The organism is Yoonia maritima (assembly GCF_002933395.1).
Classification (GTDB): domain Bacteria; phylum Pseudomonadota; class Alphaproteobacteria; order Rhodobacterales; family Rhodobacteraceae; genus Yoonia; species Yoonia maritima_A.
Map to the genome: position 1 here is coordinate 55,038 of NZ_PKFN01000015.1, position 48,447 is coordinate 103,484.

Annotated in this window: 49 protein-coding genes, 1 tRNA gene, 1 pseudogene and 2 riboswitches (1 of these 53 cut by a window edge); of the genes and pseudogenes, 30 read left to right on the forward strand and 21 right to left on the reverse strand. The window is 53.6% G+C overall.

Annotation, left to right across the window (positions count from 1 at the left end):
* Window positions 1-820 carry the 5' portion of an AbrB family transcriptional regulator gene (locus tag CYQ09_RS17930; protein ID WP_106746767.1) on the reverse strand. Its footprint begins 239 nt before the window's first position, so 820 of the gene's 1,059 nt are visible here — the first part of the coding sequence; it begins with the start codon at window positions 818-820; its stop codon lies beyond the left edge, outside the window.
* Between the two features lie 85 nt (window positions 821-905).
* Here CYQ09_RS17930 and CYQ09_RS17935 point away from each other — a divergent pair, with 85 nt between their 5' ends.
* Window positions 906-1,142, forward strand: a complete 237-nt coding sequence (locus CYQ09_RS17935) for a hypothetical protein (RefSeq protein ID WP_106746768.1) — start codon at window positions 906-908, stop codon at window positions 1,140-1,142.
* On the opposite strand, the gene CYQ09_RS17940 is transcribed toward CYQ09_RS17935, so the two are convergent.
* The 3 genes from CYQ09_RS17940 to CYQ09_RS17950 form a co-directional block, all read right to left on the reverse strand.
* Complete coding sequence (locus CYQ09_RS17940; RefSeq protein ID WP_106746769.1) at window positions 1,139-2,368, reverse strand: APC family permease; 1,230 nt, start codon at window positions 2,366-2,368, stop codon at window positions 1,139-1,141. The genes CYQ09_RS17935 and CYQ09_RS17940 overlap by 4 nt on opposite strands.
* Before the next feature lie 65 nt (window positions 2,369-2,433).
* Window positions 2,434-3,342: a rhodanese-related sulfurtransferase gene (locus CYQ09_RS17945; RefSeq protein WP_106746770.1), complete on the reverse strand. Its 909-nt coding sequence runs from the start codon at window positions 3,340-3,342 to the stop codon at window positions 2,434-2,436.
* Between the two features lie 26 nt (window positions 3,343-3,368).
* Window positions 3,369-4,613, reverse strand: a complete 1,245-nt coding sequence (locus CYQ09_RS17950; RefSeq protein WP_106746771.1) for an Hsp70 family protein — start codon at window positions 4,611-4,613, stop codon at window positions 3,369-3,371.
* A 117-nt stretch (window positions 4,614-4,730) separates the two neighbouring features.
* On the opposite strand from CYQ09_RS17950, the gene CYQ09_RS17955 reads away from it, so the two are divergent.
* The 4 genes from CYQ09_RS17955 to pncB all read left to right on the forward strand — a co-directional run bounded on the left by CYQ09_RS17955 (window position 4,731) and on the right by pncB (window position 8,031).
* Window positions 4,731-5,513, forward strand: a complete 783-nt coding sequence (locus CYQ09_RS17955; protein WP_106746772.1) for a metallophosphoesterase — start codon at window positions 4,731-4,733, stop codon at window positions 5,511-5,513.
* A gap of 12 nt (window positions 5,514-5,525) precedes the next feature.
* On the forward strand, window positions 5,526-6,071 hold the full coding sequence (locus CYQ09_RS17960) for an AAA family ATPase (RefSeq protein ID WP_239496001.1): 546 nt from the start codon (window positions 5,526-5,528) through the stop codon (window positions 6,069-6,071).
* A gap of 10 nt (window positions 6,072-6,081) precedes the next feature.
* The gene (pncA, locus tag CYQ09_RS17965) at window positions 6,082-6,675 is read left to right on the forward strand and encodes a bifunctional nicotinamidase/pyrazinamidase (RefSeq protein ID WP_106746774.1); all 594 of its coding nucleotides are present in this window, start codon (window positions 6,082-6,084) and stop codon (window positions 6,673-6,675) included.
* A gap of 63 nt (window positions 6,676-6,738) precedes the next feature.
* The gene (gene pncB / locus CYQ09_RS17970) at window positions 6,739-8,031 is read left to right on the forward strand and encodes a nicotinate phosphoribosyltransferase (protein WP_106746775.1); all 1,293 of its coding nucleotides are present in this window, start codon (window positions 6,739-6,741) and stop codon (window positions 8,029-8,031) included.
* 24 nt (window positions 8,032-8,055) lie between these two features.
* On the opposite strand, the gene CYQ09_RS17975 is transcribed toward pncB, so the two are convergent.
* The gene (locus CYQ09_RS17975; RefSeq protein WP_106746776.1) at window positions 8,056-9,012 is read right to left on the reverse strand and encodes a polysaccharide pyruvyl transferase family protein; all 957 of its coding nucleotides are present in this window, start codon (window positions 9,010-9,012) and stop codon (window positions 8,056-8,058) included.
* A 192-nt stretch (window positions 9,013-9,204) separates the two neighbouring features.
* On the opposite strand from CYQ09_RS17975, the gene CYQ09_RS17980 reads away from it, so the two are divergent.
* From CYQ09_RS17980 to CYQ09_RS17990, 3 genes and pseudogenes are all read left to right on the forward strand, one after another.
* Window positions 9,205-10,236 carry a glycosyltransferase gene (locus tag CYQ09_RS17980; RefSeq protein WP_162617722.1) on the forward strand — a complete coding sequence of 344 codons (1,032 nt, stop codon included), beginning with the start codon at window positions 9,205-9,207 and terminating at the stop codon, window positions 10,234-10,236.
* Window positions 10,237-10,262: 26 nt separating this feature from the next.
* A pseudogene (locus CYQ09_RS17985) lies at window positions 10,263-10,403 on the forward strand (nicotinate phosphoribosyltransferase); the annotation flags it as partial.
* A 38-nt stretch (window positions 10,404-10,441) separates the two neighbouring features.
* Window positions 10,442-12,205: a DUF262 domain-containing protein gene (locus CYQ09_RS17990; RefSeq protein WP_106746778.1), complete on the forward strand. Its 1,764-nt coding sequence runs from the start codon at window positions 10,442-10,444 to the stop codon at window positions 12,203-12,205.
* A gap of 29 nt (window positions 12,206-12,234) precedes the next feature.
* On the opposite strand, the gene arfB is transcribed toward CYQ09_RS17990, so the two are convergent.
* From arfB to CYQ09_RS18020, 6 genes are all read right to left on the reverse strand, one after another.
* Window positions 12,235-12,648, reverse strand: coding sequence for an alternative ribosome rescue aminoacyl-tRNA hydrolase ArfB (gene arfB / locus CYQ09_RS17995; protein ID WP_106746779.1), 414 nt, complete (start codon window positions 12,646-12,648; stop codon window positions 12,235-12,237).
* A gap of 335 nt (window positions 12,649-12,983) precedes the next feature.
* Window positions 12,984-13,613, reverse strand: coding sequence for a queuosine precursor transporter (locus CYQ09_RS18000; RefSeq protein WP_106746780.1), 630 nt, complete (start codon window positions 13,611-13,613; stop codon window positions 12,984-12,986).
* An 88-nt stretch (window positions 13,614-13,701) separates the two neighbouring features.
* Entirely contained in the window at window positions 13,702-14,490 is a 789-nt protein-coding gene (locus tag CYQ09_RS18005; RefSeq protein ID WP_239496002.1) for an esterase-like activity of phytase family protein, read from the reverse strand.
* A gap of 45 nt (window positions 14,491-14,535) precedes the next feature.
* Entirely contained in the window at window positions 14,536-15,435 is a 900-nt protein-coding gene (mepA, locus tag CYQ09_RS18010) for a penicillin-insensitive murein endopeptidase (protein ID WP_106746782.1), read from the reverse strand.
* Window positions 15,423-16,799 carry an MFS transporter gene (locus tag CYQ09_RS18015; RefSeq protein ID WP_106746783.1) on the reverse strand — a complete coding sequence of 459 codons (1,377 nt, stop codon included), beginning with the start codon at window positions 16,797-16,799 and terminating at the stop codon, window positions 15,423-15,425. Before CYQ09_RS18015 ends, mepA begins: the two co-directional genes overlap by 13 nt.
* A gap of 63 nt (window positions 16,800-16,862) precedes the next feature.
* Window positions 16,863-17,402 carry an acyl-CoA thioesterase gene (locus CYQ09_RS18020; RefSeq protein ID WP_106746784.1) on the reverse strand — a complete coding sequence of 180 codons (540 nt, stop codon included), beginning with the start codon at window positions 17,400-17,402 and terminating at the stop codon, window positions 16,863-16,865.
* 141 nt (window positions 17,403-17,543) lie between these two features.
* Between CYQ09_RS18020 and CYQ09_RS18025 the strand changes: the two genes are divergently transcribed.
* The 3 genes from CYQ09_RS18025 (at window position 17,544) to CYQ09_RS18035 (ending at window position 19,168) form a co-directional block, all read left to right on the forward strand.
* Entirely contained in the window at window positions 17,544-17,834 is a 291-nt protein-coding gene (locus tag CYQ09_RS18025; RefSeq protein ID WP_106746785.1) for a YggT family protein, read from the forward strand.
* A 120-nt stretch (window positions 17,835-17,954) separates the two neighbouring features.
* Window positions 17,955-18,356 (forward strand): PA2779 family protein, encoded by a 402-nt coding sequence (locus tag CYQ09_RS18030; protein WP_106746786.1) that lies wholly within the window; start codon window positions 17,955-17,957, stop codon window positions 18,354-18,356.
* 53 nt (window positions 18,357-18,409) lie between these two features.
* Complete coding sequence (locus tag CYQ09_RS18035) at window positions 18,410-19,168, forward strand: PA2778 family cysteine peptidase (RefSeq protein ID WP_239496003.1); 759 nt, start codon at window positions 18,410-18,412, stop codon at window positions 19,166-19,168.
* Here CYQ09_RS18035 and CYQ09_RS18040 read toward each other — a convergent pair.
* Both CYQ09_RS18040 and CYQ09_RS18045 read right to left on the reverse strand, forming a co-directional pair.
* Entirely contained in the window at window positions 19,165-20,199 is a 1,035-nt protein-coding gene (locus CYQ09_RS18040) for a permease (protein ID WP_106746787.1), read from the reverse strand. The two genes, CYQ09_RS18035 and CYQ09_RS18040, sit on opposite strands and share 4 nt — an antisense overlap.
* Complete coding sequence (locus tag CYQ09_RS18045) at window positions 20,196-20,495, reverse strand: ArsR/SmtB family transcription factor (RefSeq protein WP_106746788.1); 300 nt, start codon at window positions 20,493-20,495, stop codon at window positions 20,196-20,198. The genes CYQ09_RS18040 and CYQ09_RS18045 overlap by 4 nt, the downstream gene beginning before the upstream one ends.
* A 163-nt stretch (window positions 20,496-20,658) precedes the next feature.
* Here CYQ09_RS18045 and fdhF point away from each other — a divergent pair, with 163 nt between their 5' ends.
* Window positions 20,659-23,427, forward strand: a complete 2,769-nt coding sequence (fdhF, locus tag CYQ09_RS18050; RefSeq protein ID WP_106746789.1) for a formate dehydrogenase subunit alpha — start codon at window positions 20,659-20,661, stop codon at window positions 23,425-23,427.
* 106 nt (window positions 23,428-23,533) lie between these two features.
* Window positions 23,534-25,000, forward strand: a complete 1,467-nt coding sequence (locus CYQ09_RS18055; protein ID WP_106746790.1) for a peptidoglycan-binding domain-containing protein — start codon at window positions 23,534-23,536, stop codon at window positions 24,998-25,000.
* Between the two features lie 57 nt (window positions 25,001-25,057).
* Here CYQ09_RS18055 and CYQ09_RS18060 read toward each other — a convergent pair whose 3' ends face one another.
* The 3 genes from CYQ09_RS18060 to CYQ09_RS18075 form a co-directional block, all read right to left on the reverse strand.
* Window positions 25,058-26,257, reverse strand: coding sequence for an ABC transporter substrate-binding protein (locus tag CYQ09_RS18060; protein ID WP_239496004.1), 1,200 nt, complete (start codon window positions 26,255-26,257; stop codon window positions 25,058-25,060).
* 705 nt (window positions 26,258-26,962) lie between these two features.
* Window positions 26,963-27,088: a type B 50S ribosomal protein L36 gene (gene ykgO, locus CYQ09_RS18070; RefSeq protein WP_008231708.1), complete on the reverse strand. Its 126-nt coding sequence runs from the start codon at window positions 27,086-27,088 to the stop codon at window positions 26,963-26,965.
* Window positions 27,089-27,163: 75 nt separating this feature from the next.
* Window positions 27,164-27,238 (reverse strand) — tRNA-Val (locus CYQ09_RS18075).
* A gap of 153 nt (window positions 27,239-27,391) precedes the next feature.
* On the opposite strand from CYQ09_RS18075, the gene CYQ09_RS18080 reads away from it, so the two are divergent.
* Window positions 27,392-28,255 carry an N-formylglutamate amidohydrolase gene (locus tag CYQ09_RS18080; protein ID WP_106746818.1) on the forward strand — a complete coding sequence of 288 codons (864 nt, stop codon included), beginning with the start codon at window positions 27,392-27,394 and terminating at the stop codon, window positions 28,253-28,255.
* A 168-nt stretch (window positions 28,256-28,423) separates the two neighbouring features.
* On the opposite strand, the gene CYQ09_RS18085 is transcribed toward CYQ09_RS18080, so the two are convergent.
* Window positions 28,424-29,941: an ABC-F family ATP-binding cassette domain-containing protein gene (locus tag CYQ09_RS18085; protein WP_106746792.1), complete on the reverse strand. Its 1,518-nt coding sequence runs from the start codon at window positions 29,939-29,941 to the stop codon at window positions 28,424-28,426.
* A 224-nt stretch (window positions 29,942-30,165) separates the two neighbouring features.
* On the reverse strand, window positions 30,166-31,419 hold the full coding sequence (locus CYQ09_RS18090; RefSeq protein ID WP_106746793.1) for a DNA polymerase IV: 1,254 nt from the start codon (window positions 31,417-31,419) through the stop codon (window positions 30,166-30,168).
* Window positions 31,420-31,444: 25 nt separating this feature from the next.
* On the opposite strand from CYQ09_RS18090, the gene CYQ09_RS18095 reads away from it, so the two are divergent.
* The 4 genes from CYQ09_RS18095 to CYQ09_RS18110 all read left to right on the forward strand — a co-directional run bounded on the left by CYQ09_RS18095 (window position 31,445) and on the right by CYQ09_RS18110 (window position 34,635).
* The gene (locus CYQ09_RS18095) at window positions 31,445-31,882 is read left to right on the forward strand and encodes an NUDIX hydrolase (protein ID WP_106746794.1); all 438 of its coding nucleotides are present in this window, start codon (window positions 31,445-31,447) and stop codon (window positions 31,880-31,882) included.
* 174 nt (window positions 31,883-32,056) lie between these two features.
* A riboswitch (glycine riboswitch) is annotated at window positions 32,057-32,147 on the forward strand.
* Between the two features lie 30 nt (window positions 32,148-32,177).
* Window positions 32,178-33,428 carry a D-amino acid dehydrogenase gene (locus CYQ09_RS18100; RefSeq protein WP_106746819.1) on the forward strand — a complete coding sequence of 417 codons (1,251 nt, stop codon included), beginning with the start codon at window positions 32,178-32,180 and terminating at the stop codon, window positions 33,426-33,428.
* A gap of 42 nt (window positions 33,429-33,470) precedes the next feature.
* The gene (locus tag CYQ09_RS18105) at window positions 33,471-34,361 is read left to right on the forward strand and encodes an SPFH domain-containing protein (RefSeq protein WP_106746795.1); all 891 of its coding nucleotides are present in this window, start codon (window positions 33,471-33,473) and stop codon (window positions 34,359-34,361) included.
* A 1-nt stretch (window position 34,362) separates the two neighbouring features.
* On the forward strand, window positions 34,363-34,635 hold the full coding sequence (locus CYQ09_RS18110; RefSeq protein ID WP_106746796.1) for an NfeD family protein: 273 nt from the start codon (window positions 34,363-34,365) through the stop codon (window positions 34,633-34,635).
* 108 nt (window positions 34,636-34,743) lie between these two features.
* On the opposite strand, the gene CYQ09_RS18115 is transcribed toward CYQ09_RS18110, so the two are convergent.
* Window positions 34,744-34,923 (reverse strand): orotidine 5'-phosphate decarboxylase, encoded by a 180-nt coding sequence (locus CYQ09_RS18115; RefSeq protein WP_106746797.1) that lies wholly within the window; start codon window positions 34,921-34,923, stop codon window positions 34,744-34,746.
* 73 nt (window positions 34,924-34,996) lie between these two features.
* Window positions 34,997-35,713: an orotidine-5'-phosphate decarboxylase gene (gene pyrF, locus CYQ09_RS18120; protein ID WP_106746798.1), complete on the reverse strand. Its 717-nt coding sequence runs from the start codon at window positions 35,711-35,713 to the stop codon at window positions 34,997-34,999.
* 848 nt (window positions 35,714-36,561) lie between these two features.
* Here pyrF and clpB point away from each other — a divergent pair.
* The gene (gene clpB, locus CYQ09_RS18125) at window positions 36,562-39,174 is read left to right on the forward strand and encodes an ATP-dependent chaperone ClpB (protein WP_106746799.1); all 2,613 of its coding nucleotides are present in this window, start codon (window positions 36,562-36,564) and stop codon (window positions 39,172-39,174) included.
* Between the two features lie 142 nt (window positions 39,175-39,316).
* Entirely contained in the window at window positions 39,317-39,691 is a 375-nt protein-coding gene (locus tag CYQ09_RS18130) for an STAS/SEC14 domain-containing protein (RefSeq protein WP_106746800.1), read from the forward strand.
* Window positions 39,692-39,727: 36 nt separating this feature from the next.
* Here CYQ09_RS18130 and CYQ09_RS18135 read toward each other — a convergent pair whose 3' ends face one another.
* On the reverse strand, window positions 39,728-40,204 hold the full coding sequence (locus CYQ09_RS18135; RefSeq protein WP_106746801.1) for a fasciclin domain-containing protein: 477 nt from the start codon (window positions 40,202-40,204) through the stop codon (window positions 39,728-39,730).
* A gap of 229 nt (window positions 40,205-40,433) precedes the next feature.
* On the opposite strand from CYQ09_RS18135, the gene CYQ09_RS18140 reads away from it, so the two are divergent.
* The 10 genes from CYQ09_RS18140 to msrQ all read left to right on the forward strand — a co-directional run bounded on the left by CYQ09_RS18140 (window position 40,434) and on the right by msrQ (window position 48,045).
* A complete protein-coding gene (locus tag CYQ09_RS18140) occupies window positions 40,434-40,865 on the forward strand; it encodes a hypothetical protein (RefSeq protein ID WP_106746802.1) in 432 nt (143 codons plus the stop codon).
* A 105-nt stretch (window positions 40,866-40,970) separates the two neighbouring features.
* Window positions 40,971-41,060: riboswitch (TPP riboswitch) on the forward strand.
* 43 nt (window positions 41,061-41,103) lie between these two features.
* Window positions 41,104-41,889 (forward strand): hydroxyethylthiazole kinase, encoded by a 786-nt coding sequence (thiM, locus tag CYQ09_RS18145; RefSeq protein ID WP_106746820.1) that lies wholly within the window; start codon window positions 41,104-41,106, stop codon window positions 41,887-41,889.
* Window positions 41,880-42,515, forward strand: a complete 636-nt coding sequence (gene thiE, locus CYQ09_RS18150) for a thiamine phosphate synthase (RefSeq protein ID WP_106746803.1) — start codon at window positions 41,880-41,882, stop codon at window positions 42,513-42,515. The genes thiM and thiE overlap by 10 nt, the downstream gene beginning before the upstream one ends.
* Window positions 42,512-43,312, forward strand: a complete 801-nt coding sequence (thiD, locus tag CYQ09_RS18155) for a bifunctional hydroxymethylpyrimidine kinase/phosphomethylpyrimidine kinase (RefSeq protein ID WP_106746804.1) — start codon at window positions 42,512-42,514, stop codon at window positions 43,310-43,312. The genes thiE and thiD overlap by 4 nt, the downstream gene beginning before the upstream one ends.
* Before the next feature lie 14 nt (window positions 43,313-43,326).
* A complete protein-coding gene (locus tag CYQ09_RS18160; RefSeq protein ID WP_106746805.1) occupies window positions 43,327-44,265 on the forward strand; it encodes an ABC transporter substrate-binding protein in 939 nt (312 codons plus the stop codon).
* The gene (tenA, locus tag CYQ09_RS18165; RefSeq protein ID WP_106746806.1) at window positions 44,262-44,948 is read left to right on the forward strand and encodes a thiaminase II; all 687 of its coding nucleotides are present in this window, start codon (window positions 44,262-44,264) and stop codon (window positions 44,946-44,948) included. Before CYQ09_RS18160 ends, tenA begins: the two co-directional genes overlap by 4 nt.
* Complete coding sequence (locus CYQ09_RS18170; protein WP_106746807.1) at window positions 44,945-45,670, forward strand: ABC transporter ATP-binding protein; 726 nt, start codon at window positions 44,945-44,947, stop codon at window positions 45,668-45,670. The genes tenA and CYQ09_RS18170 overlap by 4 nt, the downstream gene beginning before the upstream one ends.
* On the forward strand, window positions 45,667-46,410 hold the full coding sequence (locus CYQ09_RS18175; protein ID WP_106746808.1) for an ABC transporter permease: 744 nt from the start codon (window positions 45,667-45,669) through the stop codon (window positions 46,408-46,410). The genes CYQ09_RS18170 and CYQ09_RS18175 overlap by 4 nt, the downstream gene beginning before the upstream one ends.
* A 106-nt stretch (window positions 46,411-46,516) precedes the next feature.
* Window positions 46,517-47,416, forward strand: a complete 900-nt coding sequence (gene msrP / locus CYQ09_RS18180; RefSeq protein WP_106746809.1) for a protein-methionine-sulfoxide reductase catalytic subunit MsrP — start codon at window positions 46,517-46,519, stop codon at window positions 47,414-47,416.
* On the forward strand, window positions 47,416-48,045 hold the full coding sequence (gene msrQ, locus CYQ09_RS18185; protein WP_106746810.1) for a protein-methionine-sulfoxide reductase heme-binding subunit MsrQ: 630 nt from the start codon (window positions 47,416-47,418) through the stop codon (window positions 48,043-48,045). Before msrP ends, msrQ begins: the two co-directional genes overlap by 1 nt.
* Window positions 48,046-48,447: the final 402 nt, after the last annotated feature.

Below are 48,447 nucleotides of genomic sequence, written 5' to 3' on the forward strand. Positions count from 1 at the left end.
GGGCGGCCAAGGCAAGGTCGCGTCCGACCTGTGCTAAACTTGCGCCTGCAAAACGGGTGCCGATGATGGTGCCGATCGTGATCTGCGCAATAATGATTAGCAAAGTTGGTGGCGCGACGCTGACCCAACCGATGATATGTGCCGCGCCTGATAGGATCATCGGGCCAAAAACAGGGGCTGCAGGTAGCTTGATCTGATTGCCGAACCATGTGCCTGCTACGGCACAAAACCCTAAAATCGCATAGTCCACCCACGTCAGCGCATCTAGATGCACCCAATTCGATGCACTGCGTGATCCACTGGTTACGCCCAAAACGAGCCCAAAGAACAGTGCGACGAACACAATAACGACCAAAATCCGGGCCGCATGGGCAAGCGCGATCCGGCGTTCGTCACCACCTGCTTCGGCGCCTAGCATCAGCATTTCGTTAATACCGCCGGGCATCGCAGCATAAAACGCGGTGACCGTGTCGTAACCGCCTAACCGTCGGTATACCGTGAACGACACGGCAGAAGCGCATGCCAAAAACACCGGTAACAGCAACAAGGTCAGTACCCATGAATGCAAAAGCCCAAACACTTCGGCTGTGACACCAGACCCCAACAAGACCCCGATCACGGGAATAACAATAGGGCGTAACCGTGTTGGTGCGCGAACGGGTAGGTGGCACATTGCGGCGACAGTGTTACCCATCATCGGCCCAAGCATCCACGGCAAAGGTAACCCGACAGAATATGCACCCACGCCACAGATCGTCCCAATCAGCAAAGCCAGCATTTGTGTGCTTAGCCCGGCAACACGTCGATTGGTCAGGGGCATGTTTCGTCCTTTTGGCAATGGGGATACCCTAGCAATATGCCTCGTCTTTCGTAGGGTCAACGCGTGACGGCCATGCAGTCACCGCATGTATTTCAGCAAAAGGTTATTTTATGGAAAATTTCGACGCAGCGACGTTTGGAACGTTGAACGCGGAATGAAATTGGTGCCGCTGCCGATGCGCTACGCATATCCACCAGAACTGGACTTGATGGCGCGGTTGCTAGGTTTGCAGCTTAAACATCGTTGGGGCGGTTGGGGTAAAGCCGCCTTTACCGCCGATAGCAAATTCCATGTGTCGGTCTATGAAAAACCATTGGACTAGTTAATCCAGATCGGGCCAATCAGTAAAAACAAGCAGCTGATCGCCCCGATCATTGGGAACGCGATGGGGACTGTGAACGTGCCTTCGGGTGCGGGATCACCACGGTGTTTTACGTGTACCAATGCGATATTCACCAAAACAAACACGGCCAAAATGACCTGTGATGTCAGCGACACCAGAAAATCCAATGGGATCGCCAACGCAGAAACAAGCATGATCGCCGTGATAATGATTGTCGCGGTTAACGGGGTGCGTCGTTTGGGGTCAATTTTGGCGAGGCGGGCGGGCAGCTGCCTACGTTTGGCAAGCCCATAAACAACCCGAGCTGCCATGATGATTTCAATCACCACGCCGTTCATGGTCGCGACAATGGCCACCAGTGTAATCGCGATTGGGGACATGCCGGTTAGCCGTTCAAACAGCAACCCAACCGGGGCTTTTGATGCGATCAGTTCTTCTTGGGGGACAGCACGGACTGCGACCAGCATCACCCAAAAGTAGATCACCGTCACGGCCACTAACGATATTCCAATTGCCCACGGCATTGTTGTGCGCGGGTTTTTGGTCTCTTCGACCAGATTGACCACGTCGTCAAAGCCAATGAACGCAAAGAAAGCAATCAGGCTTGCCGCCAGCACGCCCGCCATTGCGGTTCCATCTGAAAACGACGGGATGACAGTCTCGATTTCGGTAATTATCGCGGGGTCAGCACGGTAACCTGCGTAAACGATGATCAGTAAGCCCAACACTTCGATGACCGTTAGCACGCCTGCAAAAGTCACCGATTCCTGAACCCCAAGGGTGGCGACCCACCCCATCATCAGCACGATTGCGATAACGATAATGGGTTCCGGTAGCGGGATTATCTGGGCGACATATCCAGCGCAGCCCAAACTAATGGCAGCACCCGCGATCGTTGCAGCAAAGATGATCGATAATCCAACGCCTAATGTCAGCCACGACCAGCCAAATGCGGAATCCACGTAAACCGCTTCACCAGCGCTGAGCGGGATACGACCTGAAAACTCTGCAAAGCTAAGCGCGCTAAAGCTCATCACGCCAGCAGCGACAAGAAATGCAGCAGGGGCATAGATACCTGCAACTGCGGCGGCTTCGCCAATCAGGACATAGATGCCTGCGCCAATCGTGATGCCAAGCCCGTACAAAACAAGCAAAGGAAGACCAATTGCGCGACGCAGTTGTGGTTCGGCAGCTTCCGATGACATCAATGGCTTCCTTGGTTGTGCGTCATCATCCTAGTATAGGAATGCAAACCAAGCCTTGATCTAAATCACAAGCCGCCGATGTGATGCGTTCCGCGTTTCTTCGCGAGCGCGATCTGCTTTTGTCGCTCACGGAATCGGGTTTTGTCTTCTTCGGTGGTCTCATGCGCACATTGATGACATGCGACGCCTTCTTCAAATTCAGCGCGGTTGCGGTCTTCGGGAAGGATCGGGCGGCGGCAGGCATAGCACAAGACATGCGGGCCTTCCTTCAACTCATGACCAACGCTCACACGGGCGTCAAAGACGAAACATTCGCCGTCCCACTTACTTTGTTCCTGGGGGACTTCCTCAAGGTATTTCAGAATGCCGCCCTTCAAGTGGTAAACATCCTCAACACCTTGGCCCATCAGAAAGTTCGTGGATTTTTCACAACGAATGCCGCCAGTGCAGAACATCGCAATACGCTTGTTATGAAAGCGATGCTTGTTTTCTTCCCACCATGCTGGGAATTCGCCAAAGGATTTGGTCAACGGGTCAATCGCCCCATCAAACGTCCCAATCGCGACCTCATAATCGTTGCGCGTATCAATCACAGCCACATCCGGCGCGCTGATCAATTCGTTCCAATCAGCCGGATCAACATAATGCCCGGTGCCATTCGCAATTGGGTCAACATCGGGTTGGCCCATGGTCACGATTTCGCGCTTCAGGCGCACCTTCATACGGTGGAACGGCGGCACGCTCGCGGTGCTTTCTTTCCATTCGAAATTAGTACAGCCCGGCAAAGACTGAATATGCGCGACAACCGCATCAATACCTTCGCGGCTACCAGCGATGGTACCGTTGACACCCTCTTTAGCGAGCAACAACGTCCCGCTGATCCCCTGCGATTTGCACAGGTCCAAAAGCGGCCCTTGCAACGCGGCAGGGTCATCAAAGCGTGTAAAGTGATATAGTGCAGCTACTGTATACATGGGGATCAGATAAGCCTGTTGTTTTGTTAGGGCAAGGGACGCGATGCCGCAATCGCAAGGCCATCGGCCACAGCGGTAAAGGCTTCGGCACGTTCCATCGCTGCATGCGGAAAGATAGTGGTCATGGCGCTCTCGACCACATGCAGCAGGCTCGACCCACCAACAAAGACGATTTTGCCGATCTTATCGGGGGTGACATCGGCCATGCGCAGGGTTTCGGTCGCGCAAGTGCTGATCTCATCCGCATGATCCGTCAGGATCTCACCCAGCTGCGGCTTGCTAAACCGTGCCCATAATTCGCGCTCAATGACACGCAGATCAATCCCGGCCTCGTCCACATCCGGTTTGTTGATGTGGATTTTCCCGGCCTCTACCGCAAAAGCGATATCATGCCCCAATTCCATATCTAAAACCGTATTAAGCCGCGCGAATAGCGCAGGATCAATGCCCAGCTTTGCAAAATCCGCCGCCATACGTTTGTTTTCGGGCGTATAGGTGAATGGGATTTTCTGCCAAGTCGCGAGATCATTAAAGATCGCATTCGGCGCGGTGTGACGACCAGAGCCCATGGCATTGCGCACCTCTGCGCCACGACCCAACAACGGCATGACCTGATCAATGCTAATCGCGCGATCAAAATCCGTACCGCCGACACGCACACCATGGCTGGCAATCACGCGGGTATTGTCACCGTCACGCTCAAACACCGAGAAATCGGATGTACCACCGCCGATATCCACGATCAGACCCAGCGCACCCGCATCAAGCGGACCACTGGCCAGCGCAGCGGCTTCGGGCTCATACATAAAATGCACGTCCTTAAAACCCGCGATCATATATGCCTCGCGCAGATCGACCTCGGCCTGTGCATTGCGCGCGTCATCGGCTGAATGAAACCGCACCGGGCGGCCAGAAAGGGCAACATCATAGGTCTGCCCAGTCGCGGCCTCAGCCCTTTCGCGGATCATGCGCAAAAAACGCGCGACGACTTCGATCAGGGTCAGACGTTCATAAGCTACCTGACGCTTTTCCCGCATCAACGGCGTGCCCAAAACGGACTTCAACGCACGCATAAATCGGCCCTCGCGTCCCTCAATCAATGCGGCATTCGCAACCGACCCATAGGTCGTGACCTTGCGGTCATAATCAAAGAACACAGAGGTCGGTAGCGTCGTGCGCCCCGGCTCGACCTCGATCAAAAACGGCCGATCCCCAGCCAGCACACCTGCCGCCGTATTCGAGGTCCCAAAGTCGATACCCAAAACCGCCATTTGCGCCTCCTGCTGCTTAAATGAAAGGCAGGCGAGGTACGCGATTACAAACTTATCGTCAAGCCCTCGACGTTTTTGAAAATCGCGCTTAGGTTGTAATTCTAATTGGGAGACTTCATGACAAAGATTCTATGGTTATCTGATCTTCACTATCGCGATCTAGGTGATGTGCTGGGGCACGATCCGCGAATTCGGCTAGAGGCGGCGATTGCGCATATTAACGAACACCATAGCGATGCGGCGTTTGTGGTGATTACCGGTGACATGGCTGATAACGAACAAAGCTATTCAGCCCTTGCAAAACAGCTAGATACATTCTCGATTCCTGTTCTGCCTTTAACCGGCAATCATGATAGCCGCGACGCGTTGCGCAAAAGCCGTCCATTGCCGAACAGCTGTATGGACGACTTCGTACAGTACTTTGTTGAACTGCCCAGTTTTGCGGTAATTTGCCTTGATACAAAAAAAGAAGGCTCAGATTTTGGTGAATTCTGTGCAGCGCGCAGGGCTTGGCTATGTGAAACGCTTGCTAATTTGGAGGATAAGCCAGCCTATATATTCATGCATCATCCACCCATGACGCTGGGCTTGCCAATGCAAGACCTCCTGATGATGCAGGCAGGGGATCAGTTTCTTGATATGATTGGCTGGTATCAAAACGTGAAGCACCTGTTTCTTGGACATGTGCACCGCCCAACGGCCGGTACCATAGGCGGGCTGCCTTATGCGACAATTGGGGCTGTTTCATATCAGGCACCTGCGCCAAGCCCACGATGGGATTGGGATAGCTTCTCTCCTGCAAAAGAAGCCCCGCAATACGGTGTGATTGATATTTGGAATGGCCACGTAACGCTGCAATATACGCAGTTTTGCACTTATGAAACGGGTGTTCACAGTTAACAGCTTTCCAATGTGTCACCTCAGCGATACCAATTCGACATGCAGCGCGTCATGATCACAGGTGGGCCGGGTTCCGGCAAAAGCACGCTCGCCCGGATCATGGGCGAACGGACGGGGCTGCCAGCCTTCCACATGGATCAAATCCACTGGGAGCCCGGATGGGTACAGCGTGACACGAATGAACGCGTGCAGATGGCCCATGCAGTAGAGGCCCGTGAGACATGGATATTCGAAGGTGGCTTTTCCACGACCTATGACAATCGCGCGACCCGTGCGGATACCCTGATATGGCTCGACTTGCCGGTTCTGCTGCGGTTTTGGCGCGTCGTGCGGCGACTAATGCGAGATTACGGGCAAACACGCGCCGATATGACCAAAGACTGCCCAGAGGTGTTCCATCAAGAAACCTTAGCCTTTTGGCGCTGGATATTCAGCTCGCGGCGCCGGACGCGCGCAAGGATCCAGAAGTTGATTGCTGAACACCCACATTTGTCTGTTCATCACCTACAAAGCCGCTCGCAGGTCCGCGCGTATATTGCTAGCCTATCCACGAAATAGGAGACCCGACATGACCAACGCCCTAATCGTGATCGACGTACAAAACGACTTTTGCCCCGGCGGCGCACTCGCCGTGGCAGGCGGAGATGAAATCGTTTTGGGGATCAACACCGCGATGAACGACTTTGACGCGGTCATCCTAACCCAAGACTGGCACCCAGCGGGGCATTCTTCGTTCGCCTCTAGTCATGATGCCGAACCAATGTCGCTGACCGAAATGCCCTACGGCCCACAGGTACTTTGGCCCGATCACTGTATCCAAGGATCAGTCGGCGCGAATTTCCACCCGAACTTGACCGTAGATCGCGCCGATATGATCATCCGCAAAGGGTATAACCCGGCCATCGACAGCTACTCCGCGTTCTTTGAAAACGACCACAAAACACCCACCGGGCTTGACGGGTATCTGCGGACACGCGGCATCGACACACTCACACTGGTCGGGCTGGCCACAGATTTCTGTGTGAACTACTCTGCCGTGGATGCGGCCAAGCTGGGGTTCAACGTCACCGTCCAAATGGATCTCTGCCGGGCCATCGACTTTGACGGGTCACTAAAGGCCGCGTGCGACGGCATGATCGCCGTCGGCGTAACAATCGCGTAAAAACTAGGCCTTGCCACCCCGCCAACCAATTGCTCTAACGCGTAAAAACGGGGGGCTAAAGCTATGGTCGATATCGCAACACGAGTCTGGAACCACAAATGGAAGATCGACCCGATCGTGCGGTCGCTCATCGATACGGATTTCTATAAGCTGCTGATGTGCCAGTCGGTGTTTCGGAACCACCCGAACACCCAAGTCACCTTTTCCCTGATCAACCGGACCAAAACCATCCGGCTGGCCGAACTGATCGACGAAGGCGAACTGCGCGAGCAGCTTGACCACATCCGGTCCCTCCGGCTGACACGCGGTGAATCCACTTGGCTGCGCGGCAACACCTTTTACGGCAAACGGCAAATGTTCCGGCCCGACTTTATGGAGTGGTTCGAGAACCTCCAACTCCCCCCTTACCATCTTGAAAAAAAGGATGGGCAGTACGAACTCACCTTCGAAGGATCCTGGCCCGAGGTCATGCTGTGGGAAATCCCCGCGCTTGCGGTGATCATGGAACTACGGTCGCGGGCGGTGCTGCGCGATATGGGGCGGTTTGAACTTCAGGTGCTCTATGCTCGCGCCATGACGAAACTGTGGGAAAAGGTCGAACAACTACGACCAATCGAAGGCCTGAAACTCGCCGACTTCGGCACCCGCCGCAGGCATTCATACCTCTGGCAGGATTGGTGCGTGCAGGCGATGATGGAAGGGCTCGGCAACAGCTTTACGGGCACGTCAAACTGCCGGATCGCCATGATGCGAGAGATCGAGGCAATCGGCACAAACGCCCATGAATTGCCCATGGTCTATGCCGCGCTTGCCGATACAGACACGCAATTGCTGCAATCGCCCTACGATGTGCTGGCCGACTGGCAAGAAGAACATGACGGCAACCTGAAAATCATCCTGCCCGATACATTCGGGACGCAAGGGTTCCTTGACCGCGCGCCCGATTGGCTGGCCGATTGGACCGGGATGCGGATCGACAGCGGCGACCCCGCAACCGGGGCCGAAAACGCGATCAACTGGTGGAAATCCCGTGGCGAAGACCCGACGAAAAAGCTCGTCATCTTCTCGGATGGGTTAGATGTGGATAAAATCCTCGAACTGCATAGCCAATTCGCGGGGCGCGTGCGCGTGTCCTTTGGTTGGGGCACGATGATGACCAACGACTTCAAAGGGCTATCCGCAGGCGACGCGCTCGCGCCGTTCAGCCTGGTGTGCAAAGCCGTCGCGGCGAACGGACGCCCCACCGTGAAACTGTCGGACAATCCGAATAAGGCAATGGGACCATCCGAGGAAATCGCACGGTACAAAAGGGTGTTTGGCGTAGGTGAACAGGAACGGGTCGAGGTTGTGGTTTAGGGGCGCCCCCCCTAAATTGCGTGTCTAACGTGCGACAAGCTGCTTGAGGTATGTATCAACATTCGCCATCGGAATGGTCAATTTTGTCTCAAACCCGTCTCGGATTTTTGCGATGAGCTCAGGCCCAAGCGCATCCCGTTTTTGGGTTGGCAGCCCTGTTTCCGCTCCAATGTCTCTCGCGCGGTTATCGATCTCAATCACTAGGCTACGTCTGCCGTGCAGCAATCCACGTATGCCGCCGTGTAGCCTAGTACCAATCACGTCAATATTTTCGCGTTCCAGCAGCGCATCATATGCGGCCAGATTTCCCGGGACAATTTCGATATCATCGGTCGTGGTGATCGACCTCAAGTAGTCGAGATCACGTTTCTGTTGCGGCCAAAAGTATAGCTTCCCATAGCATTCCCGCAGACTCGCGACAAAAGTGGCATCTTCGCTAGATGCTTTGTGCTTTGTTAAGGTGAAGCATACGCTTGGTGCACCACCGGTTGGAATGTCTAGGGCCTCGGAACGATAGCGCCACAGCGTCGGACAGCTTGTGTTAATGACAGGTAGCCCGACGCTTTCCAGAATGGCTTTGCCGGTTTCATCGCGGACGGAGTGTTTCAGATGCGGTGAAAGCAGCCGGCGCAGTAGCCGCGCTTGCCGCGGATGAACCACCGTATTGGTCGTACTTGCCCCAACGCCCAACAGAACCACCTTGCCTTCAAGCACAGAAATATCTTTGCGCCCGACGGACCAAACAAAATTCCCGCGCCGCTGATATTTAGCGGAAAGCGCATTTGTCCCAAGCAACAAGACCAAATCGGCGTCAGCCGCCAACTGGCGACCGTAATGCCCAAGCCCATCGTGCCCCGATGAAGACGAAATGTAAGCGTCACCAATAATGCGGTCGATGTGCTTGCGCGCCTCGGAAACGATGATCTCATCGCCCAAGTTATCCGACGCGATTGACGTATCGATTAGGTGAATGTGTCGCATTATTGAATCTAGTCCTATGTGAGGAGCAAGCGAGAATTGCACACTTCCTAGTGTACCTGATAAGCAAGCTCAACGCCCTTACCCACGCAGAGGTTCTCAGACACGATGTTCGCCCTAGCCGCAAACGGTTTCAATAAGCCGTCCGAGACCTTCATACGATCGCACGCGCGGCTCCTCGCTCCCGGGAATACATTGCTCATCGCCGAGCGGCGCGAACGGAAAACGCCGATCAACGCGCCGCTTGTCATGATGTCGAAACGTTGGCCAATTTCGGTGAAAAACGGCGCGAATATCGCACAAATCATCACGGCGGCGCTAACGCCAACCCGGATTGGTAGCTCAAGAAGCCAGTACCTCGCGTCCATCCTGCGCAAACACGGGGTGAAAACCATCATGGCCGAATATGGGTCGACGGCGATCCACTTGATCGAAGCCGCTCAGATCGCCGGATGTAAACTATACGTCCACTTTCACGGCGTTGACGCGTCAAAAATGCTGCGCGATCCGGCGATCGTACAGTCCTATAATCTGCTGTTCAAACAGGCCGCCGGCGTTATCGCACCCTCTGCGTTTCTGGCGAACAACCTTGCCAATGCGGGATGCCCGGCCGAAAAGCTACATGTCGTCCCATGCGGCGTGAACACCGAATCCACCATCCCCCCAAACCCCGAGAAATACCGCCTGCTCGCAGTGGGGCGCTTCACCGAAAAGAAATCCCCGCTTTCGACAATCGCCGCCTTCGCACAGGTGGCCAAGCGCTTTCCAAACGCCCACCTTGAGATGTTAGGCGACGGACCTTTGATGAACGAGGCCAAACAAAAAGTCGAAAGTCTCGGCCTGCAACAGATGATATCGCTCTCTGGGATGGTCGATGCAAAGCGGGTTCAACATGAAATGAGCCGCGCAAGCATGTTCATTCAGCACTCCGTGACCGCGCAGGATGGCGACATCGAAGGCCTGCCCGTCGCCATTCTCGAGGCGATGGCCGCGCGCCTACCCGTTGTCTCCACCCTCCACAGCGGAATTCCCGAGGCGGTCGTGGATAACGTGACGGGCTATCTTGTTCCCGAATTTGACGTGGATGCAATGGCCGAACGGATTTGCACGCTCTTGGATGATCCCGCAAAATCCGAAGCATTTGGCCTCGCGGGAAGCGAGCGGGTCAAAAACGAATTTTCCGAAGCCCGTACCATAGGTAAACTAAAGCAAATCATGGACCTGTAGGCGCGCGCCCTTCAGCACGCCCGCGCCAAGCCGTCGCGGCCAACGAACACCCCACCATGAAACTGTCGGACGACCCCAACAAAGCGATGGGACCATCCGAGGAAATCGCACGGTATAAACAAGTGTTTGGGGTAGGCGAGCAGGAACGGGTTGAGGTTGTGGTTTAGGATGAATACATAATGATACAATTTATGGAGATTAACCTATGACCTACTCTACAACTACGATCTCCGACTGCCTTGGTAAGGTGAACGAAGATTGGTTTCTGCCGTCGATTCAGCGTCCTTACGTTTGGGATACAACTCAAATTATTAGGCTTTTTGATTCACTTCTCAAAGGGCTGCCGATAAGCACGTTTCTACTCTGGAATATGAGCCGGCAAACCGCATCATCGTGGGATAGCTACCGTTTCATAGAGAACTTTAAGCAGGGCGATACACACAACATCCGGGTAGATTTATCTAATCGCGAGGCAACCTACATTCTCGACGGCCAACAACGTCTCACGTCTCTACTAATTGGTTTTTATGGATCCTATACGGTAAAGGCCAAGTTTGCGCGAAAAGGTAATCTTAATGCCTGGACCCAAAAAAACCTCTACCTTGATTTAATGAAATCCCCTGACGAGGCGGCGGATGATGACTTGGATAGTGATATCGTCGTTACGTATGGTTTGGATTTTTTTGAGAGAGACCAACGTATTACACCGGAAAAGTTTTGGTTTCGTGTTTCGCGACTCAAAGGTGTAATTACACGAGAGGCATTTGAAAGACTGCATCATGAAGTGATGGGGGCGATGCCTGCTGGAACAACTATTCAAGATCGTCGCAACATCGAAGCTAATCTAGAAAGACTGTGGGATGTTTATTGTAATCAACCCATTATTTCGTATTTTACTGAGGAAAATCAGTCTCTTGATCGCGTTTTAAACATTTTTATTCGTGCTAATGATGCCGGCACAAAATTATCAAAGTCCGATTTACTCATGACAATGGCAACTGCGAAGTGGCAAGGATTAAATGCTAAAGATGAGGTGTTTGGATTCGTTGATCATATCAATTCGGGACTGCGGCATAAAAATAAGATAAATAAAGATTTCGTCTTAAAGTCCTGTTTAGTGCTGGAAAATCTCGAGGTCGCATATAAAGTCGACAACTTCACTAATGCCAATCTTGAATTGATCGAGGACGCTTGGCCATCAATTAAGAGAACGCTTTTACGAGTTTTTGAGTTTGTAAATAGCTTTGGAATTGACAAAGATACACTGACTTCGACGAATGCTTTGATGCCGATTGCATATTATATGCACAGGTTGGACGCTGATTTTAGAGGCTCAACAGGTGAAGAATGTGACGCGCGCCAGCAGATGATGCGATGGCTGTTGGGGGCGTTGATAAATGGTGCATTCAGCGGCACCTCAGACCGGGCAATTGCGGGATGTCGAGCAGTCATTAAAGAACATCTGCGAACTTCTAAATCCTTTCCTCGTCTAGCCCTAATTGGCGAGCTCGGTCGTCAGAATAGGATTTCAACATTTACTTCAGATAACGTCGAACGATTGCTCGAAATTGAATACGGGGATAAACGTAGCTTTCTAGCGCTCAGCCTGCTTTACGACACAGGCAGCTACGATGCATCATCTACACAAATTGATCATATTATCCCCCAGGCAAGCATTGACACGAAACTTCTTCAACGACGTGGAATTCCTTATGACAGGATCACTGCAATTCAAGATGCGAGCCAACGCCTAGGAAATCTTCAATTACTCTTATCACGTGAAAACAATGAAAAGAGGGACACGCCGTTTTCTCACTGGATAGAGACAAGAGATGAAAATTTTCTTTCGCGGCACTCGTTGCCAGCTGACCGATCACTCTGGAATGTTGAAAGCCTTCCAGAATTTGTGTTTGCGCGCGAGAAGCTCATTGCGGCGAAAATAAAAAATAGCTCGCCTGCGCCGAAGTGACACTCATTGATGAAATCCAGGACAAGGTTTCACTCCTCAACCTTCCCCCGCAATGCCTTCACCTCACTACGCGCTTTCTTCCCCGCTAACCTACGTTTGACGGACCCGTAGGTCGGTTTGGTGCCGATCCGCCGTTTGGGCCGCTCGGTTGCTTTTAGGATCAGTTCGGCCAGACGGTCCCGTGCGATTTCGCGGTTGCGGGCTTGGGACCGGGTTTCTTGCACGAAAATCACAATCGCCCCGTCTTTCGTCCACCGTTGCCCCGCCAGCCGCCGCAGTCGGTTTTTCACAGGGTCCGGCAGGTTGGGTGACCGCGCCGCCTCGAACCGCAACTCGACCGCTGTGGATACTTTGTTCACGTTCTGCCCGCCAGGCCCGGACGCGCGCGTAAAGCTTTCGGTCAGTTCCCAATCCGCAATTTCGATCTGATCGTTGACCCGCATGGCCCCTCGCTTTGTCTCAAATACTCGGCCGTACGCAGTACATACGCGATGTGTACGCCGTGTGTACGCCAAACATACGCCTAAAAACCAATGAAAAAGGGCTACCCCGGCGACGGGATAGCCCTTCTCTGATTTTCGGAGGTGGGTCGGTTAGGATCTCCACCTTGTGATCTTCTCAGCCAAGGGCTGCCCTAGCTGCGACCCCCACAAGTTGTCCCGACACACTTCTCCAATACCTCATGATGCACTGGATCACCTCCTTTCAAAAATTTCGCCTATAGGTAAGGTGGCACAGATTTTGTATATTTCAACTAAAAAAACACCACGGATCGCGTTTATGTGTTCGACCGCGTGATCCGCCCAACAATGATGCGAAATGGCACCAAAGCCACCAAAGCAATCGTCAGCTTCACCCCCCAATCCGCCACAGCCAGCGACACCCAAAGCGGCACAAGTGGCCCAGCATTCAGGAACGGCACAGCGTCCTGCGCCCACATAATCTGATCAGCCGCAGCGACGCTAAACCCATTGAAAGCCGCTGCAAACGCAATCGAAAAGAAAATAACCGTGTCAATAGAAGAGCTTACGATCGTGCTGCCCAATGGCGCCTTCCACCAAGACCCTTCACGCAGCCGGTTGAACACAGCGATATCAAGCAATTGCGCGATGATGAATGCCGCCGCTGACGCAATCGCCACACGCACCGGAACAGCCGGCCCGAACTCCAGCATGATCTGCGAACCGATAAGGCTACAGATGATCCCAACGATCAATCCGACAAACACAACCTTGCGCGCGGCAGACACGCCATACACGCGGTTCATGACGTCGGTCACAAGGAACGCGAACGGATAGGTGAAAGCCCCCCACGTCAACAGCCCGTCAAGGATCAGGAATTGTACAAGAATATTGGATGCCACAACGATGGTGGCCATGGCGATAACGCCGGGAAGAATACGTGTCATGTCAGGTTTCCGTTTTGACAAGGGTGCGGCACTTGGCCCCGCGGTTCATCCGGGGACGCAGCGCATTAGCGCCTTGGACCTGACTGTGTCAATAATCTATGCGATATTCAACGATTTCGGTTCGCTGAAATATTCTAAAGTTATCATCTGAAATCATCGTTATTTTTAAGGCCGATCCATCATCCCAAATACTAATGCCTTCTAGATTATCGTGGGTCAGGGAACGTGTTTCTAGCAGCGTTTCTTCTGCGCCGCCATTCATGCCAAAGCGCCGGACCCGACTGCGAAAACCGATGCCGGTAAAATCCCGTTCAAGAATGTAAAACCGTCCATCAGGCCCGATATCCGCGCCGACAACAAGAAATGCTCCGCGTCGCGCAATATCAAAGGGCTGGTCCCATATACCCGCATTTAGTCGATATACTGGGAACGCGCGGTCTGAGCGCCCCGACCGTTCCGGAATTGTGTAAATTGAATTGTCGGGTCCAATCGCCAATGCCTCGAGCGAAGAGTTGTTTTGCATATTCGCGAACGCGGCGGCTGCGGGTATTGGTGCAGATGTCCCATTTAGGCTGTCAAAATGCCGGATGCCATGCACGCCTTCATACGAAACAAAGACCGTTCCATCTGACGTAATTGCGATACCTTCGCTGTCTTGTTGATCGCCGGTACCGCGTATTGGCGTTATTGCGTAGTCTTCAATAGATACGATTATCCCTTCTTTGCGCACCAGCGAACCGGTAACAAAAGAACTGCGATCGCTCACCGCGATAAACATGCTGCCATCGTCAGAAACTTCGATGCCAGATAACCCGCCAAATGCCGGGTTATCAACGCTCCAGTGATAGCTGCTGACCCAAGTTGCTTCTGCTGCCACTGCGGTTCCCCAGCAGGCAGCTGCTAGGATGTAAACCCAGCGCACTTAGTTCGCGTTCAGAACGCCAACACATTGGCCGGGTAGCTTCGCCATCGTTAGCTCTGCCCGCGGAGTGGGTGGAGGCGCATTCGGATCTGGGGGCGGAGGATTCAGAATATTGTTCACCCAGCGGGCAGCATCTGCACAGCCGTCGCCAGCGGGCGGAGGTGCCTGATTGGTGCAGCCTGTCGCGCCATCAGGGCAGTTCAGGCGCACATGGAAGTGATAGTGATGTCCCCACCAAGGCCGGATTTTGTTCAGCCAGCTGCGATCGCCCGTTGCACTGTTGCACATAGCGACCTTTGCCCCCGGAAAAACAAAAATGCGAGCAACACGCGGGTCAGAAGCCGCTGCGCGCAGGATTGCCTCGTGCTGTGGCGTCCAGTTGCTGTTTGTATAGGCGCCAGCGCTGCGGCGCATTGAGATCGAAGAAATGTTTTCGCGCTCAGCCGCAGTCAGATTCAGGCGGTCGGGGGGCAGCATCCAGATATCAGCATCAAGCCCGGTTTGGTGGCTTGCATGTCCGGTCAGCATCGGGCCACCGCGTGGCTGGCTCATATCGCCGATATATAGACCTTCCCAGCCATCCTGTGTTGCCGCAAATTGGCTAAGGTCTTGGACAAAATCGACTGTGACGGGTTGCGCCCAGTTGCGGTTGCGCGACAGGCGCATCGCTTGCCACGTTGGGCCGGTTTCGGGAAGCTGTTCAGCACCAGCCTGACAGCCACGTGCATATCCCCCGAACGATTGCGAACGCTGGTTTGATCCAGTTTGCATTGCTCCAAAGAGGTGTTTTGCAACGCGGTTGTCACCAGCGTTTTGGGAAGAAACTGAAATGGTTGGTTCCTCTGACTGGCAAGCTGCCAGCCCGAGGGCGATACATACTGCTGCGATTAAGCGGACCATTCTGCGCGATCTCCGTCTTTGTTAACCCAGCGTAGCAACAAAAGCCCCACAATGAATAGTACAATAACGGGAGAAAAACCAATTTGTACGTTACCTGAAAGCCATGAAACAAGGCCGATCAGTGCCGGCGCGAGGAATGCAGTCGCCTTGCCAGATAGCGCGAATAGGCCAAATGCCTCTGCCGGGCGGTCAGGGTGGCTGTGGCGCACCATCAGCGAACGAGACGCTGCATAAACCGCGCCACCAGCACCGCCAATAATCGCACCGCAGACAAAGAAAATAATGTCAGGCAATGATGATGACGGGTTGAGAGGCACACCAAAGACGGTCTCGCGGGACATTCCGACGATGATACATGACACAGCGATCATGGCCCAAACGGCAGTGATAATCACAGGCTTTGGACCGAACTTTTTGTCAGCAAGCCCGCCAATCCAAGTTGTAATCGCGGCCGCAATCGCGGCAATCACGCCGAATACGCCGATTTGGGTAATCTCCCAACCCAGAACCAATTTGGCGTAAATCCCACCATAAGCATACAGGGCGTTAACAGCATCACGGTAAAACATCGAGGCAAGCAGGAAGCTACGTAGGCTCTTGCGTTTGAACACATTCTTGAGCGTCTGCCCTAAGTCGCTTGCCACTGCGCTAAGCCGCACTTTTTCAGGTTTCGGCTGTGGTGCGTCGCGAACCCACAGGAAAAACGGGATCATGAAGATCGCAAACCAAATCGCGATGAACGGACCGACGGCGCGCGTGCCTTCCTTGAGGTCGGGGTTTAGACCAAACAGCGGGTCAAGCCCAATCAGGGTTTTGCCGGTATCACCGTTTTCAGCAAGCAAAAGCAGAATGAGGATCAGTGATAGCACACCGCCCCAATACCCAAACGCAGCACCGGACCCCGAGATGCGCCCAACGTCTTCGTCGTTCCCAAGGCTAGGCAGGATCGCGTTCACAAAGTTTAATGCGGATTCGGCCGCGACAAAGCCGACAAAGAAGATCGCCATATATAGCCAGACAGAGCTGCTATCGGGCAGCAGGCCCCACAGAGCAAATGCCGCAACTACATAAATGACCGAGAAACCCGCGATCCACGGTATTTTACGGCCCGAATGGTCTGCAAAGGCACCAAGAAACGGCGCGGTGAGCGCAATAAACAGCCCGGCAACCATCTGGCCAGTGGACCAAATGGATTGTGCCTGCGCGTTTGCTGTGTCTGCGTCTAATCCGCCGCCTTGGAGGTAATCGGTCGCGACAGACGCAAAGTACGGTCCGAAAATAAAGGTCAGGCCAAGCGTGTAATAGGGCTGCGAGGCCCAATCAAAAGCCATCCATCCCCAGATGCGTTTCTTTTCGACGGTCATGTGCCTGCCCTTACGTATTCTTTGCGGCGATAAGACACCGTTACGTAGGGCAAAGGCAAGCGGTTAGGTGCCGCTATCGGTCGGTGGCCATGGGCGCGTTGCATCTGCGTCGATCCAGTTTTTTATCCACTCAGGCAACTGGGGTGATGAACCTTCATGTCCAAGCGCTGCAAAAACCTGATCGGGGGGTACGATGCCATTCGCGCTGGTGATCGCTGACCGATACATCGCTTGGGTCGCGCATTCGTCGCCGATCCAAATCGATTGGTCGATATACACAAATCGATGGTCCCAGCCCGCTGTTTTGCTGACGATCCGGAACTTTGCAAAAGGCCGAATGCGTTTGCGATAGCGTACAGACACCCCAGCCATCGTCAGGCCCCAGCGGTTTTGCTTGAGGACATCTAAAAGCCCGACACGCGCGGCTAGGCCTGTGCGTCCAAGGTCAAAGATCGTCAAAATGCGACCGTTGTTCATTTCAAAATATGTATCGATGTCCTGCGGCCAGCAGCGGTGGTAGGACACATGGGTATCTAGCGGGTGCAGCTTGGGCGCCTTACGGTTGGTGATCAGTTCTTTTATGACACGAACAACAGGGTACATCAGCGCCTCGAATTTTGTTTCGCGCTTGGGATGATCTAGATTGACGTAAGGGTCAACTTTAACCTTAGGGAAACCTTGGGCTTGTAGGGATGGGCGTGAACGCTTAATTCAGTCGTAACTTATCAAAGGGCGCTCTGTACCATGCTAACCATTATTCAAACCTTGCTTTTGCTCATTGGCGTTGTCCGGTTCTTTGTGATCGCACATTTTATTATGAGCTGGCTGATCAGGTTTGAGGTGCTGAACGTTCGGCAAGAATTTGTTGGGCAGGTGTGGTATGGTTTGCAGCGCATTCTTGAACCTATTTATAGCCGCGTTCGCCGCTTTATGCCGGATTTAGGCGGCGTAGACCTATCGCCAATCGTGGTTTTGATCGGTTTGGAGATTTTGCGTATCTTTTTGTACAATAACGCCGGTTCTTTCCTACACTAACGATACGCAGGCTTTGGCGTAATTGGTGACCAACCACTTGCAATAATAAGGAATTCCTGAACACTATATGTCAGATGCATTCAGGTGGCTCAGGGCTACCTGACGAAAGGATTTGATACGATGCGTGTTCTCGGGATTACGAAAAAAGGTGTTGCGCTGGTTTTGACGGCGCAGCTTTTGATTGCGACACAAACAGCGACGATGGCGCAGGCCGAAATGCTAGCGACTGAAAACGCGATTAATAAGTATGCGACCCATGCTGATCGCGATTATTTAATGGATGCATTGCAGCGTGACGATGTGCAGGCTGCGATGATTGAAGAAGGTGTCGATCCAGCAGAGGCCGAAGCCCGTCTTGCCGCGCTTTCCGATGCTGAAGTCGAAGCTCTTGTCGTGCAAATGCAAAATGACACAGCAGGTGCTGATATCGTCGGGACGTTGTTCACTGTGTTTGTGATCTTGCTTGTGACAGATATTCTTTGCTTTACCAGGATTTATAACTTTACACGTTGCGCGCGCTAAACCGACTTGCCTGCTTGCTGGCCTTTTGTGGGCTGGCAGGCTGTGCGGTCCCAATGGACCCGACCGCCACGTTTTCGGGCGCGGCCACCCGTGCGCATGTCGATGGCGTACCACGTATTCAGCAAGATGCTTTCTTTTGTGGCCCAACTGCAATTGCGATGGTCATGCAGTGGGCGGGTTCTGACATCCAACAGGACCAGATTGCCGAACTCGCGTTTAGCCCTCGCGCTAAGGGCACATATCAAGCAGATATGATTGGGAGCAGTCGCAGGCTCGGCCAACTTGCCGTCGAGATTTCGACATTTGACCAGTTATTGGCTGAAGTAGCCGCTGGTCATCCTGTCATTGTGTTTCAAAACCTTGGCCTGGGGATCGCCCCGGTTTGGCATTACGGCGTTGTGACTGGGTACGATCTGGAACGTGATGCTGTTTACCTAAATTCCGGACAAGAAGACCAAATGGTCCTGCCCTTTGACCTGTTCCAGCGGACTTGGCAGCGTGGTGGGAACTGGGCTTTGGTCGTTCTGCCCCCCGATGATTTGCCCGTCAGTGTGGCAGAGGCCCGGGTTTTGTCTGCCGCTGCAGCACTAGAGCGTGTTGGCCAGATGTCTGCAGCAGAAACGCTGTATCAGACCGGAGCAAAACAATGGCCTGATAGTTGGCTTTGGCAGTTTGGGCTTGGCAATGCACTATACGCTCAAGGGGATTTGCGCGGCGCGCGGGCGGCGCTAAGACGCGCCCGCGCGATTGCCCCTGATGTTCCCGAAATTCGTAGTAATCTGGCGCATGTCGAAGCGGAGCTTGGTGGTTAAACGACTAGCTGGAACACCACCCCTGACAAGATGGCGCCACTGATGCCCAAGCCGATGTAGGCTGCAAAGACTTGGCGTCTGACCAGCGACCAAACCGCAGCCATTGCGGGAATAGAGCTAACCCCGCCGCCGATTACGAATGCCATGGCTGATCCGCTGCTCATGCCTTGTTCCATCAACCCGGCGATCAGCGGAGGGGCAACAAACCCGTTCAGATAGGCAGGCACACCAACCAATGCAGCAATTGCAATAGGCATGATACCTTCACCGCCGACAAGGCCGGCGATCAGGGGCGCAGGCACGTAAGTGATCAACAAGGCTTCGAGTGCATAAGCGAAGGCCAGCCATTTGAGCAAGAACAGCGCATTGTGGGTAAACTCATTCTTAAATGTTTGGACACGGGTGCTGTCGTTCCAAAACGCCCATACGGGTTTGCCGCTAAACGGGTCAGGGCCACATCCGCAACGCGACACGGGTGATGCGCGCAAAGGTGCAGAAAAGAACCCGCGTGATTGCAGCAGTTTGATCGCGAACCCGCCCATCAGCCCGAGGCCAACAGCGGCAAAGGCCTTGGCAACAGCAAATGGCCACCCCAGCGCACCTGCGGTAATCAGAAGTGTCGGCGGGTCGATCAAAGGCGACGCCAGCCAGAACGCCATTACAGGGGCAAGCGGGGTGCCAAGCGCTAGCAGGCCTGCGATAAATGGAATGACTTCGCACGAACAAAACGGCGCCAGCCCGCCAAATAAGGCCGCGAGGATAATCATCCGAATTTCGCGCCCTTTGAATATGCCCGCAATGACCGTTTCCGCGCCCGCCGCCTTGAGGCTCGCAATCATGATCACGGCAAAAACGATGTAGGGTAATGTACCTAAAAGTGCGCGTATCGCGAATTCTATGACCGAGACGGCATTGGGTTGATCAAGGATCGCAACTACCACTGGAATAAGCAGGGTTAGCGTCCATGGGGATTTGAGCCGTTTGAGATAATCGGCGATGCGCGGTGCCGGTGTTGTGTTGATCTGTGTCATGACTGCGGCCCCGGTTCAGAGCAGCATTCCTCAAGAATAAATGCGGCAAGGCTTTCAAGATGGTCAAAATTGGCGCGGTTCACGATGGTGCGCCCCTTCTTTTCCTGAAGGATCAACTGCGCGGTGCTGAGAAATTTTAGGTGGTGCGCAAGCGTCGATGCCGGGATGCCGGTGCGTTGCTGGATGTCCCCAACCAGCAGCCCGTTTTTGCCTGCTTTCACAAGGGTCTGGAACACTTCGATACGGGATTCTGATCCAAGTGCTGAAAATCCCTGTGCCGCTGTAAGGTTGTCCATTTTCGGTGTCCTGAATGATGATTCGATATAACTAGAAATATAGAAATATTGAATCGAGTCAACTATTGTGTCGCTTTTGGACAATTCGACCTACGACCATCGACGTACTTTCGCGTAACAGCGGCAAATGCTTTAGTATGATCGAAAGCGGCGGAGAAATCAGATGTCAGAACCCATCACGTTCACTTTGGACGGCAAAGAGGTCACCGCGCAGCCGGGTGAAACGATCTGGGAGGTCGCGAACGGTCGCGGCCTAAAGATCCCGCATCTGTGCCACAAACCAGCGCCGGGTTATCGGTCTGACGGAAACTGCCGTGCGTGCATGGTGTCGATTGATGGCGAACGCACGTTGGCTGCCTCGTGTATTCGTGAACCCGCGGAAGGTATGGTCGTGACAACCGATCAACCGCGCGAGGTGCAGGCACGTAAAATGGTGATGGAACTGCTTGTCGCAGATCAGCCAGAGCAACCGGTCGCCCATGACAAATCCAGCCATTTGTGGGATATGGCTGCCGCCCAAGGCGTTGAAAGTAGTCGTTTTCCAACAATGGACGCTGATCACATTCCGCTGCTCGACGATAGCCATGTCGCGATGTCGGTGAACCTGGATGCCTGTATTCAGTGTGGTCTTTGCGTTCGGGCCTGCCGCGAGGTGCAGGTGAACGATGTGATCGGGATGGCCGGGCGCGGGCATGACGCTTATCCGGTGTTCGATATGTCTGACCCAATGGGGGCGTCGTCTTGTGTGGCGTGCGGTGAATGCGTGCAGGCCTGCCCAACGGGGGCACTACTGCCGGCGACGGTCACTGATGAAAACCAGATTGGCGACACTGCGGATTATGATCGCGAAGTCAAAAGCGTTTGCCCATTCTGCGGTGTCGGTTGTCAGGTTTCGCTTAAGGTCAAAGACGACAAGGTCAAATTCGTTGAGGGTATCAATGGCCCCGCGAATGAGGGGCGTTTGTGCGTCAAAGGCCGGTTTGGGTTTGATTACATCCACCATGAACACCGCCTGACGAAACCGCTGATCCGCCGTGATGATGCACCGGCCAAGGGGCTGAACGTTGATCCCGGAAACTGGCAGGCCCATTTCCGAGAGGCGACTTGGGACGAGGCGCTGGATGTAGCGGCCAAGGGTCTGAAGGACATTGGCGGAACGGGTGTCGCGGGCTTTGGTTCAGCGAAATGTACCAACGAAGAGGCATATCTATTTCAAAAGCTAATCCGTCAGGGGTTTGGTCATAACAACGTCGACCATTGTACGCGCCTTTGCCACGCGTCATCGGTCGCTGCGCTGATGGAAAACGTGGGGTCGGGTGCGGTCACCGCGACCTTTAATGAAATTGAGAACGCCGACGTGGCAATCGTGATTGGCGCGAACCCAATCGAAAACCACCCAGTTGCGGCAACCTATTTCAAACAGTTCACCAAACGTGGTGGCAAGCTGATTGTGATGGATCCCCGCGGGCAGGCGCTAAAGCGGTTTGCGTCGCATGTGCTGCAATTCCGCCCCGGCGCAGACGTGTCGATGCTCAACGCGATTATGCATGTGATCGTCGAAGAGCGCCTTTATGACCAGCAATACATTGAAGCCTACACCGAAAACTGGGAAGCCGAGAAAGCACATCTGGCAGAGTTTTCACCAGAAAAGATGGAAGGTATTTGCGGCATTCCCGCTGACGTTTTGCGTGATGTTGCCCGGACGTTTGCCGGTGCGCAGTCGGCGATGATTTTCTGGGGCATGGGTGTTAGCCAACACATTCATGGCACCGACAATTCACGTTGTTTGATTAGCCTTGCTCTAATGACCGGGCAGGTTGGTCGTCCGGGTGCGGGGCTTCACCCGTTGCGTGGTCAGAACAACGTGCAGGGTGCGTCTGATGCGGGTCTGATCCCGATGTTCTTACCCGATTACAAACCTGTCGGTGATGATGGTGTACGCAGCGCGTTCCAAGAGGTCTGGCAAGACGAAGGTGTTAACCCTGAAAAGGGGCTGACCGTCACCGAAATCTTGGATGCCGTTCACGCGGGCGATATTCGGGGCATGTATATTTCGGGCGAAAACCCGGCAATGTCGGACCCTGATGTCGATCATGCGCGTGATGCTTTGGCTAAGCTGGATCATCTTGTGGTGCAGGATATTTTCCTAACTGAAACTGCCAACTTTGCTGATGTTATCCTGCCTGCCAGCGCATTTGCTGAAAAGACCGGGACTGTGACGAATACCAATCGTCAGGTTCAAATGGGTCGCCCTGCTGTGCCGCCGCCGGGTGATGCACGCGAAGACTGGTGGATCACGGTTGAACTGGCGAAACGGCTTGGTTTGGCTTGGGAATACGCCCACCCACGCGAGGTATTCGCGGAAATGACGATGGTGATGGAGTCGTTTGATAACATTACTTGGGATCGGTTAGAGACCGAGAATGCGGTGACCTACCCATCGCTGTCGCCCACGGATCCCGGGCAGGCCATTGTGTTCGCAGATGGGTTCCCACGCGAAAATGGGCGGGCAAAGTTCACACCCGCAAACCTGATCGCGCCCGATGAAACACCCGATGCGGAATATCCAATGATCATGACAACGGGCCGTCAGCTAGAACACTGGCACACTGGGTCTATGACACGTCGATCCAAGGTGCTGGATGCGGTCGAACCCGAAGCAAACTGTTCACTGCATCCGTCAACGCTGCGGCAACTTGGTGCGGTGCCGGGCGATATGATCCGGCTGACAACACGGCGCGGCAGTATTGATATTATGGCGCGCGCTGATCGTGCTGTTTCCCCCGATATGGTCTTTGTTCCCTTTGCCTATGTCGAAGCAGCAGCGAACACGTTGACCAACCCGGCGGTGGACCCATACGGCAAAATTCCTGAATTCAAATTCGCGGCTGTGCGGATTGAAAAGATTGGGTCTGAAATCGCCGCTGAATAGGGGTTTGTGGCTGCGCTATTGAATAGCAGCCCCATCCGCGCAACCTTTTGAGTGACAAGGCGTTGGTTCTTGAACTGATGCGACGTGATATTTGGAGGAACGCGCGATGCGTAAACTAAGTCTGATTGCGGCCCTTTCGGCCTTTGCTGTTCCTGCATTTGCAGAGGATGCCGCGCTTCTGATGGGGGTCGAACGCTATCAGAACTTGCGGCGCGTATCGAATGCGACGGATGTTCTTGATGGTGCTCAAAGCCTGCGTGAGGCGGGGTATGATGTTAGCACGCTATCGAACGGGTCGTCGGGTGATATGGCGCGACTATTGGATCGTCTTGCTGAAAACGCTACTGATGCCGATCGCTTGGTGGTCGGATTGTCAGGGCGATTTGTAACTGATGGCGCACGAAGCTGGCTGTTGGCGGCTGACACGGAAACGCCAACATACTTTGGACTGGCAAATGCAGTTTCAATCGACAGCGTACTGGATGTTCTTGCCAATACGCCGGGGCAGGCGGTGTTGATCCTTGGTTATGATTTAGACTCTGATAGCGCGATAGGGTCATACCTGCGCGAAGGCATCGGTCATTTGGACATCCCGCAAGGCGTTACTGTTTTATACGGAGAGCCAAATGCGACTGACGCTGTCGTCGTAGATGCAATTACCGTGCCGGGTGCAAATATCATGGCATTTGTTCAGGATGTGCGTTGGTTAACTGCGGACGGTTTTCGGCCTAACCGTTTGGTAATGCAAACCGAGAACGAAGATGGCGCCGCGCCGGAAGCGGTCGATGCCACCTTGCAGTTTTGGACTGATGCCCAGCAGTCGGATACAGCTGATGCATATCGTGATTTCGCTTTGACCTATCCCGATAGCCGTTACGCCGAAGAAGCACGGCGGCGTCTGGATGAAATCGAAAATGACCCAATTCGGCTTGCTGAAAATGCCGAAGATGATTTGTCGCTTTCGCGTAATGGCCGCCGCGATATCCAGCGTGATCTGACGTTGCTGGACTATGATACGCGGGGCGTTGATGGGATATTCGGCCCGGGCAGCCGCCGGGCGATCCGGAACTGGCAGCAATCCAACGGCTTTGCGCAAACGTCATTTCTGACAGCAGAACAAATTAACCGGATCGACGCGCAAGCCAGCCGTCGCCAAGCCGAGATCGAGGCAGAGGAAGAACGTGCACGTGAGGAAACAGAGCGTCTTGATCGGGCGTATTGGGAAGAAACGGGCGCGCGTGGCGATCTGGCTGGATACCGTGCCTATTTGAACCGATACCCTGAAGGAATGTTTGCCGATGAGGCAAAGGATGCGCTTGCTGAGGATGAAGTTGATCAAAGTACGGCTGCCGCGGATATAGAGGCTGGGCTGAACATTAACCCAGTTCTTGCACGCTTAATTGAAAGTCGCCTTGCGCAAATGGGGTTCAATCCTGGGCGCGTTGATGGTCGGTTCGACAGTGATACGCGCGGCGCGATTAGTCGTTACCAGACCAGAAGCGGAACAGCCGCGACTGGATACCTAAATGAGCCGACGCTGGCGCGTTTGCTGGCTGATACATTTGGCCGATAATAAAAAAAGTGGCCGTCTGACGGATGCAGATGGCCACTTTTGTAAAATTTACGTCGTTTATTGCGCCCGTACGTAACGTTCAGCTAGCAGGCGGATGAGCCCGTTGTTGCTGTCGTACTGTCTTACGCCAATAATATAGATCCCGGACTGAACGCGGGCCATCACCATGCTGTCCAAACCGTCACCATAGTCGTCATTCTGGCCGATTTCACGACCAAGGTCGTCATATACGACAAGCCATGGATCACTGTTCCCACCGCCAATGGCTTCGACTACGAGCAGACTGTTATCTTCGACTTCGACAGTGAACCATTTTACATCGTCTGTCGCTTGTACGTCTTGGCGTATGCGCGATTCTAGAATGCCAAGATTTGATACTTCAACGCTTCCGTCGAGTGGTGGCGCCGCTTCGCCACGCGCATAAAGCGATTGTAGCGCTGCTTCGGCATCGTATTCTGAGACGCTGACAGTGATCGGCTGTGTATCATCGCTTAGTGCAGACACGGCGATGCAATATGTCCCAGCATCCAGTGTGTCAGTGACATCGATCCGAGAGTTATACCCGTCGAAATCATCGTTCTCATCGATGTACATGTCGTTCGGGCCATAAAGTGTGATTACTGGATCAGCAGATTCGTTTTCGGCAGTGACGCTGACCTGCGCGGGTGCATCAAGGGTAAAACTCCAGTGTGAGCTATCGGCCGCGGATCCAGAGACAGTACTACCAAGGCCACCCATTGGGGTCGCTGTTTCGCATCCGCCCGAATCGCGCGCGCTGCTGGTTTCCATGGTTCCCTCAGTAAGGGGTTCATGTTCTTGCCGTCCAACGCGGACAAATGCGGTCATTGGGCCACCGTCATAGCTGCGCAGCGACATGCAGTATGTTCCGGGGTTCAGGAACGTTTCAGCGCGAGATGCCCCGTTGCCACCTGAATCATCATCGGACGTGACAATGCTGCCGGTGCTATCAAGCACGTCGATCACTGTGTCACCCGCACCGCGACCTGCGGCCTCGATCCGTACGTCAGTACCTTCACTTACTGAAAACAAAGAAACATAATCATTTCCGCCTAGAACAAGCGCCATTTGCTCTTGGTAGGTGTCAGCCGTTGTGATGTCAGATGACGCCTCGTCGCCGCCAATCCACTGACCACCTGTGCCTGTACCGCCGCAAATTGCGTCTTGGGCATAGGCAGGTGCCGCGAGCCCAAGCATCGCAACAGCAAGTGCACTTGATCTAATATTCAGAAAATGCATGAAAATGTTCCTTAGTCGTTTTTAAAACCGTTCTGCGCACACGATACGCGGAATGCCGACCATGTGACTAGACCAAACGATAAAAAGTGAGGAAACCCTGACCTTCGATCGGCGGTCTTTTGCTGTTAGCCGGACCAGACCGGTGCGTGTACTAATCGATCATAGATATCGTATGCGGGAATAGCCCCCACCGTGTTCCACGACCGGTCACCAAAACGAAATCCCCTTCGGCGACGCCGAGTCGAAATGCTTGGGACGTACCGCACACCAAATTGAACAAAATGGTGCCTCAGTCAGCTTAATCGGTCGCCGGCATCTATAGCTTCCTGACTGGGATGCACCGGCGACGGTATATGGTAATGAACTTTGCGAACCTGCGACGATCGCCACCAGCATTGGAGCCGTTGCTGTAGTGGCCGATTCTAAGCAATGCGAACGTCAAAGCTGCGGTTCCAAACGCAGCAAGGGCCGCGATGAACCGCGTATTCTGGACCCATTCGGGATTTGGCAAAAAAACGAAACCCAAATGCTAAGGCGAGTATTGGAAGGCAGCCCAGAAAGAACCAAGCCAGAATGAACATGGTGATCCATTTTGGTGGCTTACAATATGCGTTGTTTAGCATGCATGGTTCTCAAATGCGTAGGCAAAGAAAAAGGCCGCTTCCTTGCGGATGCGACCTTTTTATCATTTTCTATTCGCAGGTTTTAGCCCTGACGAGCTTTGAACCGGCGTTGCGTCTTGTTGATAACATAGACGCGGCCCTTACGGCGCACGATGCGGCAATCGCGGTGGCGCTGCTTGAGCGAGCGGAGGGAGTTACGTACCTTCATGGTCGTGTCCTTCATGTCGCGGCGCGCGGATTGCGCCTTGGGTTGCAGTTTGGCCCAGATGGGCCAGTGAATTCATGGTGGACGATACTGGGATCGAACCAGTGACCCCTTCGATGTCAACGAAGTGCTCTACCGCTGAGCTAATCATCCATTTTCCAACGTGTTTGCATCTGTCCTATAAAGAAATAGGACGCGGGCAAACCGCGTCAGGTGTGGGGTCTATAAAAGGAGTCGAACCGGGGATCAAGGGCTTTCGGAAAAAACAAAATTCAGGCTATCCTTTGCGCCAGAAGGAGCAATTTGTTGCAGCACACAAGCTATGATCTCATACGTCCCGCGGTTCGCAGTACCAGCGTCGTTTTTGCATCTCCGCATAGTGGGCGTGATTACACATCTGCTTTTCTAAATGTTGCTGAATTAGACGCTACAGAAATTCGGTCGTCCGAAGATGCATTCATTGATCAGTTATACGACGAAGCCCCTAATTTTGGCGCACCTTTTATCAACGCATTAGCGCCGCGCGCCTTTGTGGATTTAAATCGTGGTCCTGATGAATTGGATCCCGCGTTGATCGAAGGCGTGCATCGTAAGCCCCATAACCCACGAATCGCCAGCGGGCTGGGTGTGATTCCTCGCGTTGTGGCGAATGGCCGTCATATCTATCGGGGGAAGATTTCGCTTTCTGACGCCCATAATCGCATAGCGAATTATTGGCGCCCTTACCACGATCAGCTTCAGACGCTGATGGACGAAAGCAACCGCGCCTATGGCGAATCAATTCTGATCGATTGCCATTCGATGCCGCACGAGGCGTTAATGACGATGAACCTGCAAAACGCACCGCGCCCTGATATCGTGCTCGGGGATCGGTTTGGAAGCACGGCATCAGCTGGCATCATGGATCGGGTCGAAGCTGCTTTTGTGGACGTCGGTTTGCGAGTCGCACGTAATGCGCCGTTTGCTGGGGCCTATATTGTCCAAAAATATGGTCGCCCGTCGAAATCTCAGCACGCGATCCAAGTCGAAATGGATCGGGCGCTTTATATGAACGAACAAACCCTAGAGCCGAACGCTGATTTTGCATCGTTTAAGTCTTTGATTAGGGCTGCAACTGCTTCCATCGCGGAAATCGGCGTCGCAAAAGATCAATCTGTCGCGGCCGAGTAGGGTGGATCTTGATCCACCCCATCGAAACTAGCCAAGAACACAATGCCTGCCTGACTGTTTTGAGATCGCAACGTTGCCGCAGAACCAATTGTAGGCACGATTGTGTTGCTCTGTTTGGCAAAGTCGCAGCCGCTTCGTTACGATGATGCCGCGCGGATGGCGAAGTGCTCATACGTTTTGGACGAGTTCCACCTCGAGGAATGCCTCTGGGTCATCGACCTCTATCAAGCGTTTGCGTTCGATCTGCCAAAACCGATTTCCTACATTCCGTAGAAAACTGCGGTCGTGACTGACCAACAGGCAGGATGCACCGTGGGCAATCAGTTCCTCCTCTAACGCCTCTTGCCCTTCGATATCGAGATGGTTTGTAGGTTCATCGAGTAGGTAAAAGTTTGGTCGCTGCAGCCGCAGGATTAGCATCGCGAGCCGTGCTTTTTGTCCGCCTGAAAGCGCACCGATCGTAGAGTCCTGCATCCGAATGTTCACCCCCGCACCCGCAAGCAACCCGCGTGCACGTTGATCGCCCACGTCGAATTCTCCGGCGACTGCCGTCATCGGGGTATCTGCGTCCTCCAGCTGGCTAAGGTGCTGGTCCGAATACCCAAGCGCGACAGTAGGGGCGTATTTGATGCTGGGTTTTTCGTTTAATAATGCCCGGTGGATCATCTTAACCAGTTGGGTTTTGCCGGTTCCATTGGTGCCAAGCAGTACAATGCGGTCGCCTTGCGTGATCCATTTTTTGCCGGTCGTGTATAGTAAGCGGTCGTCGGGCGTGGTCACCGCCACATCATCCAAGGTGATAAGTGCCTTGGCGTGGGTGCCGCTGTTGGTCAGCTTGATGTCCCCGGCGCTGCGGTCTTGGTGGGCGGGCTTTGCTGCTGCTTCGATCTTGGCTGCGCGTTCGGTTAGCTGCTTGGTCTTTGTGATTAACAGATCAGATCCTGAATTGATCCCAATGTTATTTAGCTTTGCGGCCTGCTTGCGCAGTTGGGTTGCCTTGTTCAGATCGTTGACAAAGCGCCGTTCGTCGGCTTCGTCTGCCTCATCCAATGCGACGCGCGCCTTTGTGAAAGGTAGCTGAAACACGCGTGACCGGTCCGCCCGCAGGAAAAGCGTTCGGTTGGTTGTCGCATCTAGAAAGGCTCGGTCATGGCTGGTGATCAATACCGGCATATCGCGCGGCAATGCACCCAGCCAGTTTTGCAGTAATCCGATCCTATGCAGGTCCAGATGGTTGGTTGGTTCGTCAAGCAACAGCAAATCTGGTTCAGTCACCCAAGCGGCCGCCAACAACGCTGTGCGTTGCCAGCCCCCACTAAGCTCTGACAGTGGTTTTTGTTGCAGCTCATAAGGCACTTGCAGATCGCCCAACACGACATCAACGCGCCATGCTTCGAAATCGGCCTGTTCAGGCGGCAATGCGGAAAGCACCAAGTCATACAGTGTCTGCGAAAGGCGTTCTGGCGCGATATGCTGTTCAACGTGCCCAATTCGCAGACCGCGTGCGCGTGTGATTTCGCCGGACGTGGGTTCAACCGTGCCAGCCATGCAGCCCATCAGTGTGGATTTTCCGCGGCCGTTTGCGGCGACCAGCCCAATACGGTCGCCTTTGGAAATCGTCAGGTTCAGGTCAGAAAATAGCGGATCGCCAAGCGTCACGCCTAAGGAGTTTATGGAAAGGATCATTTCGGTCTCTTGTCAGATATAGCGTTGGCCGCGCATGGCGCAGCGACAAGGGCAGACCGTGGGCAAATGCCGGTGATCAGCCCTGCAAACGGATTCGCAGGGCGGTACGGGGACCATGCTGAAGTTGGCGGAATATACGCATGTTCAGCTTGTGCCCTCCTGTTGTGTGCATGTGACTGATATGGAAGCGTAGCGGTGGCAGGGGCGGTGGGTCAAGACCCACCCTACCGAAGAGACCGCCCTTTGATGATGGCGTCTTTGCCGAATTTTTCACGTATTTTATCTGTTGCGAGCTCGGCCCGCGCGCGTTTGCCTGCGTCAGGGTCAAGCAAATCACCTTCGCGGTCGGCATCATCGGCTGATGTGATTTCTGATAGCCCTACACCTAGTAACCGAAACGGCCCACGCGTTTTGACCTGTTCAAATAACCCATGCGAGGTTCGGTAAATGGTGTCTGCCATCTGGGTAGGGTGATGCAGGCTTAACCGTTTTGAAATCAGTTTGAAGTCAGAGGTTTTCAGTTTCAGTGTAATAACCCGGCCTGCCTTATCGGTCGCCTTGGCGCGTGCGCTGACCTTTTCCGACATTCGCCACAGGTGCCCGTCTAGGATGTCGGCGTTAGCGGTGTCTTCTGAGAATGTCGTTTCATTCGACAACGTCTTAACTGGCGCGTGTGTCGAAATACGTCGACCATCTTCGCCACGGGCAAGCGAATAGAGCCGTTCACCCATGCCGCCAAACCGATCATGCAGGTCGCGGCGATCCCAGCGCAGGAGGTCATCGAACGTCTGGATGCCTGCCTTGTTCAGGCTGACTTGGGCGGCGGGGCCAATACCCCAGATCAGGCGTACGGATTTAGGGCGCAGGAATTCGGTCGTCTCAGCCTTGCCGATAATCGAAAAACCACGCGGCTTTTCCAAATCTGACGCGACCTTTGCCAGAAATTTGTTGTGTGATAGCCCGATTGATCCGCTTAATCCCAATTCGGTCTTCATCCGTTTGATTAACCGGGCCAGCATAACAGCAGGCGGCGCGCCGTGCAGGCGGACGGTGCCGGTTAGGTCCATAAACGCCTCGTCCAGTGATAGCGGTTCAACGACTGGGGTGAGTTCATCCATCATCGCACGGATCGCGCGGGATGCCTTTGTATATGCCTCGAACCGTGGTGGCAGTACGACCGCATCGGGGCACAGTTTCATCGCTTGAAACATCGGCATAGCGGATTTGACGCCCCTGATCCGGGCGACGTAGCATGCGGTCGATACCACCCCGCGTTTGCCGCCGCCGATGATCACGGGCTTATCAGCGAGTTCCGGATTGTCGCGTTTTTCGACTGAGGCATAGAATGCGTCACAATCCATATGCGCGATGGTCAGATCGAACAGCTCTGGGTGCCGCGTGACCCGTGGGCTGCGGCATTGAGGACAGCGGGATTCGCTGTCAAATGTGCAAAGGCAATCGCGGCAAAGGGCAGGCATGGTCGCAGTCTAAAGGGGCGCAAGGATGAGAACAACAGGGCAACATGATGGTGCAAAGGTTGCGCTGTTTTTAGGGGATAAGCTGATTAGCATCCTGCGCGATGACTTTGATCACATACCCTATCCGAATTTATGGGATTTACCCGGTGGCGGACGCGAGGGCGATGAGACTCCGTTTGAGACGGTGACCCGAGAGTTGAATGAGGAACTGGGACTGTCTTTGCCACCGGCTGCGGTTTTGTGGCAATCAAATTTTGCTGCGAATTATAAACCCGATGCTTGGGTCGGGTTCTTTGTTGCGCAATTGCCGGCTGATACCGTCACACAGGTTAAATTCGGTGATGAGGGGCAGCGTTGGGACTTGTTTGATCTGCTTAGTTTCATTGCATTGCCGAACCGTGTGCCATCTTTTGGGGCACGACTAGCGCTTTGGGAAAAGGAAACTGGTGGCCTGCCGGATTAAGGTTCGGTTTCTTCTATGATGAACATAATCATTATGTAGGAAATTTGATTGCTATATTTCGTTTTTGCTCTATGAGTTTCTTATAGGAAACACGCCGACCGGGAGAGAACGGTTCGGTCCGTCGCCGAAGGAGCAACCGCCCCGGTAACTCTCAGGCAGTAGGGACCGGTTGGGGTGCAATACACCGGAGAGTGGCAGTAATGCCCGCCGAAGGAGCAAGCTGCGATGCGGTGAATCTCTCAGGCCCAGTGACGGTGGGGGCGACGCGCGAAAGCGCCATTGGCGGAGAGATGCCTTGCCTTCGATTGCTGTTCTGGGTGCCGGGATTACCGGCGTAACCACTGCTTATTCATTGATGAAACGCGGATTTGACGTGACGGTTTTTGACCGTCACCGCTATGCCGCGATGGAGACTAGTTTCGCAAACGGTGGGCAGTTAAGCGCATCGAACGCCGAAGTCTGGAACCAATGGTCTACGGTCCTGAAGGGGATCAAGTGGATGCTGCAAGGCGATGCGCCGCTTTCCGTGAACCCGCGCCCCACATGGCACAAGGCCAGCTGGATGGCCGAGTTTTTGACAAATATCCCCCGTTACAAAGCCAACACGATCGAAACGGCCCGTTTGGCGGTCACGGCCCGTGCTGGCCTGGCCGAAATGGCGGATGTGGCTGGCATCGACTTTGATTTTACGCCAGCGGGTATTTTGCATTTCTATCAAACCCAGAAGGATTTGGATCACGCTCGCCGCGTGAATGACCTGTTGGGCCAAGGCGGATTGGATCGCCGCGAGCTGACCGTCGATGAGGTCTTCGCCAAAGAGCCAAACCTACGCGGCGATATCTTGGGCGGTTTCTGGACCGAAAGCGATAGCACTGGCGACATTCACAAATTCACAGTTGGTCTGGCCGAATGGTTGCAGACCCAAGGCGTGAAATTCGCGCTGGGCGAAGACGTGCAGCAGGTATCAGCGGATGATGATGGCGTTACTGTTCGCACATCGACCGAAGCCCGGTTTGACGGGGTTGTGGTATCCGCCGGTGTCGCGTCGCGTCAGTTTGCAAAGATGCTGGGCGACCGGGTGAACATCTATCCGGTCAAAGGTTATTCGATCACTGTGAACCTGCGTGATGAAGCGTCGCAGAATGGTGCGCCAACTGTTTCACTGCTTGATGATAAGGCCAAGATTGTGACGTCTCGTTTGGGTCGCGATCGGTTCCGGATTGCCGGCACTGCAGAGTTCAACGGCATTAACCGCGACATCCGTGCGGATCGCGTAAAGCCGCTTGTCGATTGGTGCGAATCCCACTTTCCAAAGGTCAGCACAGAAAGCTGTGTGCCTTGGGCTGGCTTGCGTCCGATGATGCCAAACATGATGCCACGGGTTGGAAACGGTCGTCACGCACGTGTCTTTTATAACACAGGCCACGGGCACCTCGGTTGGACTTTGTCAGCAGCGACTGCGGATTTGTTGGGTGACGCAGTGGAACAACGTATGCGTGCGAAAAATTCGCACGGTATACAACAGCATACATTGAAGTCGGCCTAATGCATAACTATCTATCCTTCATAACAAAGAGGGATAGATCATATGCAAAGTGAAGATTTAATAGCCGAATTTATCGGTCAAAACGTGTTGTTCCTGCTATTAGCAGTGTTCATCGTCGTCTGCATTTTGGCAGGCGTGCGGATCGTCCCGCAGTCGCAAAAATTCGTTGTTGAACGTCTTGGCCGTCTGCGGTCCGTGCTTGGGCCTGGCATCAACTTTATCGTGCCGTTTCTGGACCGCGTTCGTCATAAAGTTTCGATCCTTGAACGCCAGCTTCCCGCAATGACCCAAGACGCAATTACGTCGGACAACGTGCTGGTGCAGGTCGAAACATCGGTGTTTTACCGTATTATTGAACCTGAAAAGACAGTTTACCGTATTCGTGATGTTGATGGTGCGATTTCGACGACTGTTGCTGGTATCGTGCGCTCGGAAATTGGCCGGATGGAATTGGACCAAGTACAGGCAAACCGCGCGACGCTTATTGATGCTGTGCGTGAACAGGTTGCCCAGCAGGTTGATGACTGGGGCATCGAAGTGACCCGTGCTGAAATTCTTGACGTGAACCTTGATGCCGCGACCCGTGCGGCGATGTTGCAGCAGTTGAACGCTGAACGTGCGCGCCGTGCGCAGGTAACTGAGGCTGAGGGTACCAAACGTGCCGTCGAGCTTCAGGCCGAGGGTGAGCTTTACGCTGCAAAACAAGAAGCCGAAGCGCGCCGTGTACGTGCTGACGCTGAAGCATATGCGACCCAAGTGGTTGCCGTTGCGATTGCTGAAAACGGTTTAGAGGCCGCGCAGTACCAAGTTGCGCTAAAACAGGTTGAGGCATTCCAAGCCGTTGCATCGAAACAGGGCAACCAAACAATCGTCCTACCTGCGAACGCGGTTGAAGCGTTCGGCGATGCCTTCAAAATGTTGAAAGGACGTTAATATGCCGCTTTGGACACAATGGTGGGTATGGATGTCTGCTGCAGTCGTCCTAGCCACGCTCGAGGTACTTGTACCCGGTTATATCTTTCTTGGGTTTGCAATGGGTGCCGCAGTGATGGGGTTACTTATCCTCATCGGGATATCGGCCAAAGGTTTTGCCCTGACGCTCGTTGTCTTTGCCATACTTTCGCTGATTTCATATCTGGTGATGCGCAAAGTGTTTGGCTTGCGTACCGGCCAAGTGAAAATCTGGGATACAGATATCAACGATTGATAAAAAAATGGCCCGGCGCGCAGTGTGCCGGGCCAGTTATGATCAAGCAGGTTTCAGCGTCTTGGGGACAGGACAGGCGCCGTCGCTTTGATCAGAGGGAATTAGATTTTAGCTGTCGGACATTTGCAGCGCTTTGTAGCGCAGCCGATCAACCACTGCCGCGGGGTCCATGCTTTGGGGGCCATGAACGGCACACGGGTATCGGAATGTGCGGCCAAAGCGCTCAATATCGACAGATGCCATGAAGGCCTGTTCTTTCGCAGAATAGCGCAAGTTTTTGATATTCATTGGGCAACCTCGTTCGCTTGTTTCATTTAAGAAATGCGCGAAACACAGATTGGTTCCCAAAAATCACGAAGTTCTAGCTGTTGGCGCGTTTCGCTTGTGGCGAATTTATTTCGGCAACGATTTCTCTCGCGGCTTGTGCGGGGTTTTCTGCCTGCCAGATTGGGCGGCCAACGACGACATGATCGGCACCGTTTGCAATGGCCTTTGCTGGCGTCATGACACGTTTCTGATCACCCAAAGCAGCACCTGCTGGACGTACGCCGGGGGTAACGATCAATTTGCCTTCCGCCTCGGGGAGTGCCCGGATTAGCGCTGCCTCTTGCGGTGAAGCAATAACGCCGTCAGCGCCGTTGGATAGGGCAATGCCAGCGCGTTCTTGGACCAGATCAGTGATGTCGCCCGTTTTAATGCAAGACGCGTCCAAGTCATCGCGGTCGAGCGATGTGAGAATCGTGACGGCAAGGATTTTCATGTCAGAACCACCGGCCCCCTCGCGCGCGGCACGCACAACATGCGGGTCACCGTGGACGGTCAAAAAATCAAGGTCGTATTGCGCAACGCCACGTACCGCTGCTTCGACGGTCGCGCCGATGTCGAAAAATTTCATATCAAGAAAAATACGCTTACCGAATTCTTGCTTTAATTCATTCGCAAGCGCGAGCCCGCCGCCCGTCAGCATCCCGAGCCCAATTTTGTAAAAGCTCACGCTGTCGCCCAGCTTTTCTGCAAGGTCCATGCCTGCAATGACGTTCGGGACATCCATTGCGACGATTAGGCGATCATCAGACATAGTCGTTTCCTTTGCAGCTTGGTTTTGCGGGGTCTACATCTTGTAAGTGTTTGGTGCAATCGGCACGGCGCAAAAGAAAAGGCGTAGCCTCGGGAAAAGAGCTACGCCTTTATAATCCTGCGGATCTGGGGGAAGACAGCGCAGGAATTCTATGTGAGTGGTGTTAATCGCCTTTTTGGCCTGCCGACCCTGACTTGTCCGCTTGGATTTCGTGACCGCGTAAGCGGCGCACGGCTGCGGGTGTCAGAGGAAAAAGCGGGTAGCTATATATCGTATTGTCGAATTGTTTCTGTTTACTTGGTATCGTTTTCATGGGTCGTATTTAGGTGGCTAGTGGTATCAAGAAACGGGGAACTTAATCTTCGGCTTCCCCGTCTGAACGGTTGGGCGACACTGCTTGTCGATATAGGTGTTCGAACCGCATGAGTTTTTCAGCTATGAGTGCAGCCTCTTGATGAATCCTTTCTTCTAGGTTTTGTGGACTTGCTTGTACCGTGACGGTCAAGGTTTTTCCGCTGTGGCTCACAGTCTGGGGTGGCGCGGATGACCAGATGCACATGCGCTTCGACAATGCCGGTTTGCTGCGTGGATACTTTGACAATATGACTTTGTAATACGTCCATGACAAATACACTCGATAATCGTTCACAACCATAACTTGAGATAGCTTAGCGTTTGCGTTCGGCAACGGGGAAAAATCGTGGATAGACATCTTGCGGGTGTAACATAGCCCGCGGTGGCCTTGCGGAATGCGGTCGGACTTACCATCTATGGAAAGAGGCCCAATAAGGGGTGTGCCGCAATGGTGGGCATTCGAAAGACTGGGCGCTTAACAAAGGAGAGAACTCATGAACTTAGATAAGTTCACAGAGCGGTCGCGCGGTTTTATTCAGGCCGCACAAACGATCGCAATGCGTGAGAACCATCAGCGTCTTGCGCCAGAACATCTATTAAAAGCATTGATGGACGATGAGGAAGGCCTTGCTGCCAACCTGATTACCCGTTCGGGTGGTGATGTTGCCACCGTGCGCAGCGTCGTGAACGCCAATGTCGCAAAAATTCCGCAAGTGACTGGGGATGCGGGGCAGGTGTATCTTGACAACAGCACTGCCAAAGTCGTCGATGAGGCCGAAAAAATCGCCAAGAAAGCTGGCGATAGCTTTGTGCCTGTTGAACGCCTGTTGACCGCGCTTGCAGTGATCAAATCCAAAGCAAAAGACGCGTTGGATGCTGGTGGTGTGACAGCAATGAACCTGAACGCTGCGATTAATGATATTCGCAAAGGCCGTACGGCTGACAGCGCCAGCGCCGAAGACAGCTTTGAAGCGCTCGCTAAATACGCCCGCGACCTGACCGAGGCCGCCGAGCAAGGTAAAATTGACCCTATCATTGGTCGCGATGAAGAAATTCGTCGTGCTATGCAGGTGTTGTCACGTCGTACCAAAAACAACCCGGTTCTGATCGGTGAACCCGGCGTAGGTAAAACCGCGATTGCCGAGGGCCTTGCCCTGCGGATCATCGACGGTGACGTTCCAGAAAGCCTACGCAACAAAAAGCTGATGGCGTTGGACATGGGCGCACTGATTGCTGGTGCGAAATATCGTGGTGAGTTCGAAGAACGCCTAAAAGCTGTTTTGAAAGAAATCGAAACCGCAGCCGGTGAAATCATCTTGTTCATCGACGAGATGCACACACTTGTTGGTGCAGGTAAATCCGATGGCGCCATGGATGCGGCCAACCTGATCAAACCTGCGCTTGCCCGTGGTGAATTGCACTGTATCGGTGCGACCACTTTGGATGAATACCGCAAGTATGTGGAAAAAGACGCAGCCCTAGCCCGTCGTTTTCAGCCTTTGATGGTCGAAGAACCAACCGTCACGGATACCATCAGCATTTTGCGCGGGATTAAAGAAAAATACGAATTGCACCACGGTGTACGTATTGCCGATGCCGCACTCGTGGCTGCTGCGACCTTGTCGCATCGCTATATCACGGACCGTTTTCTGCCGGACAAAGCCATCGACCTGATGGACGAAGCAGCATCGCGTTTGCGCATGCAAGTCGACAGTAAGCCAGAAGAACTGGATGCGTTGGATCGTCAGATTCTTCAACTTCAGATCGAAGCTGAGGCGCTGAAGAAAGAAGACGACAAAGCATCCGTTGATCGGCTTGAGAAGCTAGAAAAGGAACTCGCTGACCTCCAAGATCGCGCGTCTGAAATGACAGTGAAATGGCAGGCCGAGCGCGATAAGCTGGAAGGCACACGCGAGGTCAAAGAACATCTTGATCGAGCGCGGGCCGAACTGGATATCGCGAAACGCGAAGGTAACCTCGCCAAAGCTGGTGAGCTGTCTTACGGCGTGATCCCTGATTTGGAACGCAAGCTGTCCGAGGCCGAAGAAAACGAAGACCTGATGGTCGAAGAGGCTGTTCGTCCTGAACAGATCGCCGAAGTCGTTGAGCGTTGGACAGGTATCCCGACCAGCAAGATGCTGGAAGGAGAACGTGACAAGCTGCTGCGGATGGAAGATGAGCTGGGCAAACGCGTTATTGGTCAGCGGTCTGCTGTGACTGCTCTGGCGAATGCTGTGCGCCGTGCGCGCGCCGGTCTAAACGATGAAAATCGTCCGCTTGGATCGTTCTTGTTCCTTGGGCCAACTGGTGTTGGTAAAACAGAGCTGACCAAAGCGGTGGCCGAGTATCTGTTCGACGATGAACATGCGATGGTTCGTATCGACATGTCCGAGTTCATGGAGAAACATGCCGTGTCACGTCTGATCGGTGCGCCTCCGGGCTATGTTGGCTATGACGAAGGTGGCGTGTTGACCGAGGCCGTGCGCCGTCGCCCTTATCAGGTCATCCTGTTTGATGAGGTCGAAAAGGCGCACCCTGATGTGTTCAACGTGCTTTTACAGGTGCTGGATGATGGTGTGCTGACAGATGGTCAGGGTCGCACGGTTGATTTCAAGCAAACGCTGATCATCCTGACGTCGAACCTTGGGGCGCAGGCGCTAAGCCAGTTGCCAGAGGGCGCAGATGCAAGCGACGCCAAGCGCGATGTGATGGATGCGGTTCGTGCGCATTTCCGTCCAGAGTTCTTGAACCGTCTGGATGAGACGATCATCTTTGATCGGCTTGCACGCGAAGACATGTCCGGGATCGTTACGATCCAGTTGGGTCTGCTTGCCAAACGTTTGGCCGGGCGGAACATCACGCTTGATCTGGATGACGCTGCGCTAAAGTGGTTGGCCGACGAAGGTTATGATCCGGTGTTCGGTGCGCGTCCGCTGAAGCGGGTGATCCAACGCGCGTTACAAGACCAGTTGGCTGAAATGATATTAGCTGGCGATGTCATGGACGGCGGCGCCATCAGCGTTAGTGCGGGTGTGGATGGGTTGTTAGTTGGTGACCGGGTGTCATCAAGCAAACGACAACCGCCCGAACATACGGTCGTACACTAATGAATTTGGGCGCCTTGGGGCGCCCTTTTTGTGAAATGTGTGCAGTCGGTTTTGCCATAGGGCCTAGGCGAGCGCGTTGATCGAAATCAACGAAAGTCTGCGAGCTATGTGTCAGTATGGCCGCATACAAGGAGATTATATCATGCTTAAGATCACAAGCCCAAAGGCCAATCGCCTTAATATCGAACTGCACGGTGCGATCGATGCTGAAACCATGCGCATGGCGCTGGATGACGTCATTGCAAAGTCCGAAGGTATGTCAGACGGTAAGATGCTTTATACGATTACTGATTTTTCGATGCCGACGCTTGGTGCGATAGGTGTGGAATTCGCGCAATTACCAAAACTGTTTGGATTGCTAGGTAAGTTCGATAAATGCGCCGTGCTAAGCGATGCTGGGTGGTTGCGAACTGCAGCTGAAGTCGAAGGCGCACTTATTCCTGGGCTCAAGATAAAGAGCTTTGAACTAGCACAGATTGATGACGCAGAAGGATGGCTATCCCAAGCAAGTGCCTAAGGGCCCCGATCATGTGACCGAGGCCCAATAAAGTACTTAGCTTGGTGGTAGGATTACTTTGTCGATGACGTGAATGACGCCGTTTGATGCTTCGATGTCGGCTGCCACAACGTTTGCATCGTTTACTTTTACGCCATTCATGGTGGTGATTGTCACGTCTGCACCGTTCACGGTAGTTGCCATCATGTTATCGCTTAGGTCCGTCGACATCACTTTGCCAGCGATCACGTGGTAAGTCAGAATTTCAGCAAGCGCATCTGGATCTGCAAGCAATGCTTCGACTGTTCCTTCTGGTAGGGCAGCGAAAGCATCGTCTGTTGGTGCGAAGACTGTGAATGGGCCGTCGCCTTTTAGGGTTTCAACAAGTCCAGCAGCTTGGGTCGCTGCGATCAATGTTGTGAAAGAACCTGCGTCGATTGCTGTGTCGACGATGTCTTTGGAATGACCGCCTGCGCAGGCTGCCGTTGCGAATAGTGCTGCTGTGCTGAGTGCTGTGAAAGTTCTACGTAGCATTGTGGTTTCTCCCGTTAATAAAAGATGCATTGTCGGTCGCATCGGAAACCATACGGACGCACTGGGGTGATTGGATCACCATTAAAAATAGGACTACGCCATTGACCGAGGCTGCATTTGAACTAAGCTGCGCGGTTTTTCTGTTTCCACACAAATATTGGTGATCTTTGTTACGTGATCTAAGGTATTATCCCAAAATAAAACTGCATTTATTTATTGAGAGACAACCTTGAGAAACATCATTTTAGCAATTTTGATCCCGCTTGTCGGCAGCGCAAGCGCTGAGCCAATCACACCGCTGCCGGGCACCCAGATACGGACAGATGTTTTAGATGCAGCGCGTGTTGCTGCAGAATCCGATTTGGGGGCACCTGTCCGATTTGTCGTTCGAGAGCTGTTGGTGGATGCAGGGCGTGCCTTTGCCATTCTTGATGCACAACGCCCCAACGGGATCGCTGTTGATCTTGCGCTAACGCCTTTGGTTCTTGAGCAAGGTAGACCTATAAGTTTGATCGATGGGCCGACATTCATCGGTTACCTATATGAAAGCGACGAGCGCTGGCTTGTGGATGAATATGTCATCGGCCCGACCGATGTGTGGTGGGCAGATGGACGGTTCTGCGTAAAATACAGTTCAGTCGTGCTTTACGACATTTGCTAGGCCTTTACGCGAACGGTCCGGTATGGACTGTGACGCAATTTTTGCGGCACTAAATCGCAAAGCATGAATGACACTGGTTGACGACCCTGACGCTGCCTCCTATCACGATGGCACCGGGGGCGCCTAACGGCTGAGAAGTACCCTTTGAACCTGAACCAGATAATGCTGGCGGAGGGAGGGTAGAAGTCGCTGTGTGGTCACGGCGGTCTTCCTTTTTTCGCTGGTCGGAGAATTGACCGTGAAAATAGAACAAGCTCTTGCCGACCTTCGTAACCAAGCGCCGTTGGTGCAGTGCATCACCAATTATGTTGCAATGAATATCGCGGCAAATGTCGTGCTTGCGGCGGGTGCATCGCCTGCGATGGTCCATGCCGAAGCTGAGGTTGCGAATTTTGTTCCCATCAGTGGTGCGCTGACAATCAACATAGGAACGCTTTCACCTGATTGGGTTGCAGCAATGCAGTTGGCTGCGGATACGGCCGTGTCGGCAGGGGTGCCTTGGGTACTTGACCCAGTTGCCCATTTTGCGACCCCTTATCGTGGAGAGGTTGTGCGCGACCTTATCACGCGTGGGCCAACGATCATACGCGGAAACGCGTCTGAAATATTGGCGCTTAGCGGTGCAGCGGCAGCTGGTAAGGGGGCAGATAGCGGCGATAGCGTGGCCGACGCTGAAAGCGCAGCAATTTCACTGGCACAAAGCCAGGGGTGTGTAGTGGCGGTTACTGGCGAAGTCGATTTTGTGACTGACGGTGATCGTAGGGCTCGTGTGACAGGCGGGTCGGAAATTATGCCGATGATCACCGCGATGGGGTGTTCTTTGACGGCTTTGATGGGGGCTTTTGCCGCTGTTGCCCCACCACTAGAGGCGGCGGTTGCCGCGCTCGCACATTTCGCCGAAGCTGGTTTGACGGCAGCCCAAAGGGCAGACGGTCCGGGCAGCTTTCAGGTCGCGTTTTTGGACGCTTTACCAAAGGTGCAGCCAAGTGATCTGGACAAGCCCGGCCGTGTTCAATGGCTTTGATCGCTACAAAGTTGCGCGTTTATTTAGTCACTGATCCGACGCTTTGCGCAGACATTGGCGTGATTGAAACGGTGCGTCGGGCGGTGGCCGGTGGTGTTACGATGGTTCAACTGCGCGATAAACACGCGACAACGGCCCAGCGTGTGGACCTCGCGCGGGGGATGATCAGTGTTTTGAATGGTACGGGTGTCCCACTTTTGATCAATGATGATCTTGAGGCGGCAGTCGCATCTGGCGCGGATGGCGCACATATTGGCCAAGGTGACGGTTCAGTACAAAAAGCACGTTCCATCCTTGGACCTGACCGGATTTTGGGGCTGTCCTGTGAAACTGCCGAAACGGTATCCAATGCCAATTCTGCACCTATTGATTATCTGGGGGTTGGGCCCGTTTTTGCGACAGACACAAAATCTGACCACAAACAGCCTATCGGGATGGCGGGGCTAAAAACGCTTGTTTCGCTTAGTGATCTGCCGGCCGTCGCAATCGGGGGGCTAAACGCAACACATGTCGGTGATGTCATGTCCAGCGGTGCAGACGGTCTTGCCGTTGTGTCGGCCATTTGCGGGCAACCAGACCCAAGCGCGGCCGCACGCAAATTCATACAAAACAGGAGGTCAGAATGATCGCCAATGTTCTTTCCATCGCGGGGTCCGACCCGTCGGGCGGGGCTGGTATCCAATCGGACATCAAAGCAATATCTGCCAATGGCGCGTTCGCAATGGCTGCGATTACTGGTTTGACTGCGCAAAACACCCAAGGTGTTAGCGGTGTGCATCTTGTGCCGCCTTTATTCGTTTACGATCAAATCGCAGCAGTTTTTGCGGATATCCGGGTCGATGCCGTTAAGATTGGGATGGTCGCGAACGCTGAAATTGCGAGGTCTGTCGCCGATGCGCTGCGGTCCTATCCTGATTTACCAGTTGTTTTAGACCCTGTGATGGTCGCCAAAGGCGGAGCTTCTTTGTTGGATGACGATGCGATTGCGATTGTGCGTGAAACGCTTCTGCCTTTGGCGACGGTTTTAACACCCAACCTGCCCGAAGCCGCGCATTTGCTAGGGGTGTCGGTCGCGACAAACCGGGATGAAATGGTCGAGCAGGCCAGTGCGTTAATGGGACTTGGGCCAGATGCGATCTTGCTAAAGGGTGGACACCTTGCAGCGGAGGAAAGCCCCGATTGTCTTGTGACTAATGCTGGTCTGCGTTGGTTCGATGGTGCGCGTATTTCAACAAAGAATACGCATGGAACGGGTTGTACTTTGTCATCGGCTCTGGCCGCGCAAATAGCGAAAGGTCAGGCCCTAACAGACGCAGTTGTCGCGGCCAAATCCTATGTTGCACGTGCGATTGCAGATGCTGACCAGTTGTCCGTCGGCGCGGGGCATGGCCCGACACATCACTTTTCCTCATTCTACTCGTAACGAAAGAAAATCATATGAAATTGACATCTTTAACTGCTGCCTTTTCGCTGTGCGCGTCGCCTTTGATGGCGCAGGACGACATGACGCTGATGCTGGATTGGTTTATCAACCCCGATCATGGGCCGATCATTGTCGCCCAAGAGCTGGGATACTTTGCAGATGTTGACCTTTCGGTCGAAATTATCGCGCCAGCTGATCCTTCTGACCCACCCAAGATGGTTGCCGCAGGTCAGGCCGATCTTGCGATTTCCTATCAGCCACAACTGCACCTGCAAATCCACCAAGGTTTGCCGTTGCAGCGGGTTGGCACGCTGGTGGCAACGCCGTTGAATTGTCTTCTTGTTCTAGAGGATAGCGACATCACCACTCCAGCTGATCTGGCAGGAAGTAAAATTGGGTTTTCTGTGGGGGGTGTCGAAGAAGCAGTGCTGGGGTCCATCCTGCGAAACCACGGCCTAAGCTTAGATGATGTTGAATTGATCAATGTGAACTGGTCATTGTCACCATCGCTTATGTCGGGGCAGGTGGATGCGGTGATCGGCGCATATCGCAACTTTGAACTCAACCAGATGGATATCGAAGGTGTTCCCGGCCGTTGTTTCTATGTCGAAGAAGAAGGTCTGCCGTCATACGATGAACTTATCTATGTCGCGAATCCGGAAACGATGGATCGCGATATGATCCGGCGTTTTCTTGCGGCGACTGAAAAGGCGACGCAATTCATAGTGAACCACCCGCAAGAAAGCTGGGATATCTTCGCTGCGACATCGCCCGAATTACAAGATGAGCTGAATGCGCGCGCCTGGGTGGATACGCTGCCGCGATTTGCACTGCGACCCACCGCAATGGATGTCGGACGTTATGTAAATTTCGAAGCATTTTTGCATGATGCCGGGCTTGTGCCCGCGATGAACGATGTCGCGACAATTGCTATCGATGTGACTGCGGAATGAGTGGCGCTGACTATGGTCGCAGTTTCGCGGCGTTAAGGGCAGGGTGTCCCGATGAATGGAGCGCCTACACAGATCATGCCTTTGTGCGCGGTTTGGGCGACGGGACATTACCGCAAGCATCTTTCCTGCACTATTTGGTGCAGGATTACGTGTTCCTTGTTCACTTCGCGCGGGCATGGTCATTGGGCGTCGTGAAGGCCGAAACAATGGCAGAGATGAAAACCTGCGCGCGTACAGTCGATGCATTGGTGAATCATGAAATGGCATTGCATGTGAAAACTTGCGCTGAGGCTGGTATTGACGAAACAGACCTGTTCGCCGCCAAAGAAGAAGTCGCGAACCTTGCTTACACGCGTTATGTCATTGATGCCGGGTTACAGGGTGACTTTTTGGACCTGATGGTCGCGCTTGCGCCTTGCTGTTTTGGTTACGGTGAAATCGGATTGCGGCTGGCAGGTACTGCGCGCAACGATACCCCCTATGCTGATTGGATCGCGACATATGCGGATGTAGATTATCAACAGGTGATGGCATCTTTTGGTGATATGCTGGACGCTGCGGTGATCCGACGACTTGGGGCCAATTTCAAAGCCACGCCCCGTTGGGCACAGTTGCAAAGCCGCTTTACCACGGCGACCGAACTGGAGGTTGGGTTCTGGGATATGGGATTGTTGGGGGCATGATCCATGCACCGACGATCACATTGAAGGGTCGCTACGATGTAGACGGTCACCGTCTGTTTGGCCCAATTGATATGTCGATCTCCGCAGGAGAATGGACTTGCCTGTTGGGGCGGTCAGGTGTCGGTAAGTCTACGATCCTGCGGCTAATCCTTGGGCTGGAAACAGCTGGCGATTTTATCGGAAAGATCGTTTCCGATGACGGATACCCTATTGCCAAGCGCGCGAGCTATATGGCGCAATCGGATCTACTTCTGCCTTGGCTGAATTTGCGCGAAAATGTTGTGGTTGGTGCGCGTCTGCGTGGCGCAGAGCCGGATTTTGACCAGGCAAATGCGTTGATCGACCGGGTGGGATTATCGGACCACATCAAGAAAAAACCGGGCGCTTTGTCAGGGGGGATGCGTCAACGCGCGGCGCTGGCCCGGACTTTGATGGAAAACCGACCCATTGTGTTGTTGGACGAACCGTTCTCTGCATTAGATGCCGGAACGCGCGCCGATATGCAGGATTTGGCCGCAGAGCTATTGGTTGGCAAGACCGTGTTGCTTGTGACGCATGATCCGGCCGAAGCTTGTCGTCTTGGTCACCAGATTACACTGTTGTCAGAGGATGGTGCGAATGCTTGGGATCTGCCTGATACGATGCCAATTCGCCAACCCGATGATCCGGAAATGTTACGCAGTCAGGCGTCCTTGCTTGCACACCTAAGGGCGGGGTTATGAACCGTTTAACGTATCCATTTTGCGCAACGCTATTGGGGCTATGTTTATGGCAGGCGTTGGTTTGGGGGACGGATGCACCGCATTTCATCTTGCCCGCGCCATGGCGGGTGGCAAAAGCCGCATTTGAAAGCCGAGCGCTGATTGCAGAGCATGCGGTGGTCACCGGAACCGAAGTGATCTTGGGCTTGATCATTGGTGCAAGCCTTGGGGCGATTACAGCAATCCAATTGGCTGCCTTTCCTAGGTTGGCGCGTCTTACGCTTCCATTGCTGGTCTTCACCCAAGCCGTTCCGGTGTTCGCCTTAGCGCCAATTTTGACGCTTTGGTTTGGATATGGGATCGGATCAAAGATCGTCATGGCGGTTCTTATTATCTATTTCCCAGTGACTTCGGCGTTTTATGACGGGCTATCGCGGGTGACACCCGGATTGTTGGACCTTGCTAAAACGATGGGAGCAAGCAAGACGCAGGTAATGTTACGGATCAAAATTCCGTCTGCGTTGCCATCGTTGGCGTCTGGGCTAAAGCTTGCGGCGGTTTATGCGCCAATTGGGGCGGTCATCGGTGAATGGGTCGGGGCATCGCGAGGGCTTGGCTATTTAATGTTGCTTGCAAATGGCAGGGCTAAAATCGATCTGATGTTCGCGACTTTGATCGTTCTCGCCTTGCTGACACTACTGTTTCACAAGGTGGTTTCGATGCTGGCAAACCGTTTGACAGATGCGTCGGTGACAGGTTGAAACATGGGCTTGGTGCTAACATTTCAATCGGCTGGCGCCATCGTGAGACATCTTTCAATACTTCTGCACTATATACTGTTGGGAAACGTATTGAACGGAGCCCCAAATGGCCTATCGCTGGACCAATGATCTTACCCGCGCGGATATAACGCCCAAGTCCGCCTATCTTAACCGCCGTCAAATTCTGGCAGGCACTGTTGGCCTAGGCGCGATTGGGATCGTAGGTGGCGCGAGCGCGCAGGACGCGCTTGAGCCGAACACCCTTGAAGAGATCCGAACCTACAACAACTACTACGAATTTGGTGTGGGCAAAAACGACCCCGCGCAAAACGCGCACCAGCTGGATACGTCGAACTGGACGGTTAAGGTCGACGGGCTGGTCGATAACCCGGGCGATTATGCTTTGGCCGATCTGTTGTCGGGGCTTAGCGTCGAGGAACGCCTATACCGTTTCCGCTGTGTAGAGGCATGGTCGATGGTTATTCCTTGGAATGGCATCGAATTGGCTGACATCTTGAACAAGGTTGGCGTGCAGTCCTCTGCAAAATATGTTGCGTTTGAAACGGTGGTTCAGCCTGACAACATGATTGGCGTTCGGAATCGGGTTCTCGATTTTCCATATGTAGAGGGGCTTCGTCTGGACGAGGCGATGCATCCGCTGACAATTATGGCGACGGGTATTTATGACGAGCCGCTGGCAAACCAGAACGGCGCGCCAATGCGTTTGGTTGTGCCGTGGAAGTATGGGTTCAAGTCGATCAAATCCATCGTGCGCATCACCCTGACTGACAAAGAGCCACCTATCAGTTGGAAGAAGGCGAACCGCCGTGAATACGGCTTCTATAGTAATGTGAACCCAACTGTTGATCACCCGCGCTGGTCCCAAGCAACCGAACGCCGCGTTGGCGGTGGTCTGTTCGCATCTCGCCAAGACACGCTGATGTTCAATGGTTACCCCGAAGTCGCCAGCCTTTACGAAGGCATGGACCTGTCAGAGTTCTTTTGATGCAGATAGTTGATACCGTTAACCAGTCACTTCGCAAGGTTCCGACGTGGACTATATACATAGTAGGTGCCGCTTGGGTCGTTTGGATGTTCTATCTGGCTGCGACCAACCAAATGGGCCCCGAGCCGATCAATGCCCTCGAGCGTGAATATGGCGAGCTTGGGCTAAAGCTGATCGTGCTTGGATTAATGGTGACGCCGCTGCGAACATGGACGGGGGTGAACCTGCTCAAGTTTCGGCGGGCCATTGGCGTAACCGCGTTCTTCGTCGTGCTCGCGCATTTCCTTGTGTGGGCTGTGCTAGATGTTCAAAGCTTTGGCAGGATGTGGACCGAAGTCGTAAAACGGCCCTATGTAACTGTGGGCATGATTGCCTTCGTCTTGATGGTCCCGCTGGCATTAACGTCGAATAACCGGTCAATTCGTAAACTTGGCGCTAATTGGCGTAAGCTGCACAAACTAACCTACCCAGTCGCTGTGTTGGCGGTGCTTCACTACGTCTGGTTGGTGAAGGGGTTTCAGATCGAACCGATCGTCTACGCGTTTATTGTAGGGGGTCTGTTGGCTCTGCGGATTAAGTTGCGCCAAAGGCGGGTAGAAAAACCCAGTGGCTTAGCTCTTAGCAAGTAGGCGTCATTAAATGGCACTACATGGAGTGGCCGTAGCTGCATTTGTGCGCTGCGGCCATTTCAGATTCGTACCCATGGCGGACCGACTCGCTAGATTAAGCGTAATGGCGGCGGATTTGACCTCTAATCACGAAGAACGATTCATATCTGGCGACGAATTGCGCAGATTCTGACATCATATCTGATGAAAGCAGGGTACGACTCGCGGCTTTACTGATCGTTGGCCCGTGATCTGGGGCGGTGGGCGTAATTAAGTTACGTTTGACGTCGGGGTTTACGCAATGAACGGTTGGTAACCGCTTAAAAACACATGCATTTCTACTTTTTCACAAAAACTTTGAGAATTATTGAAAAAGGGGTTGCGGGCATCTCTTAGTAACCTTAGAACCCCCTTCACCGGCGG

What these genes read in the sequence shown, in the direction of transcription:
- CYQ09_RS18020 (WP_106746784.1), bottom strand. Translation starts at nt 17,402, where the DNA reads ATGTACCCTGTTGTTCGTGTCATAAAAGAACTGATCACCAACCGTAAG.
- CYQ09_RS18170 (WP_106746807.1), top strand. Translation starts at nt 44,945, where the DNA reads ATGATCCATGCACCGACGATCACATTGAAGGGTCGCTACGATGTAGAC.
- CYQ09_RS18095 (WP_106746794.1), top strand. Translation starts at nt 31,445, where the DNA reads ATGAGAACAACAGGGCAACATGATGGTGCAAAGGTTGCGCTGTTTTTA.
- CYQ09_RS17940 (WP_106746769.1), bottom strand. Translation starts at nt 2,368, where the DNA reads ATGTCATCGGAAGCTGCCGAACCACAACTGCGTCGCGCAATTGGTCTT.
- clpB (WP_106746799.1), top strand. Translation starts at nt 36,562, where the DNA reads ATGAACTTAGATAAGTTCACAGAGCGGTCGCGCGGTTTTATTCAGGCC.
- pyrF (WP_106746798.1), bottom strand. Translation starts at nt 35,713, where the DNA reads ATGTCTGATGATCGCCTAATCGTCGCAATGGATGTCCCGAACGTCATT.
- CYQ09_RS18090 (WP_106746793.1), bottom strand. Translation starts at nt 31,419, where the DNA reads ATGCCTGCCCTTTGCCGCGATTGCCTTTGCACATTTGACAGCGAATCC.
- msrQ (WP_106746810.1), top strand. Translation starts at nt 47,416, where the DNA reads ATGCAGATAGTTGATACCGTTAACCAGTCACTTCGCAAGGTTCCGACG.
- CYQ09_RS18045 (WP_106746788.1), bottom strand. Translation starts at nt 20,495, where the DNA reads ATGGACAACCTTACAGCGGCACAGGGATTTTCAGCACTTGGATCAGAA.
- CYQ09_RS17975 (WP_106746776.1), bottom strand. Translation starts at nt 9,012, where the DNA reads ATGCGACACATTCACCTAATCGATACGTCAATCGCGTCGGATAACTTG.
- msrP (WP_106746809.1), top strand. Translation starts at nt 46,517, where the DNA reads ATGGCCTATCGCTGGACCAATGATCTTACCCGCGCGGATATAACGCCC.
- CYQ09_RS17935 (WP_106746768.1), top strand. Translation starts at nt 906, where the DNA reads ATGTATTTCAGCAAAAGGTTATTTTATGGAAAATTTCGACGCAGCGAC.
- CYQ09_RS17955 (WP_106746772.1), top strand. Translation starts at nt 4,731, where the DNA reads ATGACAAAGATTCTATGGTTATCTGATCTTCACTATCGCGATCTAGGT.
- CYQ09_RS18035 (WP_239496003.1), top strand. Translation starts at nt 18,410, where the DNA reads ATGGACCCGACCGCCACGTTTTCGGGCGCGGCCACCCGTGCGCATGTC.
- CYQ09_RS18115 (WP_106746797.1), bottom strand. Translation starts at nt 34,923, where the DNA reads ATGAATATCAAAAACTTGCGCTATTCTGCGAAAGAACAGGCCTTCATG.
- CYQ09_RS18110 (WP_106746796.1), top strand. Translation starts at nt 34,363, where the DNA reads ATGCCGCTTTGGACACAATGGTGGGTATGGATGTCTGCTGCAGTCGTC.
- CYQ09_RS18040 (WP_106746787.1), bottom strand. Translation starts at nt 20,199, where the DNA reads ATGACACAGATCAACACAACACCGGCACCGCGCATCGCCGATTATCTC.
- CYQ09_RS18175 (WP_106746808.1), top strand. Translation starts at nt 45,667, where the DNA reads ATGAACCGTTTAACGTATCCATTTTGCGCAACGCTATTGGGGCTATGT.
- CYQ09_RS17945 (WP_106746770.1), bottom strand. Translation starts at nt 3,342, where the DNA reads ATGTATACAGTAGCTGCACTATATCACTTTACACGCTTTGATGACCCT.
- CYQ09_RS18085 (WP_106746792.1), bottom strand. Translation starts at nt 29,941, where the DNA reads ATGATCCTTTCCATAAACTCCTTAGGCGTGACGCTTGGCGATCCGCTA.
- CYQ09_RS18055 (WP_106746790.1), top strand. Translation starts at nt 23,534, where the DNA reads ATGCGTAAACTAAGTCTGATTGCGGCCCTTTCGGCCTTTGCTGTTCCT.
- CYQ09_RS18135 (WP_106746801.1), bottom strand. Translation starts at nt 40,204, where the DNA reads ATGCTACGTAGAACTTTCACAGCACTCAGCACAGCAGCACTATTCGCA.
- CYQ09_RS17990 (WP_106746778.1), top strand. Translation starts at nt 10,442, where the DNA reads ATGACCTACTCTACAACTACGATCTCCGACTGCCTTGGTAAGGTGAAC.
- thiD (WP_106746804.1), top strand. Translation starts at nt 42,512, where the DNA reads ATGATCGCCAATGTTCTTTCCATCGCGGGGTCCGACCCGTCGGGCGGG.
- fdhF (WP_106746789.1), top strand. Translation starts at nt 20,659, where the DNA reads ATGTCAGAACCCATCACGTTCACTTTGGACGGCAAAGAGGTCACCGCG.
- CYQ09_RS18060 (WP_239496004.1), bottom strand. Translation starts at nt 26,257, where the DNA reads ATGCATTTTCTGAATATTAGATCAAGTGCACTTGCTGTTGCGATGCTT.
- CYQ09_RS18160 (WP_106746805.1), top strand. Translation starts at nt 43,327, where the DNA reads ATGAAATTGACATCTTTAACTGCTGCCTTTTCGCTGTGCGCGTCGCCT.
- CYQ09_RS18015 (WP_106746783.1), bottom strand. Translation starts at nt 16,799, where the DNA reads ATGACCGTCGAAAAGAAACGCATCTGGGGATGGATGGCTTTTGATTGG.
- CYQ09_RS18025 (WP_106746785.1), top strand. Translation starts at nt 17,544, where the DNA reads ATGCTAACCATTATTCAAACCTTGCTTTTGCTCATTGGCGTTGTCCGG.
- CYQ09_RS18105 (WP_106746795.1), top strand. Translation starts at nt 33,471, where the DNA reads ATGCAAAGTGAAGATTTAATAGCCGAATTTATCGGTCAAAACGTGTTG.
- thiE (WP_106746803.1), top strand. Translation starts at nt 41,880, where the DNA reads ATGGCTTTGATCGCTACAAAGTTGCGCGTTTATTTAGTCACTGATCCG.
- mepA (WP_106746782.1), bottom strand. Translation starts at nt 15,435, where the DNA reads ATGGTCCGCTTAATCGCAGCAGTATGTATCGCCCTCGGGCTGGCAGCT.
- CYQ09_RS18130 (WP_106746800.1), top strand. Translation starts at nt 39,317, where the DNA reads ATGCTTAAGATCACAAGCCCAAAGGCCAATCGCCTTAATATCGAACTG.
- pncB (WP_106746775.1), top strand. Translation starts at nt 6,739, where the DNA reads ATGGTCGATATCGCAACACGAGTCTGGAACCACAAATGGAAGATCGAC.
- CYQ09_RS18030 (WP_106746786.1), top strand. Translation starts at nt 17,955, where the DNA reads ATGCGTGTTCTCGGGATTACGAAAAAAGGTGTTGCGCTGGTTTTGACG.
- ykgO (WP_008231708.1), bottom strand. Translation starts at nt 27,088, where the DNA reads ATGAAGGTACGTAACTCCCTCCGCTCGCTCAAGCAGCGCCACCGCGAT.
- CYQ09_RS17950 (WP_106746771.1), bottom strand. Translation starts at nt 4,613, where the DNA reads ATGGCGGTTTTGGGTATCGACTTTGGGACCTCGAATACGGCGGCAGGT.
- CYQ09_RS18000 (WP_106746780.1), bottom strand. Translation starts at nt 13,613, where the DNA reads ATGACACGTATTCTTCCCGGCGTTATCGCCATGGCCACCATCGTTGTG.
- arfB (WP_106746779.1), bottom strand. Translation starts at nt 12,648, where the DNA reads ATGCGGGTCAACGATCAGATCGAAATTGCGGATTGGGAACTGACCGAA.
- pncA (WP_106746774.1), top strand. Translation starts at nt 6,082, where the DNA reads ATGACCAACGCCCTAATCGTGATCGACGTACAAAACGACTTTTGCCCC.
- tenA (WP_106746806.1), top strand. Translation starts at nt 44,262, where the DNA reads ATGAGTGGCGCTGACTATGGTCGCAGTTTCGCGGCGTTAAGGGCAGGG.